This is a genomic window from Bacteroidales bacterium, from assembly GCA_031276035.1.
Lineage (GTDB): Bacteria > Bacteroidota > Bacteroidia > Bacteroidales > BM520 > RGIG7150.
Genome location: JAISNV010000011.1, coordinates 1 through 57,671, shown reverse-complemented (window position 1 = coordinate 57,671; position 57,671 = coordinate 1). Strand labels below are relative to the sequence as shown.

Genomic DNA, 57,671 nt, shown 5'->3' with positions numbered 1-57,671 from the left:
GCGTACACGAGAAGGAATAGCACTCTTTAAAAGAGTTTATTCATATTTATCGTCTATTCATAATGATAACAGAGATACTTCTGAAAATAATAAATTTATTGAATATGAAACAACACAATAAAAAACATGAAACCAATTAATTAAGAAATGAGGGATGTATTATATATCTGATTTATTGTAATGTGTCGCGCCATTATTTAATATTTTCGCATCCCTCAGATTTCTTAATTTCAAATTTAAAAATCATAATAATAAAATTGAGTAATATAAAACAATGTTAATAGTAGTAAAAATCTTATGGTAAATATATGATTTAGGTAATAATTACCTAAGAAATGAGGGATGCATCCATCCACTTGTATCTGATTTATTTTACGTTCGCACTATCGTTTAATTTTTTAAAAGCATCCCTCAAATTTCTTAAATCATACTATTTAATCAATCATCAAAATATTATTATTTTATCATTCTGAAATAAAGTTATATACAAAATACCATTTACAAAAAAATCTAGCAGTGATTAATCAGGAATTAAGTATAATAAAGCTTAACAAAACCTAAAATTTTTCCATTATCAAATAAAAAACATAATTTTGCAGCTGAAATAAATAATGATGATAAATATTTCGTTTCAAACATTCGGTTGTAAATTAAACTTTTCGGAGACCACTAGTATCATGGAAAGTTTCAACGCCTCAGAATATCAAGTTGTAAAAGATATTCAAGAATCTGATTTTCATATTATCCATAGTTGTACGGTTACGGAACAAGCTGAAAAGAAGTGCCGCCAAACAATTCGCCATATTTCCAAAATTAATCCGAAAATAAAAATAATTGTCCTCGGATGTTATTCACAACTACATCCTGAGGAATTAAGACAATTGCCTAATGTTATTTTAGTGTGCGGAAACGAATCAAAATTTAAAATAAAAGAATTAATAGAAGATTTCATATCAGATAATGGAAAGATCTCAGAAGAGAAGATTAATGATGATGTTAAAGATTTCCAGTATCATACATCTATATCTAACTATACGCGCACTAGAACATTTTTAAAAATACAAGACGGATGCAATTATTTTTGTACTTACTGTGCAGTACCTTACGCACGAGGAAGAAGCAGGAGCGATTCGGTTGATAATGTAGTAAAAATTGCAAGAAATGCCGTGTTAAATTCTTCAAAGGAAATAGTTTTAAGCGGAGTAAATTTAGGGGATTTCGGAGGTAATAATGAAAATTTATATAATCTATTAAATGAATTGAATAATATTGACGGTTTGGAAAGAATTCGAATTTCATCCATTGAACCTAATCTACTCGAAAGCAAGATAATAAACCTTAGCGCTCAAGAAAATAATATTATGCCGCATTTTCATATTCCGTTGCAAGCAGGTAGTGATAGAATTCTTTCTATGATGAAAAGACGCTATGATACAAGTTTCTTTAAAGATAAAATATCCGAAATAAAAGAATCTATTCCGGATGCATGTATCGCTATTGATTTAATTACAGGATTTCCGGGGGAAAATAACAAAGACTTTGAAGATACATGTAAATTTATTCAAGAAATAGATATTTCATATCTTCATGTTTTTTCTTATTCCGATAGACCAGAAGCTTTGGCATCAAAGTTTAATGATAAAGTGCCTAATGAGACAATAATTCAACGAAGTAAGATATTACATGAGATATCTGCAGAGATGCATTCGAAATTTATCAATAAATACTCCGGCACTGAAAGAAAAATACTTTTTGAAATGAAAAATAGAGAAGGTAATTGGATCGGATGGACAGATAATTATATCAGAAGTGAATATAAATCGGAAGAGAATTTAAAAAATGAGATTAAAAAAACGATGATAATTCCATATTATTCAAGAAATTAAATCTTCTATATTAATTCTAAAATAATTTTTTACAGAATTCATCACTTTAATTCAAAAAAAGTTCGTACATTTGCAAACTTTTTTTAACGTATAAAGAAAAATAAAATATCATGGGCAAGCACGAATTATTACAGTATGTTGACGGTTTAACACAAATTAAAGATTATCCGTCATTTCAAGCGGGCGATACTATTACCGTAACATATAAAATTATTGAAGGTAATAAAGAAAGAACCCAAAAGTATCAAGGTGTTGTTTTGCAACGTAGAGGTTCTGGTCCAACCGAAACATTTACAGTTCGTAAGATTTCAAGCAACATCGGTGTTGAAAGAATTTTCCCTATTGCATCTCCATTCATTGAAAGTATTGAGATAAACAAACGAGGAAAAGTTAGAAGAGCAAGAATCTTCTATTTAAGAGCTTTAAAGGGTAAAAAGGCAAGGATTAAAGAAAGAAGATATTAATATTATCAAAAAAGCTGCTTAATGCAGCTTTTTTTTATTTCAAATCTTGTAAGGAAAAATTTCAGAATCCTAATAAATTTACTGCATTTTCTATTGCTGCAGCAGTAACATTACTTCCACTCAACATTGAAGCTATCGCATTTATGCGTTCTTTATTATTTAACAACTTAACGCGGGTAAACGTTCTATTTTCTAATTCTTCTTTATAAACCAAAAACTGTGCATCTGCTTTCGCCGCAATTTGCGGAAGATGGCTTATTGAAATAACTTGTATATTTTTAGAAATTTCCCTAAGTTTTGCAGCTACCGCATCGGCGGTAATACCTGAAACGCCGCTATCAATCTCATCAAAGATAACTGTTGGAATATCATTTTTAATTGCTATTATTGATTTTAATGCAAGCATCACACGCGATAGTTCGCCGCCGGAAGCAACCGAAGAAAGCGGAGCTAAAGGCGAACCGATATTTGCAGAAAATAAAAATTCCACAAAATTATTTCCTGTTATTGTATAATTATCCGTTTTGGAAACTGTTATTTCGAAATTATTTTTTGTGATACCTAAATCTTTCAGAATGTTTGAGATTTGTAGTGACATGATTTCAGCACAAGATTTTCTTGACTTAGAAAGTATTTCCGCTTTGTGTTTTAAATCATTATATAAAAACTCAATTTCTTTAGTTATTTTTTCAATTTCGATATATAACTCATTCGTATTACTCAATTTTAAAGATAGATCATTACGAATCTCAATTAATTCATTTACATTATTGACTTTATGTTTGTAAAGTAATTTGTTGATAAAATCCAATCTGTTACGAAGTTCTTCAGACTTTTCCAAATCGACAAAAACAGAATTATTCAATCGAATCAAATCATCCGAAATATCCTTAGTTTCAATTTTTATATCTTCAAGACGTTCCAATAATTTCACACCGTTATTAACAAAAGAAGAAATCGAAGAAAAGTTGTTAATTATTGTTTTCGTAATATCAACAACGTTACTGTCATCATTATAAAGAAGATTAATTGCAATATTCAATTTTTCTTTAATCAATTCCGCATTATCTAAAACCGACAACTCTTTTTCGGTCAATATATCTTCATCATTACTAAGATTTGCTTCATATAATTCATTATAAAGAAAAGAGTAATAATCTTGTTCCATATTTATTTTTTCATACTCTGATTGCAAATATGCTTTTTTACGGCATAGTTCCGAATATGAATTGAATATCCTGTAATAATTATCAAATATTGATTTATCGGTAATAAAATTATCAAGGAAATGCAATTGTTGTGAATTATCACTCAAAGAAAACTTTTGATCTTGCGAATGAAGGTCAATTAAGGAAAGTCCGATTGACTTAAGCACATTCAAAGAGACAGGAGAATCATTTATGAATATTCTCGATTTCCCCTGAGAACTTATTTCCCGTCTGATAATACAATCTGAATTAAAGTCTATATCATTTTCTTCAAATATAATTTTAGAGAAATTATGCGGCAGGCAAAATACAGCTTCAATTACACATTTTTTATCCTTGTCATATAGAACTTTTGTATCTGCCCTTTCTCCAAGTACAAGTGATATTGCTCCTAAAATGATTGATTTTCCCGCTCCGGTTTCACCGGTCAAACAGGTAAACCCTTTTTCAAAACCTATTGTAATATTATCTATAAGGGCATAATTCGATATAGATAAAGACTTTATCAATTAGTATTTTTAATTTGATTGTAACGCGACATGTTGGTTGGATCTATCTCTTGCATTACTTGTAAGAATTTATTCTTTTCAACGTCGTTTGCACCCGAAAAAAGATTAATAAATTCATCACGCTTAGCTTCTAACATAAGATAAATAATAAAGAGATTAGGTTTTTGACGATTAACATTTCTTAGTTTCTCGATAGCTTGAACAGCTGCAGAAGTTCCCATTGCTATATTATCTGCCATAACATCCAATCCATTACGATGATAAATATATAAAAACTCTCTAACACCATAATAAGATGAATTAAGCAGATTCTCAATTATCCAATATCTATTTCTAGTATTCTGGTAAGACCTCCAACCTTTTTCGTTAGCCGATTGTGCCGCATTAACAATTGCCTGAGCTTTTTCATAATATTGTGTGCCGGCACCAGGACTAAATGAATCGAAATCTATTCCCAGAAAAAGATACATGTAGAAAGCAATTATGCTTGTAAGATTATCATCAAAACTATTCTCGTTAAAAATCAAAGGATTACTTTCCACAAATGTAAACTCAATATCTTTATCAATATGATTAAGAAGAGTTGTATTATACGTAGAATTGTAAACAGGTCTTCTCAATCCAATATTAATCTGTCCTTCAAATTGTTCTGCAGAAACAATTTTAGTTATCATAAGCTGCATGGTGCATTCAATACGTTCTTCTTGACTAATATTATAGTTACACCATTTATAACCATTGATAAATTCTTGTATTTGTCTTTGCATTTCCTGAAAACGCGTTCTGTCAGAACTTCCGTCAGAAGTATTGGAAGTAACACTAAAAGTGCATTTAAAATCTTGTGTATAAGCAAAAACATTTGCCACACATAAGAATACAGTTATCAAAAACAAACGTTTCATATTAATATTATTATTTGTTTTCAGTTTCAATTTCGTTGTCTTCCTTTTGAATGAGGTGTTCAACTGTTTCTACCTCTTGCGGATAAGAAGATGATAATTTATCGTTAAGAAATTCATATATTGCCATGAGAGTCGGTTTCGGAAGTTGTTCATAGAACTTAGCAAGTTCAATTTGCTCTCTGTTCTCGAAAATTTCTTCCAAGCTATCACTTGGTGTTTGAAATTCTTCAATTTTGCTTAACAATTCTTCTTTTAATTCCAAACTGATTTGATTAGCCCTTTTAGAAAGTATTACTAAAGATTCATAGATATTACTTGTTTCTTGGTCAAAATCATTTAAGTTTCTTGTAACAGCATCTGTGCTTGTTCTTATCTTTTTATAATCCATATTAAGAATATTATTAATATATATTTTATTTATATTGTTTAGCAGCTTTATTATATTGTTCTATTTCAGCAATATATCTAGAATCAGGGAAATTAGAGATAAATTTTGTATATGCGTTATAAACATCATCAAATCTTTCCGTTTTCTTACTTTCAACGCTATTTTTTGCAAATTCGTATTTAGCTTTTACAAGATAATAATAAATATCTTCACGATGTTTTGTGTCAGGAAAATCTTTCAAGATATTTTCAAAACACACTACAGCGGCCTTATATTCATCCATCCTTAAATACATGAGTGCAATTTGATAATCCTTCTCTTCAAGTTTTGCCCTTAATTCATCGATGTAACTGTTACATAGCTCAATCCTATCACTATTAGGATAAGCATTAATATATGCTTGAAGTTCACTAATTGCATCAGTTGTAGGACTTGGATCCAAAGAGTATGTTGATGATTGATAATATTTACACATGGCGGCTAAGAAAGCACTTTCTTCAGCGCGCGGACTATGAATATATTGTCTTGCATATTTACGAAAATAATAGTTCGCCAGGATGTAATCACCTTGTTCATAATAACATTGAGCATAATAATAACTAACCGGTTCTTCTTTATCGGTTCCTTTTACTAACATCAGAATTTTATCAAACAATTGTAAAGCGTTAATATAGTTGCCTTTTTCATATTGCACCATAGCTTCATTGTAAATGAGATCCTTATCGTCCGATTTTAAAATTTTAGAGTAATTGGAACAAGAAGATACTAAAAGTAAAAAGCTTGTTAATGATATTATTATTAAGTATTTAGATAATTTCATATATTATGATAATAATTTGCAAAGATAATGATTTTTTGCTAAATAAATTCTTATTATGATTTTTTAAAATTTATATGACATAAAACAAATATCGTAACTATCATTTCATTATATTAATTTATTGATTATGACAGACTCCTATCAATAAATTTTAGTTATATATATATCGTAAACTAGTGTGTTTCTCATAGCAATTTTATTAAAATCGCCGGTAATGCCGTAAGCTCGAAAAGAAGGAACAATAACCTTTGCCTTATCGCCTTGATGCATTACCAATAAGGCCTCTTCTAAACCGGATACTTCGTTTGATTTTCCCAATTGAAATTCTTTATTTCCATCGATATTTGAGGTATAAACAGTATCGCCATTTAAAAAGGTGATTGTATAATCTAAAACAACGATATTACCCTTCTCGGTTTTCGCTCCATTGCCTTTTTCATAAATCCAATAACTTACACCTGTTTCGGTTGTTATCATTTTCCATTCGTATCTTCTTATAAAATCATCAATTTGAATACGTTCCTTTCTTACAGCCTCTTTATTAACATAATTAATTTCATCATCAGTAATTACTACAGGAGAGTTATTAAAAGATGTATTTTTATTCTGCTTACATGAAAAAACAGATAAAGCTATAAAAATAATTGTTAATTTAATCAATTTATTCACACGTATATACATTTGCTAATTCAATAAAAAGTTTAATTGCATTTTCAATACTTTCATAATAATTTGCACCAGCAGCATTTTTATGTCCTCCGCCATTAAAATATTTAACAGCAAGATCATTTACGTCAACATTGCCTTTAGATCGAAACGAAATTTTTGTAAGATTATTACGTTCAACGAAAGAAGCAGCAAGTTTGATTCCTCTGATATTTAAAGCATAATTCACAACACCTTCTAAATACCCCTCTTGATAATTATATTCTTCGAGTTCTTTTTTTGTCAGAGAAAAATAGGCAAACACATGTTTTTCATTTATTACCAGTTTATTATAAAGAATATATGCCAGCAATTTTATTCTTCCGGATGGAAAATTATTATAAATCAAGTCATGAACTTCTCTCGCATCGATATTAAATTTCATTATATCTGCTAAAATTGAATATACGCGATTAGAATTACAGTTATAACTTAATGAACCCGTATCAGTAATTATTCCAGTATATATAGATATGGCCGTATCAAAATTAAACTCTGCAATATTAAGTTCTTGTAAAACAAGATAAACTAATTCAGCAGCAGCTGAAGCATTTTCATCTACAAAAACTAAATTATAATATATAGCGCTGGTAAATGGATGATGGTCAATAGCAATTTTTGTTGCATTAGATGTACAAAATAAATTCCCCATTTCACCCAATCTGTTCGGTTCATTAAAATCAACGGCAAAAATTAATTGAGCAGAATTAAATTTATCACGAATAATATCTTTATTATCTTGATAATTAAGAATTAAGCTAATATTTGGTAAAAAAGATAAATACTCCGGACAACTATCCGGTAATACTAAAGTAATATCTTTATTAATAAGAGATGAATTAATTAGATAATTATGAACGGCGAGCATTGAGCCAACAGCGTCGCCATCAGGTGAACTATGTGAACATATAAGAATTCTCTGAGAGGATTCTATGAAACCTTTAAGTTTTTCAATATCCGCTTGATACATATATAATGTTTGATATTTCTGATTGATTGCAAATATAGGAAATTTTGACAATTAATAATTGATATTTTTCATTAAGTTTTATTCCAACCGACTTGTTACAATTGTGAAATGCAATTATTCACAATTGTAATTAATTCAAATTATTATCGTTTTACTTTTGTAAATAATTTTGTTTATCTTTGTAAAAAATAAAACTATGGTAAAACGAATAATAAAAATAATGGAAGATAAAAATCTTTCTTCGGCACATTTTGCAGATGCAATAGGCGTACAGCGTTCTACTTTATCTCACATATTATCAGAAAGAAATAAACCAAGCTTGGATATTATTATTAAGATATTAAATACATATCCAGAAATTAACGCCGATTGGTTAATTAAAGGTTCAGGTAAACAATATTCAAATGGTGAAAATCATGTGATTAGTAATATAGATTTACCAAAAGATGATACTTCTGAAGATTACAATTTGTTTACAATTAAAAATAATATGGAAAAAGGTAATATTGAAGAAAAAGTGGCTCCCGAGAATAAAAAAACATCAATTAAAAAAGAAATTTCACGTATTATTATTCTATTTTCAGATGGAACATATGATACATTTGTGAAATGATTTTTATTCTTTCATAATTTTTTGATAGTAAACATTATCAAAAAGGGTTATTTTTACTATTAAGATTTTATCTTTTATTTCATTGAGCCGTATTGTAATATTATTTACTGTACTATTTTCTAATGAAAGTAATTGACTTCCGTTAATACTTAATATTTCTATTCTTTTTATCTCATCAATACTTGAAATAATAATATAGTCGGAACAAGGATTCGGATAAATATTAACATCTGGCTTTTTATAGATTTCTACTCCGGCATAACGCAATGTTTTTTGAAAATCCGGTATTCCCCTACCTGTTTGATTATTTGGAGAATCTTTTTGATGACAAGAAGAGTAAAGTGATGATTTAATTTTTGTTGAGCTTATATTTGGGTTTGCTTCCATAACACAAGCAGTAAATCCGGCAATTACAGGAGCGGCAAATGAGGTTCCAGACATCTCAAAGATACCGGTTCCGGAAAGAGGATATAAAACTGTGACTTGAGAACCTAAAGCACAAAGATCAGGCTTAAACCTATTGTCGGCAGTTGGTCCTATTGAACTCACGTGATAATATGAACTATCGGCAGATACGCCACCTACTGCAATAACATTGGCTCCATCGGCAGGAGCACCGATATATTTCCATGGTGAATTACCATAATTTCCGGCGCTGTTAACAACAATAATTCCTCTAGATGCTGCAATTTCAGCACCAATTGTAATCGGACAGGATTTTCCATCTAATTTATCATAAGTATGCGATGTTGACGGATCGTCAAATTCCGTATAATTTAATGAGCTTGAAATTATATCGACTCCACAACTATCTGCATATTCGGCCGCCGCAACCCAAGCATATTCTTCTAAAATACTTTCAAAAGACGTATCCTCAGATTTTAACAGCAAATAATTAGCATTAGGAGCTGTACCAATAATCAAACCGGGTAAATTTGCGGCTAACAAAGATAAGCACATTGTACCGTGGTAACCGGCATTGGCACTATAAACATTAGTATTTGTAATGAAATTCTTTGTACCGATAATATTTGTATTTTTGAAAGGATAACTTGCATTATTTACACCGTAAAATCCATCATCAATTACAGCAATTGTAACATTTTTTCCTGTATAACCTTCATTATGCAAATAAATACCATTCACTAATCTATATTGAGCTTCACATGCTCCGTAATTAAAACTTATTAGATCTAATTCTTCATATTCAGGGATATTTTCCTCATCAGTCTTATTATCACTCAATTTTGAATCTAAATCAATAATAAAAATTTGAGAGATAAAGTCATAATTAAAAGAGGTTTCCGAACCGCATTTTATAACAGCACAATTCAACCATCTTGAAGTTAAAATAATTTCAGAATCCTTACTAACGCTACAAATTTCAGCAATATATTCTTTATTAACCGGCAAATCAATTTGATCAAATTCAATATTATCTCTCAAACGCCTATCTATTGCTTTTTCAGATAGACACTCTGAAATATCAATTCCTTTTTGATTTTTATCTTTGAAATAAATAATGTAGTATTTGTCTTGACAAACAATAATAAGAGGAAAAAAGAATAGAAAAATAATAAAGTATAATTTAAATTTCATTTTTATGGACTAATTTTTCTTAATGAGCGGACTATTCTGCTCCCTATTCATAATTTTATAAGATTCCCTATCTGTAAATTTAGGCCATAAATTTCTAACAAAAACAGTAACAAAACCTAAAGTTGTCATAATAATACTTCTTCTTTTGTGCTTTACAGCATTGTAAATTCTTTTTGCGACCCATTGTGTTGATTGCATCTTTTTTTCATCGCGCGGACTATATCCTTGTTGGCTGCCATCGGCAAGAAGTGCTCTAAAACGAATATCAGTTGCAACATAGCCGGGTGCAACAACAAGTACATTAACATCATTATTCTTATTTTCAATTCGAATTGTATCTAAGAAGCCCCGCACAGCAAATTTTGATGCGGAATATCCTGTTCTTCCGGGTAGCGGTTGATACCCGGCAATTGAAATAATTCCGACTATCGCACCTTTGGTTTCAATAATATACGGTAAGGCAAATTTTGTACAGTTTACTGTTCCCCAAAAATTAACATCCATTAATTCATGTAAAACTTTAAGTTCACATTCATTAAAAACAGCTCTCATGGAAATACCGGCATTATTGATTAAAACATCAATTTTTCCATACTTTTCAATAGTTTTATCAATAAGATTTTTACAAGAATCCTCTATCGTAACATTGGTTTTTACAGGAAAAGTATCACAACCTTGTAAATTTAAATTTTCGGTAATTTCTTGTAATTTATCAAAACTTCTCGCTGCGAAAACTACTTTACAACCCTTTTTTGCAAAATGTTCGGCTATAGCCAATCCTATACCCGATGAAGCTCCTGTAACTATTACAACTTTGTCTTTCATAATTATTTAAATTAGTGGTGTGCAAGTGATATTATTTTTTGATATTTGTATTACCTTTTAATTCAAAAGGCAAATTAATATTTTTTAATAGTTGATTATCAGTTTGTAAATTTAAATTACCGCTCCATGAATAATTCACTGATTTATTTCCACTAATAATTTCCGTAATTTCCTTTATCATACTTAATGAATTTACAGAAATATTTAAAGGAACTGTAGTTTTGGTGTTTGCTGAAATAGTCTTATTACTTTTAGCATTCCCTTTGGCCCACTCTACATTATTAATTGCAAGGTCATAATTAAAATTATCTATCAAAACAGAAAAATTATTTTTATTTTCCAATTCGCAAACAATATTTAAGTCAATTTTATTAAGATTCATCGAATTAACTTTAATTTCTTTAAAAGAAATCGAAGGTTCTTTAAGCATTGGTACAGTGCCTGCAAAATCTACTTCATATCTTTTATTCTCAAGTACCGGTAAAGGAATCGATAATCCAACATTCATTTTGTATGTAGCATCAGAAGTAGTATTTGCAAGCGACTTAATTACACTATACAGGTTTTTATAATTAATTGTCACTGGAATATCAACAATAGTATAACTATTTGCAGCTATTGTAGTATTCTTCGTAAGCGTATTTTTTAGAAATTGATTGTTATTTATTGATAAATTCCAATCAATATTGGGAAAAGGTATTGTAAAACTGTTCGGATTATCTACTCTGACTTTAAAAAGCAAATCCATATTTTCAAAATTAATTTTAGAAATTTGAAAAGACTGTGCTTTGAAAGTTGGTTCCGAAACAATATTTTTAAGTTGATTGCAACTTAAAACACAAAAAAATGATACAATAATAATGAGGGTATACGTTTTCTTCATTCAAATATTTTTTAGATTAGCAAAGATAAGGATAATTTTTAAAATTTTAAACAGAATATTTCGTATCATCAACTTTCGAAAAAATATCTCCGAATAAATTTTGCTAATTAACAAAATCTTTATATCTTTGCAGCCGCAAATATGGTGGATGTAGCTCAGTTGGTTAGAGTGCCGGATTGTGGTTCCGAAGGTCGCGGGTTCGAATCCCGTCTTCCACCCAAAAACTACTGTAAAACAAAAAAGTCTAAACGTGAATGCGTTTAGACTTTTTTGTTTTACAAATGTACCGCGTCTTTATTTCATTTTTTGTAGCCTTTAGCTATTCTGGTGAAAAATTCAAAATCTCCAAAATTCAGAAAACCTTATATTACATCATCATTTACGTAATATTGATTTTTATTTAGTTTACTATTTAGTGACTTTCCACAGCATACTGATAAAAAAATATATTAATTCTAATTTGTATGCTATTTTATAAATAATATTTGCTAAAAACTATGAATGAAATTCTTTCACTGAAAAATAAACTCCTAAATCCGATTAACAACTTTTTGATGTATTAAATCAAATATTAAAAAAATATTTTATTTCGTTCCAGTCTGATTATTCTTACTATCGTGAATTATTATTCCGTCTCTTTTTACGAAATTAATTAGGAAGAGCATACAAAAGAAGATTATCGCCGTAGTGATAATGGTTCTTACGCTAATTTTATTTGTGTTTACCACATCTGAAAATTTTTACTTTTTTAATGTGTATAGATTAATTTGGTCACAAAAATATTATGGTAAAAATTGGAGGTGCTAAAAGTTTTCAAAAGTTTGCAATATTTTTTAAAAGTTCAAAGTAGATGCTTGTTTATTAATTTCTTTATTTTTATATTTGCAGACTATTAACCAATTAATTTTATTTAAAATGAAAAGAATCAAATTTTTAGGCGCATTAATTGTAATGCTATTTATTTCAACTAACGTCTTCTCGCAAACTATTCCGGCCTATACCTATGTTCAAACCGCACCCTCAGCAGAAACGATAAATGATGAGACTACAATACATATAGAATGGGTTGGAACGGATGGACATAAAGTTATATCCCCAACTCTTATTACAACCATAACTGATTTATCAGGTGGAGTTTATGTTCCTTCTTGGTTATTTGCTATATCTATTAATTTTTATCCGGTAGTAGAAACAAGAGTAATCGTTAAGTATGTTAACGAAAAACATATAGGCGTTTATCCCGGACTAGCAACCTCACTAATAAGGGCATTGCACCCAAGTTATTGGACTATTTATTACTAAAGACTAAAGTTCTAATTTTTTAGTTTATAGATAAATTTTTATATTTGTAAAATTATTAACATTCAAATTTAAACACCATGAAAAAGATCAAATTTTTAGGCGCATTAATTGTAATGCTATTTATTTCAACAAGTGTCTTCGGACAAGCGATACCGGCTTATACATACGTAGAAGATACGCCGGTTAATCTGGCGGGAGCTAATAAAGGTGCTTCAGTTACTGTAGAATGGGTCGGTTCAAATGGACATATCATACAATCTCCTAAACTCAGCACCACCGTTACAGCAATAGCAAATGGAGTTTTTGTTCCCTCCGGAACCTTTTTTATTTCTGCTAATTTTTATCCGATAGTTGAAACAAGAGTAGCCGTTATATACAGTCATGAAAAACATGCCGGAATTTATCCGGGCTTGGCAACCTTAATGAGCAGGACATTGCATCCAACTTATTGGATTGTACCTTAATATTTAATCGTAATGTAATAAAAAAGCCGACGATTATTGAAGTGCCCCCCAAAAGTTAAACAAAACTTTTAGGGGGTGTTTTTATGAAGTACAGTCATGAAGTTAAATTAAAAGCAGTTTTATCCGTCATCAGCGACCATCGCTCAACCGGTGCGGTAATTCTTTCTCTTCTTTTTATATTAATAGTCTATTATAGTTCCACGGAAAAAGACTCCTTGTTTTTTATTTGTCCATAAATTTTGTTTTTACAGTAAAAATTAAAAAACTTGACAATTTTTTATGAATAAGTCTAAATCAATGAATTGCAAACAAAAATTATTATTCTTATCAAAAAACCTCTCAACACTCAACATTCAACTCTTAACTATTCCTATCTTTGCAAAATTTTTTTTAATGATCTATCCCGATTCTTTCCAAAATAAAATTGGTTTTGATGTTATCAAACAGAAAATTACCGCATTATGTTTAACAAAATTCGGAAAATACTATGCCGAAAACATAAGTTTCTCTTCCGATTTTAATGATATAACTAATCAACTTAGTGAAACAGATGAAACAAGAAAAGCCATTTTATTCCATTCACCTTTTCCGCTTAATGAATTTTCTGAATGTTTGGATGAAATTATCCGGTTAAAAACCAAAGGCACTGTAGCAGAGCGTGATAGATTACAAGATATTTTTTCTACAATTAAAATGTATTCCGATTGTTATAAGTATTTCAATACGAATAAAGAGGATTTACCTTTGCTACATGAGATTTTTAATGATAATTTTAATTCTAATGAACTAATTAAATTAATTAATGTTATTGTAGATGAAAAGGGTGAGATTAAAGATAACGCTTCGAGTGAGCTTTATTCGATAAGAAAAAAACTTCAGAAAGAACAGCTTCGTATTGATAAGGAATTGGCAAATATTTTAAAAAATATGCGTATTGAAGGAGTAGTCAAGGATGATTGTGAAGCTACCATACGCAACGGTCGACTTGTAATTCCTGTTCCTGCGGGCAATAAAAAACAATTGAAGGGATTTATTCATGATACATCGGCAACAGGACAAACAGTTTATATTGAACCGAGCGAGGTGTTTAATATAAATAACAGTATCCGCGAGTTGATGATTGACGAAAAACAAGAAATATTTAAAATCTTACGTGAGTTTACTGAAAAACTTCGTCCGCAATTAGAAAATATCGAAGAGATGTGTGGAATTCTTGCATATATTGATTTTCTAAAAGCAAAAGCAAAATTCGCTATCGAAATAAATGCAATAAAACCGATTCTTATTGATCTACCTAAACTTGAATGGAGAAATGCTATTCATCCTCTACTCTATTTATCTCTGAAAAATCAAAAGAGAAAAGTTGTTCCATTGAATATAATCATTAATGAGGAAAACAGAATAATAGTTATCTCCGGTCCGAATGCCGGCGGAAAATCTATTGCCTTAAAAACTGTTGCGTTGTTGCAATATATGTTACAATGCGGAATATTAATCCCACTAGGAGAAAATTCGGAAACAGGAATATTTGAAAATATTTTTATTGATATTGGCGATGAGCAATCTATTGAAAATGATTTGAGTACTTATACTTCACATCTGAAAAATATTAAATTTTTTATTGAAAATGCTGATGAAAATACACTAATATTGATCGATGAATTCGGTACTGGCACTGAGCCGCAATTAGGAAGTATAATTGCAGAAGAAAGTTTAAAGGTTTTGCGTGATTTGCATGCTAAAGGAATTATTACTACGCATTATGCTAATATTAAAAAACTTGCACAGGAACTACCTGGTTTACAAAATGCTGCAATGCTTTTCGATACGGAAAACATAAAACCTTTATTTGAAATTTCTATTGGAAATCCGGGAAGTTCTTATACTTTTGAGATTGCTCGAAGAGTCGGATTTCCTGAAAATATTCTTGATAATGCCGTGAAAAAATCGCCCTCTTCTCAATTGGATTTCGAAAGACAATTGCAGGAATTAATAATCGAAAGAAAAAATCTCGAAAAGGAAAGAAACGAATTAAAAACTGCAGATCAAATGCTTAGCGAGGTTGTGAACAAATATACCAACTTACTGAATGAGCTTGAAACTAATAAAAAAGAAATTATCAAACAAGCAAAATCGGAAGCTCAGGAAATTATAAAAGGTGCAAATAAGAAAATTGAAAATGCTATCCAAGAGATTCGTGCTCATCAAGCTGAGAAAGAAAAGACAAAGAAAATTCGAGAAAATCTGAATCAAGTTACTTCAGAAACAGTTGAAAAAAATAACCGGCACGAAACATCTCTTATTTTGGAAGAACATAAACAACAATTTCCACTTAAATTAAAAAAGGATAAAAACCAAAATACTAATCCTGTTTTATTGAAAGTTGGAAATCTTGTTAAATCAACTGAATATCAAGAAGTAGGCGAAATAACCGATATAAAAGGAAAAAAAGCAAAAGTCAACTTCAGCGGAAATATTAATATTTGGATGGATATTGAAAAACTGAAAGTTTTTGACGGTGAAAAATCTGAACGAATAAGAATGACAAAAAATAATGTAGGAACCATCATTCACGATATAAACCAGCGCGCTTACAATTTTTCGTTAAGTATTGATGTCAGAGGCAAACGTACTGATGAGGCTCTTGAAATTATTAAAAAATACGTTGACGATGCAATAATGCTGCACATAACTAATTTTAAAATATTGCACGGCAAAGGAAATGGAATCCTACGAACTAATATCAGGGATTATTTGCGAACTATTGATGAAGTTGTTTCTATAAATGATGAAGATGTTGAACATGGAGGCGACGGAATAACTATTGTTGAAATTAAATAAATCTTAACAGAAAGGTATAAATTCGTATTCTTTCTGTTGACATTGAAATGTATAAGCTAAAAAATTAAGTAAAATCTGGAATGATTATCAATAATAAAGAATTACAACTTGCTGATGATTTGTTGCAGTTTACAGGCACATCGATTTTCCTTACCGGTAAAGCAGGTACAGGCAAAACTACCTTTTTGCATAATCTCAAGATTAAATCGCCAAAAAGAATGATTGTTCTCGCTCCAACAGGCGTCGCGGCTATCAATGCCGGTGGCGTCACAATTCATTCTTTCTTCCAACTCCCCTTTTGTCCGCATATCCCCACCCTTATATATCAGGATGAAAAAGGCGCTTTTCAAAATACTGATGAAATGGGAAACCATATTCAACGTTCAAAAGCACACAAATTCAATAAAGATAAAATTAAGATTCTAAAAAGTGTCGATCTAATTATTATTGATGAAATAAGCATGGTTAGGGCGGATATTTTAGATGCAGTTGATGAAATATTAAGGAGATACAGGCAAAGCAATAAACCTTTCGGCGGCGTTCAAATGCTTTTTATTGGCGATGTAAAGCAATTAGCCCCGGTAGCCAAGGAAGAAGAATGGAATTTAATAAAAGAATATTATAACAGTCCTTATTTTTTCAGTAGTCATGCGTTCCGGAGATCACATTTTCTGACAATTGAATTAGTTGAAATTTTTAGACAAAATGATAAGAAGTTCATTGATTTGCTAAATAATATCCGAAATAATATTCTTGATGATGAAAGCATCAGTATTCTTAACGAGAAATATGACCCGACATTCTCTAATGATAAAAATAAAGGATATATTACACTTACATCCCATAACTTTCAAGCAAAACAGATTAATAGTCAGCAATTATCAAAAATAAACTATCCGAAAGAAACCTTTTATGCAGAAATTGATGGCGATTTTCCGGAATACTCATACCCTACAGACGAAGAGCTAATAATAAAAATCGGGGCTCAGGTTATGTTTGTAAAAAACGACCCTTCTCCGGATAAAAAGTATTTTAACGGTAAAATCGGAATTGTTGAAGATATCTACAAAAACAAGATATATGTAAAGTGTGGCGATTCTGATGAAAATATTCAGGTTCAGCCGCTTGAATGGACTAACGTGAGATACGCGATCAACTCATCAACTAACGAAATTTATGAAGATATTCAAGGAACTTTCAAACAATATCCGTTGAAATTAGCTTGGGCAATAACTATTCATAAAAGTCAGGGCTTAACTTTCGACAAACTCGCTATTGATGCTCAAATGTCATTTGCACATGGTCAAGTTTACGTAGCACTGAGCAGATGCAAAACTTTAGACGGGTTAGTTTTAATTTCAAAAATTGATAAGTATGCTTTGAAAAACGATTATTCAGTAGCTGTTTTTGAAAATGAAATAGAACAGAGACATGCAAATGAAGAAAAGTTTTTAATTCTAAAAAGAGAGTATTTCTTCGATTTGCTATCGGAGTTATTTTGTTTTAACCACTTATTTTCATCATTAAAAAAACTCCAGAAATTATATAACCTGCATTTAAAAAATATCTTTCCATCACATATTGAAAAACTTAATTTAGCTATAATTCAATTTCAGAATGAGATAATTATTGTTACGGAAAAATTCAATATTCAGTTAAAAACAATTATATATCAACATAATGATTATGAGGATAATCCATTCGTCACAGACAGATATATAAAAGCTTCGGAATATTTTAATAAAACTTTGGAAAAGATAATGAATTTTATCTTTAATTCTGATATTGAAGTTGATAATAAAGAAATTTCGAAAATAATCAATAAAGCTTTTGATGAATTAAGCGCAGAATATAATTCAAAAAAATATTTGTTGGAATATATCTTAAAACACAAATTTGACATTCAATCGTTTCTAAAAATCAAAGCAGAAGTTGAGTTAAAAACTAAAGAAACTAAAAAGAGAAAGAAAAACAACAGCAAAGAAGTCGAATATTCAGACATTAAATACCCTAAGTTATATACGTTGATAAGATTATGGCGTGAAGCCGAGGCAGCCGTAAATAATTTAGAACCGTATAATGTATTAATACAAAGATCATTAATTGAAATTTGTTATTATTTGCCGGAAACTAAAGAAGATCTTCTTAAAATTCACGGAATCGGTAAGGTTACTTTGAATAAATATGGTGATGAAATTTTGGAAATAATTAAAGAGTATATAGATGAATACGGAAGATAAAACTTGGCTAAACAGAACTAAATTATTACTTAAAGAAACAGGATTAAATAAATTAGTTAACAGCAATATATTAATTGTTGGACTTGGCGGAGTCGGAGCTTATGCCGCAGAAAATATTTGTAGAGCCGGAGTCGGAAAAATGACAATAATCGATGGCGATACAATTAATGAAACTAACATCAACAGGCAACTTCCAGCATTGAATTCTAACATCGGAGAATACAAAGCAGATATTTTAGAAAAACGTTTTCTTGATATTAATCCTGAGTTAAAATTAAAATGTATAAATCAATTTATAACAGCAGATAATATTCAAGAAATACTTGATAGTGAAAAATACACATATATCATTGATGCAATAGACAGTCTTAGTCCGAAGGTTACTTTATGTCTGGAGGCAAGGAAGCGCAATATCCCAATTATTTGTTCTATGGGTGCAGGCGGCAGAATCGATCCTTCCAAAATTGAAATTACCGATATATCAAAAACATATAACGACGGGCTGGCGGCGGCATTCAGGCAAAAATTACGTAAAGAAGGTGTAAAATCGGGAGTAAAAGTTGTTTTCTCTTCTGAAACAGCCAAAAAGGATGCAATATCAACAACCGAAACCGATCAACATGCTATTCGATCCGTAAGAGGTACAATTTCATATTTACCCGCAATCTTCGGCTGCATGCTCGCCGGATATGTTATTCAACAAATAGTTGTCAATAACTCATAAAAACCTAAAATAGGTTAATATTAAAATATTATTATATTTGCAACCTAATTTAAATCATAAAAAATGATTAATTCAGTTACGCTTTACACCTTATTCAAGAATTTAGAACAACTTGATTCGGTAAGATTAAATTTTAGTCAACAAGGCATTACATTAATGAATATTATTATTGCATTCGTGATGTTCGGTGTTGCTTTAGGAATAAAACCATCACATTTTAAAGATGTATTTTTAAATCCGAAGGCGGTAATAGTAGGGTTAATTTCTCAATACGTTTTGCTTCCGGCATTAACATTCGGATTGGTATGGATATAAAACCCACTCCTACCGTTGCATTGGGAATGATATTAGTTGCTGCTTGTCCGGGCGGAAATATTTCAAACTTCATTTCATCATTGGCAAAAGCAAATGTTGCATTATCGGTAAGTTTAACTGCTATATCAACGGTTGTATGTCTATTTATGACGCCATTAAATTTTGCTATTTGGGGCGGATTGTATGCCAAGCATTCGCCTTTGTTGGTTCCATTAGAGATAGATCCTATGCAAATGTTTTATACCGTTGTAATCCTTCTTGGTATTCCTGTTGCTTTAGGGATGTTTTTCTCTTCAAAATTTCCTAATTTCACTCAAAAAATAATAAAGTATGTAAAATACGCCTCAATATTTGCTTTTATCGGTTTCATTATCGGTTCATTTGCAGCTAATTTTACACATTTCATTAACTATATCAATTTAATATTTTTATTAGTATTAATACACAATGGTTGCGCCCTATTTTTCGGATACATGTTCCCATGGGCATTAAGATTAAAACAAAACGATTGCAGAACCATCTCAATTGAAACCGGAATACAAAATTCAGGTTTAGGTCTGGCTTTAATATTTAATCCGAAGATTTTTCCACCCGAATTAGAATTGGGCGGAATGGCATTTATAGCCGCATGGTGGGGTATCTGGCATGTTATATCAGGATTTATTATTGCAACAATCTGGAGTAAAAGAAAATTAAGAGATATAAAAATTAAATAATGATTTTTAAATACGATTATAGATATACTGTATTGAAACATCTGGTAAATTTAGGTTTCAGATGTAATTTTAGAAAAGTTGTTTATGTTAACACGGAAAACATTCCTAATGATGTTCCATTAATCTATGCTCCTACTCATAGCAATGCTATAATCGACGGGCTGACATTGGTTAATATGAGCAAAAAACAAATTGTTTTTCTCGGACGTGCAGATATATTTAAAGGCAAATTTTTAAAATGGTTCTTAAGCGGTGTTAAGGTAATGCCTATATACAGATTGCGTGATGGTGCCGAAAATTTGGAAAAAAATATTGCCGTTTTTAATGATTGTAAAAGAGTTTTAGATAATGATAAAAGTGCGCTCTGTCTTTTTCCGGAAGCAAAACATAATCCGAAACAATCTCTTCTGCCTTTACAAAAAGGTATATCAAGGATTGCATTACCCACTGAAGCTCTTGCTGATTTTAAATTAAATATTCATATAATTCCTGTCAGCATTTTTTATACAGACAGGCAAGGATATTTGTCTGATGTTTACATTACCTTCGGTAAACCAATTAAGGTTAATGAATATAAAGAAATGTTTCAGAAGAATAATAATCTTGCAATCAATCAATTGCGTTATGATCTTGACGATAACTTGAGATCTATTACTGTTGATATTTCTAACGATGCGTATTACAACTTTTACACTTACTGCCTTGATATTTCCGGAGAAGAAGTCGCAAAAAAACATTTTTCAAAAGAAAAAGACGGCATTGTAAAAGCTTATCGTACCATTGTTAACAAATTAAATCATCTTTACGAGAATAATCATCCGCGTTTCCTCGAAATTACCGACGATTTCGGTCGTGCCTACTCTATTCTCAGATTTAACAAATTAAATACCAGAGACAAAATTCACAATCCAAAATCATTAGCAGAAATACTTCTTAGAATTATTTCATTACTGATAACATTACCGGTTGCTGCTTATGGATTCATAAATACATTAATTCCGATTATTATTTATCTTGTACTTAGAAATAAAGTAAAAGACAAACAGTTTATTGCATCAACTAGAACATTGGTCGCAATTGTTATTATGCCGATTTTTTACACATTACAACCTGTAATTTTAGGTTGTGTTACTCATAACTGGTGGCTCGCTTTGGCTTATTTTATTTCTTTACCATTAACATTTTACTTTGCAAGTTACTGGCGGAAATGGTTTAAACAAATTCCAAGAATGATAAAAGTGCGTAAATTTGCAAAAAAACACAAAGAAGATTGGGAATACGTGCTTGAAGTAACAAAATTTGAAATATAATGCCGGAAATCAAAAAAGAAATTCGCAATTATATTGATGAAAAAATAATTCCACTCTACAAAACATTTGACTCAGCCCATAATACAGACCATGTAAAAACCGTAATTGATGAGAGTATCAATTTAGCTAGGAATTATGATGTTGATATAAATATGGTTTATATTATTGCTGCTTTTCACGATCTGGGATTAATAAACGGAAGAGAAAATCATCACATCGATTCGGGAAAAATATTAGAGAAAGATGAAATGGTTTTGAAATATTTTACTTCCGAGGAAATTGGAATAATGAAAGAAGCCGTTGAAGATCACAGAGCATCAAATAAACACGAACCGAGAAATATTTACGGCAGAATCGTTGCAGAAGCCGATAGAATCATTGATCCGTATATTACTTTGCTCAGAACCGTTCAATACGGCAAAGACAACTATCGGGAATTAGATTTGGAAAATCAATATCAAAGATTTTATTCTCACTTAAAAAATAAATACGGAGAAAACGGTTATTTAAAATTATGGATCCCCTACTCTTCTAATGCCACAAAATTAGGGGAATTAAGAAAAATGATAAATAATGAGAAATTGTTGAAAGAAAAATTTTTGGAATTGTATAATAGTTTGTAATTTAATATTATAAAAAATATATTAATTAATTCTCTGAATTTACAAACAATTAATTTCATTTATCTAATAGATTACAAATATTGAGTTTACATAATTTTGTCACTCTCTACATATTCTAATAGCAATTTTCCTTCTGATGGATATAGATTACAGCGCTAAATGTTCTTTTAACAGCTTATAACCGGAAATACTAACTCTCAAGCTTATACCGTTTCTTAACCTTATATTATAATTCTCTTTGCCGTATTGTTCCAACCTAATAATATGATCTGTGTTTATAATATAAGAACGATGAATTCTAATAAATTGTGAAGGCAAATTCGTTTCAAAATACTTCATAGTTTGTTCCTTAATATATTTATTCTTTTCAGTGAATATTAAAACATAATCACCGTAGGCTTCCAAATGAAATATTTCTTCAATTTTTAAAATAGCAACTTCCGAAGCTTGCTTTATGGAAATACGTTCCAACGGCTTTATTTCTCTTTCAATAATTTCAGATTGCGAAGATAGATCAACCATATCAATGTCATTTTGTTTATATTTATTTTTTTGAATTGAAACAACTCTGTCATTTCCCCAGACATTTAAATTCCAGAACATTATTCCGAAAATAAATAATAATGGTATTATTTCTAAAAACTGTTTAAAAGAAATAATTTCGAATATGCTCAGTATCAAAAAAACAACAGATAAAACAATAATATGAGCTGTTAAATGTAGGATAATTCCGATTAAACTATTCTTTACAAATGGTTTAATAAAATAATATACAAATATCATAACGCCAAGAAAAACAAAATAAAGTAATGCGGTAAATAGCGCATTACCAATTGATAAATTAGAATACAAAGCCAGCAATAACCATAAAGACCCGAATCCTAAAAGAATTGAAATTAAGGTTATTGTCGGCTTTTTTAAAAATTGTTGAAAGTAACTTTTCATCATTAACTTTTGATTACAACGCCACTCGCCGACAATCTGCCCCTAATAATCAGTTTACAATCTTCATTAACATTAATTATAGGATTAAGGCGTTCGTCGCTAACCCCACCAATCGATGTGCTTATTTCAGTTAAAATCAAACAGTCATTTGGCACATATATTTCAATACCGCCGAAACTACTATTAATATCAATATAAGTATTTCCAGGCAAAAACGAAGTTCTTCTCAAATCAAGGACTGTGGCACCGAATTTATTATTTATCTCGGCGCCTTTAAATATTTCATCCATAACAATATGTTGTGTACTGCCAAATTGATTATTTGAAAGCACAAAACCATCTTCTGTTTTATAATCAGTTTTCATATTATGTTGACTATATGGTATAGTGCGTTTTGGAAAAATAATTCTAAATATTATTATTATGCCAATAATCATTAACAATATCGGCCACATGCTAGCCCAATCATCTTGAGATCCGGTAATTAGTGGCAACATAAAATATGCGCCACAGCTAACAACAAGAATTCCTGAAAAATAATGCTTATAAGAAAGGAAGAAAATCCCTACAATTACAATCAGCATTTGCCAAGAAATTAATATAGTAAAAAGGTACGGACTGATAAATCCGACATTTCTACCTAAAAATATAACTCCTATTGCAATACATAATAATGCAAACATAATTCCGTCTATTCTATGACGCCTTTTTATTCTTTTGTTTAATTCTTCTGTTTTAATTGGTTCACTCTGTTTTTTCATTTTATTTTCTTTTTGATTAATTTAATTTTCTGCAAAAGTAAATCATTCGAATATACGGCACAATCGAAATTCGTTTGAATAAGTATATTAATCGGTGAATTATGGAAAATTCCCGATAAAAACCTACAAAAGATATAAAGATTTTTCATTTAAGGACAAGTAAAATTATTCATCATTACTTTATATCGTAATTAAAAAACGAAGATAAATATCAACTGCAATCTTTACATATTTTTTTATACTTTTGTTTTATCAAATAAAATAATACCGTGAATATAGTTATCGTATCATTAATTTCGTTTATATCAAATATTATCCTAGGCAGATATCGTACAAAATTCAGGAAAATGTCACTTATGTGGTGGATAATGATTCATGCTTCCATACCTTTTATTATTCCTTTAAGAATTTGGCTCGGGACACCGAATATAGCCATTCCTCTATTCATCGGATTAGCAATAGCCGGACAATTTATCGGAAGCAGATTTTTCGGGTTCAAAACTAAAGAAAACTGTGAAAAAAATTAACCAATATCAAATCTTAAATATTTTAAATTATTATGGCAGAAATTAAAACAAAACCTACTTCGGAAAATGTAAATGATTTTTTGAATAAGATTGAAAATGAGCAAAAACGTAAAGATAGTTTTGAAATCCTCGAAATTATGAAAAATGCGAGCGGTAAAGAACCACAAATCTGGGGCACTTCCATTATCGGATTCGACAACATAAAATTTAGAAGTCCCAACACAGGCAGAGAAGTAGATTGGTTTATAATTGGTTTTGCTCCACGAAAAGCAAATATTTCATTATATCTTGGTATGGATGTTCAAAAATACGCCGAATATCTTAAAAAATTAGGCAAGCATAAAACAGGTGTCGGATGCCTATACATCAACAAACTTTCGGATGTTGATATTACTGTTTTAAGTGAAATGATTAATGAAGCGGTAAAAAAATAATACACGGATTCGTATAAATGAATAATCGAAAATATGTAAAGCGTCCGATAGATAATTCATATCATTTGTGTATAAAATATTAATATTGAAAATATATGAAAATCATAACACATTGTATAAACGACAAAAAATCGCTGAAGTGGTTTCAGAAGATAGGATTATAAATAATGTTGAAGACGGACTAAGCCTGTTAGGAAATCTGTATTATCAGGGATTTGATAAAATTATCATATATGAAAGAAATATTACTCCTGACTTTTTTGATCTAAAAAACGGAATTGCAGGTGAAATACTTCAAAAATTTTCTAACTATCGCATCCGCTTAGCCATAATTGGCGATTTTTCTAAATATACAGGTAAAAGTGTTACCGCTTTTATAAATGAAAGCAATAAAAATAAGCATATTGTCTTTGTAAATTCCATCGCTGAAGGATTAAATATGTTAACCTGAATCAAATACCATTACTCTTTGAAATTTTTTGCCTTTTGAATATTTAAATAAAAAAATTATATTATGCGAAATGATTTAATTGTATCGAAATCAATAATTATCAATACAACTCCCGATAAAATTTGGAATGTATTGACTAATCCCGAACGAATTAAAGAATATTTGTACGGAACGGAAACTTTAACCACTTGGGAACCCGGAAAAAAAGTCACCTTCAGTGGAAACTACAACGGACATAAGTATCAAGATCATGGAACTGTTCTTGAAAATATCAAAAATAAAAAGTTGAGTTATAGTTATTGGAGCATTTTTTCCGGTTTGGAAGATAAACCCGAAAATTATTCTATTGTAACTTATGAACTGAAAGAAGTTGCTGATAATCAAACTGAGTTTACTTGGACTCAAAAAGGATATTCTACGGAAGAAAATTACAAACATTCGCTTGACGGAATGGATGATTTCTTAATGCTAATAAAAAAAATTGCCGAATGAGAAATAACGAAAATAATATACAAATAAAATATTTTGTGGTTTTATTTTTATTTACCTTGATAACTCTAAATGTTTACTCACAAAAAAAATTACCTGATTTTTCAAATTGTGAAAAGATTTCCGAACATATTGTTGAAGATACTGATTTTACATTAGTTATGGTTGCCGGAGCAGGATGCGGATATAGCTATTATGGTTTAGAACAATTATTACAACTTGATGAGAAATTAAATATCATTGTTGTAAATCACGGCACAAAAGAACAATATGAAGAATTTCATTCTAAATATGCAGATTATTTTACTTTTATAGATGGAAATGATTGTAAATATTTTAAATCTAAAATTTTTCCTAAATACTATTTATATCAAAATGATAAATTAATTTGGAAACAAAAAAAATATAAAAAAAACACTCCGGAAATCATTAAACAACAATTGAAAAGACACAATATTTAAAACATACTGTTGTAAATTCTTTAACAATAATGCATATTAACTTAAAATGAAAACACATACTACAAATTACAAAAACACTTTCATTGAAGTTGCCGAAGACTGTCCTGTTACTAAAGGAGAAATTCCTCCAGTGAAAGACAATAAAAAGTCATCGGCAAATATACAGTTTGAGCTGATTAGTGAAAACCCCTACATATTTACTTCCGATGATATTATTTTTCACGTATTTGCAAACAAAAATAAAATTTCAGAAGAAGAAATCAAAGAAGCGCGCGAGTATTTTTTCTCTAAAGGACAGGCTTGTTTCCGTGCTTCGCCATTAACTAAAAGATACGGCTGGGGCATTCACCACAACGAAGAAGGAAAAATAGCTCTGTTTGGCTGTGAAACAAATGAGTACAGAAAGTTCTCAAACGATAAGAATATAAAATCAGTCAAAGCTATGCGATCAAGCAAAAAATAAAAATTGCAACATAATGAATTATGGAAAGCCGTACGAAGTAATTTTGGAAATTAAGTTTTAGTGAACAATTGAAAATGTGAAGATTAGAACCTTGAATTCTATTTAATAGAAATAAGATTTAACAAAATTATTTTCATTTCGAAAGTAACATTGGATAAATCTGTAGAATTATTATATCAATCTTTTGTTTATTATTAATTTTATTCAGACTTTTTTCAGGATTAAATAATATTTTTGTCAACTTATTAAATTGATTTTAATCTCAAAAAAGATTTATAAAACTATTATGATGATTTCAAAATCAATGATCTTTACAAACATACTTCTGTTGGAATATCAATAGAAATCAAACCTTTAAACCGCAATATAAAAAATGTAGATTTGCTTTACACTCAAATAATAAAATGAAAATATTAGTAATAGAAGACGAGCCGTCGTTACAAGAACTTATCAAACAATCTTTGGAAAAAGAACGCTATATAATTGAATGTGCTTCAGATTATAATATGGCAATGGATAAGATTGAAATGTATAATTACGATTGCATTTTGCTTGATATTATGCTTCCGGGCGGTAACGGATTGTCGTTACTCGAAGAATTAAAAAGAAAGCACAAAAGAGATAGCGTAATAATTATTTCAGCTAAAGATTCTTTGGAGGATAAAATTCACGGACTTGAACTCGGTGCAGACGATTATCTTGCGAAACCATTTCATTTAGCCGAACTTATCGCCAGAATAAAAAGCGTTATACGCAGAAAACAAAACAACGGTGAAAACTCTATTGAACTCGGAAACATGAAAATATTTCCGGAAGAATTTAAAGTTCTCGTTAATAATAAAGAGCTGGATTTGAATAGAAAGGAGTATGATATTCTTCTTTATTTTGCTAATAGATGCAACCGGCTTATCAACAAGAACATTATGGCAGAATCTGTTTGGGGCGACCATATCGACCAGGTTGATAATTTCGATTTTATTTATGCACAAATTAAGAATTTAAGAAAAAAGTTGAAAGAAGCCGGCGCAAATATAGAAATCAAAGCGGTTTACGGCATCGGATATAAATTAATAGTCGAATAATTCAATATGAAATTAATATATCACATAATTATTAGAATTTCCATTGTTCTCAGTATTGTACTGACTTTTTGGGCTGCTTTTTTTTATTTTGCAATGATTGATGAGGTTAATGACGAAACCGACGATTATCTGGAGGATTACTCCGAACAAATTATGATGCAATTTCTCGCTGGAGAAGAAGTTTCCTCAAAAAGTAATAATACCAATAATCAATATTATTTATCTGAAGTTACAACCGAGTATGCACTTGGTAAGCCCCATATCAGTTATATAGATTCAATGGTTTATATTCCTTTGAAGCAAGAAACAGAGCCGGCAAGAATCCTTACTACAATATATAAAGACGGGAACGGAAAGTATTATGAATTAGTTGTTTTAACCCCAACAATTGAAAAGAAAGATTTAAAAGAAGCAATACTTTTCTGGATTGTTTTCTTATATTTCGGACTTCTTCTTATAATTATTACCGTTAATTTCTGGGTGTATAAACAGAGTACGCGTCCGTTACATAAACTTCTTTCCTGGTTAGACGAATATAATATAGGCATGAAGAATATCGATTTACAAAACAAAACCGATATAATCGAATTTAAAAAACTTAATGAAGCGGCTATTCGCAATATGAAACGTGCAGAAGAAGTTTTTGAGGAGCAAAAACAATTTATAGGAAATGCTTCGCATGAGATTCAAACTCCTCTGGCCGTTTGCCGTAATCGTTTGGAAATTTTAATGGAAGACGAAACCTTGTCAGAAAATCAATTGAACGAATTGGTAAAAACTTATCAGACTTTAGAATACATCACAAAACTTAATAAAACACTACTCCTGCTTTCTAAAATTGATAACCGGCAATTCATTGAGAAAACAGTTATTGAATTAAATAATATCATCAAAAAATTTATTCAAGATTATAAAGAAGCATATTCTCATTTAAATATCAGCGCCGAAATAAAAGAAACCGGAATATTCAAAATTAAAATAAATGAAACCTTAGCTTCTATTCTTATTAATAACCTTATCAAGAATGCTTACATACATAATATTGAAAATGGAAAGATATTTATTGAAATTACTTCTTCAAAACTGATTTTCAAAAATACCGGACAAGATTTTGCACTTAACCCTAAACTTATTTTCGAAAGATTTTATCAGGAAGAGAAAAAAGAAAACTCGGCAGGTTTAGGACTTTCATTAGTTAAATCTATTTGTGATATCGAAAATCTAAATATCAATTATTATTTCAATGACAATTTACATTGCTTTGAGATTGTTCTTCAATAAAATCTTATTGAAAAATAAAAATTAATCGGAATTTACACATTATTTCAAAAATTTTTCAGTTTTGCCCCTAATCTTTGCATTGTATTTTAAATATAATGTTTTGAAAAAGATTTTAATCATAATGTGCTGCCTTCTGACGGTACAAATCACGGCAAAAGCATCAGATGACAAAGCGATATCGTTCGAAGAATTGCCAGCTCAATCGCAACAGTTTGTTAACGCGTATTTCTCCGGGCAAACAATTGCACTGGTAAAAATGGATTGTGATATTCTTGATAAATCATATGAAGTAATATTCACCAACGGAAATAAGATTGAATTTAACCGAAGAGGCGAATGGAAAGAAATTGATTGTAAGCATACTCAATTACCGGAACAACTTATCCCTATTGAAATTAAGAATTTCATACTTAATAATTATCCCAACAATAATATTTTCAAGATTGAAAAAGATAGCCGTGGTCGCAGTGAAATTGATCTTCAAAACGGATTAAGTCTGAAATTCGACTCTAAGTATAAATTAATTGATATTGATAACTAAAAAATAATTACAATGAAACAGAAAATTTTAATCGTATTAATGACATTAATTCCAATGTCGTTTTTAGCATGTGATCCCGAAAACAACACGTTTTTTCCGGTTGATGATGGTAATCTAATAACACCAGACTCCCCAATCTACAATGAAACAGTTACTAAAAACATTGAAGATTTTGTTCAAACGCATTTTCCTGCATACACAATTGTTTTTGTAAAGAATGATTATGATGACGGACAATTGCAGAAGGAAATTTACTTAAAAAACGGTAACAGGAAAAATTACAAAATCGTATTCGACAGTAATGACAACTGGATTGAAGTTGATGGCGATGATGATAACAATCTGGCTATACCGGAATCCGTAATGCAGTTACTACCTCAAGGTATATCTACCTATATTAATACTAATTATAAAAATGCATCAATTTACGAAATTGAGAAAAAGTATAATTATTACAAAATTGATATAGAAAAAAACTGGCGAGATTTTGAATTATATTTCGATCTTAACGGGAATTTCATGTATTTAGACAATTAAAAACTTAAATTGTTATAGTTCAGAGATTAATTTAAGTACGCTATAGACATAATTATTGTTTATGTTTTTGCGTACTTAAATTAATTATTTGAATCTTAGTATGTCTCAAAACTAAAAATTAACTTCTCACCTTCAAAGCAATTTCTCCTATTTTTTTCAGTTGTTCTTGAACTGTAAAAAACACTCGCCCATTCTTAGACAAAACTTCCCATGCAATAGTACCGATAATATCGTCAATTATGCCCGGAGTATTTTTATCTGTAACAACATCAAAAGTTTTTTCGCCTGTCATTACAACCGGTTGTACAAAATCATTGCTAATTATCAGCAGATCGCCTTTTCCGGCTATCGCCGCCTGATAAATTTCTTGTAAATCGGTTAGAACATTTCCGTGAGATATAGCATCTTCCATTTCCTCAATTGCTTTTGTTCTAATATTATATTGATAATCATTTATAGCTTTATAACCTTGTTTTGCTAAAGTACTAACAGAAGTATCATTATAATTTACAGGAGCATAACCAAGATATTTCTTCTTTTTATCCGCTACTTGCATTAATCTACTAAAATTATCTTCAGTACAAATAACAAGACATAAAAGATCCGTTTCATTACAAATTTTAACTAAAGCCTTATCAACCTTATTAAAATATTCCTTTACCATATTATCCATCAAAGCGGCATCACTTCGTTTTTCCGTATCGGTAACGATATGAGGATTAGCAGCAAAAGGAAAACCTTCGCTATTGATTTCATCTACAATTTTATCATTGATTGCACGATATAAAAATGTTCCCCCTTGTGATAGAAGTAAAATCAAATATTCCTCAGTTCTGTTGTAAGCTCTGATCAATGGTCTAATATTAAAGCTATCTCTTATCTCTACAGTATTTCCCATAGTTGAATATGGTAACCGTATAACTTCTTCAACATCATTTGAAAGAAATATATGCATACTATCAAGATTATAATTACGATTAATTTTACCGGCTAAAGCGTTAACTTTTTGCAGCAATGGAGCAATTTCCCTCTTATCATATTCACTAATAAGATATTTCTCGGCTTGTTTTAAAAGTTTTTTAAGTAAGATCTCATCTTGTAAATTATCGGGATGTGTTCTATGAGTATTCAATGTAATTGTAACCGAAGGATTATTTCGGCTATAAGCGAGTTTAATTAATTTATCTGCTTTCATGTTCAAAAATTTTTAGATTTATATAATAAAAAAATTACAATTCCAAAACAATAATCAAAAAAAATAAGTTAAAGTTATGGTTTATTATCCATATATTAAAATACTTATTTATACGTATTTACAAAATAAATACCGAATCAATTAATTCGATATTTTAAATTAAATTATAGTGTTATTATTTATATTTCGCGGCCCATTCTAAAATAGTCTGACTTTCAATATCCACACCAAACTCTTTTGCTTTTAGTAATATTCTATGTGCCAATAACGCTTTTTTATCTTCTGGGGCATATCGAAAATATGCTTCGGCAGCATGTACATGTACACCATCAGGCATTGGAAATTCTCTTGTTTCCGGTATGCCGAAATCAGAATCCTTTAATTCATTTCTTTCAACTGTACTAAGTTTATGCGGGTGTTCTGTTTCGTTTTTTGTCTTCATAATGTAGTTGTATTAATTGTTAAGTAATTATTTAAAATTTATTCATTCTTTCAATTTTGATTTTACGGCAAAATTAGTTGAATTTTTAGAATTTATCCTGTTGGAAAGTATAATTTTTCTTAATTAATATTATAGTAAATAATTTCTATTTTAAACATAGTTAAAAAATTACAAATATCAATTCTTCTTTTTATGAACAGCAATAATCAATCCTTTTAGATTTTTCTTTTAATTTATATTGAAATAAAAAAGCTATTTAGAAGATTTAGTGCAACAAAGGACATTTCATATATTTTGATAGAATATACTTCAAAACAAAATTTTCATTTCAATAGCATGGTTTTAATGAGATAATATTTATCTTTGCACCTAAATTTGTAACTTTCGATTACTTTATCGAAACGAAATCATTAAACTTTCTTGATAATTAATTAAATAAATATTATAATATGGATTTTTCTTTAACTAAAGAACAAACTTTGTTTTTGCAAATGATAAGAGAATTTGCAGAAAAAGAAGTAAAACCTTTGGCAGCAGAAGTTGATGAGGAAGAACGTTTTCCTGAAGAAACTGTCAAAAAAATGGCTAAATTAGGTATTATGGGAATACCTTTCCCTATAGAATATGGCGGCGCAGGTGGAGATAATATTTTGTATTCCATGGCTGTGGAAGAATTATCTAAAGTTTGCGCAACTACCGGTGTAATTGTTTCCGCTCATACATCACTCTGTGTTGCTCCGATATACGAACACGGCACAGAAGAACAAAAACGTAAATATTTACCCAAACTTTGTTCCGGAGAATGGCTCGGAGCTTTCGGATTAACAGAACCGAATGCCGGTACGGATTCTTCGGCTCAACAAACTACTGCTGTTTTAGATGGTGATGAATACATTCTTAATGGAAGTAAGATATTTATTACTAATGCTTTCTATTCTCATGTGTATGTTGTAATGGCTATGACTGATAAATCTATGGGAACAAGAGGTATATCGGCATTTATAGTTGAACGCGACACACCGGGTTTCTCTTTTGGAAAAAAAGAAAAGAAAATGGGAATTAGAGGTTCGGCAACATGCGAATTGATTTTTGAAAATTGCAGAATACCAAAAGAAAATCTATTAGGTAAATTAGGCGGCGGATTCGGTATTGCTATGAAAACTCTCGACGGTGGTCGTATCGGCATTGCAGCTCAAGCTTTGGGCATTGCACAAGGAGCCATTGACGAAACTGTAAAATACGTAAAAGAACGTAAACAATTCGGCAGAACTATAAGTCAATTTCAGAATACACAATTTCAGTTGGCAGATTTAGATACAAAAATTGAAGCTGCGCGTCTTTTAATTCGAGTGGCAGCTTTCAGAAAAGATTTAGGCGTGCCATATTCCGTAGATGCTGCAAGAGCAAAATTATTTGCTTCGGAAACAGCTATGGAAGTTACAACAAAAGCTGTTCAATTTCATGGAGGTTACGGATACACGCGCGAATATCCGGTTGAGCGTATGATGCGCGATGCTAAAATCACAGAGATTTACGAAGGAACTTCCGAAGTTCAACGTATGGTAATTTCAGCAAATTTACTTAAATAATTTATTAACAAAGAAATAAATAATATAATGAATATAATTGTTTGTATTAAACAAGTACCGGATACAACGGAAATAAAATTAAATCCGGAAACCGGCACCATGATTCGTGAAGGTGTGCCGAGCATAATGAATCCGGATGACAAAAGCGGTTTGGAAATGGCTTTAGGGTTAAAAGACAAATACGGAGCTAATATTACTGTAATAACAATGGGACCCGCTCAAGCTGATGTAATGCTGAGAGAAGCTTTCGCAATGGGTGCCGATCGCGCAATTCTTTTGACCGATCGTAAATTCGCTGGTGCCGATACTCTTGCTACTTCTAATGCTATTGCCGGTGCTCTGAAAATGTTGGAATACGATCTTATAATAACAGGTCGCCAAGCAATCGACGGCGATACTGCTCAAGTAGGACCACAAATTGCGGAACATCTCGATTTGGCTCAAGTTACTTACGCAGAAAATTTAGAATATAAAGAACCCGGAACATTCACAATTAAGAAAGCTACCGAAGATGGATATCAAATGATGGAAGTTGATTCTCCCTTTGTTATTACTGTCCTATCTTCGGCAAACAAACCGCGCTATATGTCAGTTAGCGGAATCGTTAATGCATATAAAAAAGAAGTTGAAATATGGGGTTTCGATAATATAAATGTTGACGAGAAAAAACTCGGATTAAAGGGCTCTCCTACTCGCGTTGTTAAATCCTTTAGTAAAGGTGCGAAATCGGCAGGACAAGTTTATGAAGTTGATGCTAAAGAAGCTGTAGATATTATTGTCGATAAGCTAAAAGAAAAATTTATTATTTAATTTTATAAAACCGGAAAAAATGGATAAATCTCAATATAAAGATATTTACGTTTTCGTGGAACAACGCGAAGGTGTTATTCAAAATGTAGCTTTGGAGTTATTGCATAAAGCGCATGAGCTTGCAGAAAAACTAAATGAAAAAGTGTATGCAATGTTTCTGGGGCATCAGATAAAAGATAAAGCACAAGAATTAATCTCTTACGGCGCCGATACAGTTATTTGTATTGATGCGCCTGAGTTAGCTCAATATAATACAGAACCTTATACGCAGGCAATAGTTAAAATTATAAATGAAAAGAATCCATCTATTCTACTGATCGGAGCAACAACTATCGGCCGTGATTTGGGACCAAGAATTTCTGCTCGAGTAGAAACCGGATTAACAGCGGATTGTACCGGTTTGGAAATTTCCGAAGAAGGTGATTTATTGATGACCCGCCCTGCTTTCGGAGGAAATTTAATGGCAACCATTGTTTGTAAAGAACATCGTCCGCAAATGTCCACAGTTCGTCCTGGTGTTATGTTGAAAGGTCATAAAGACGATTCGCGCAAAGGAAATATTGAAGATCTAAAAGTTAATTTCGATTCTTCAAAATTTAAAGTAAAAATTCTTAAAACCGTTAAAGAGCAAAAAAATCTTGTTGATATTACAGAAGCCAGAATATTAGTTTCCGGCGGTCGTGGCGTTGGTAATACAGAAGGTTTTAAAAAGCTATATGATTTAGCCGATACTATTAATGCTGAAGTTTCTTCATCACGTGCGATGGTTGATGCGGGACATATTTCCCATGACCGTCAAGTAGGACAAACAGGAAAAACAGTTCGCCCGGATGTTTATTTCGCTTTTGGAATCTCAGGAGCAATTCAGCATTTAGCCGGAATGGAAGAATCGGATTATATCATTGCCGTCAATAAAGATAAATTTGCACCAATTTTTCAGAGTGCCGATTTAGGAATTGTAGGTGATGTAAATCAAATCATCCCTTTACTTACCGAAAGATTAAAAAAAGAAAAGTCAAAATAGAATTTACATTCATCAAGTATAAATATTATTTCCGGTCATATTAAAAATAAACTTTTATTGTTTTTTTAATTTACACAACAAGCTGTAAATCCGACAGATAACAACATTTTTTTTTTGCAGCGAGACGAATAATTTACGTTTTACCACTAACATCGATAATCTTAAATATATCCCTTCGGTTTGAAGCGGATTTATTTTTCGTTGGATAGCGTTCAAATACATTTTATATTAATAAGCCTAATTATTCTACTGATTTAATTTATATTTCACTTTCTAAGTTGAAATGAAAATTACTTTTAATCGGTTTTATGCCGATGGTATTCTTCGGACATTTCAAATGTTTTACGAACACAAAAAGATGATTCTTTATAATCTCTTCCTACTTAATTTTTTACGGTTAATTTCATTCTAAAAGTTTCAGAATTTTGATATAATATTGTCGGATTTTAACCGCCATGAAAATACCAATTACATTTTACATTTCAAATCTATTTTTTAACAAATTCATTTTCAAGTTTAATAATTATAAATATTTCAGAGACATAAAGAAACTCTTCCGACTTTAGCTCCATAATACTTTCAACCTTATAAATAAAAAAATAGAGTAAATTTGTAACCGACATTAATATTATGCGTCATAAATACGTTAAATTAATAAAAAACCAATATGATAAAACTCCATGGTATACACAAAACCTATTTCGGTGCCTCTCCGTTGCATGTTTTAAAAGGTATTAATCTGGAAATTGAGACCGGTGAAATGGTTGCAATCATGGGTTCTTCCGGTTCAGGAAAATCAACTTTGTTGAATATAATAGGTATTCTTGATAATTACGACGAAGGTTCTTATCATTTAAACGGAGTTTTAATTAAAGATTTAAGCGAAACTAAATCTGCGGAATACCGCAATAAAATGATTGGTTTCATTTTTCAATCGTTTAATCTCATCCCTTTTAAAACTGCCCTTGAAAATGTTGCTCTCCCTTTATATTACCAAAATATTTCAAGAAGAAAACGTAATAAAATTGCTATGGAATATCTGGATAGAATGGGTTTGAAAGAATGGGCTGATCACTTTCCAAATCAAATGAGCGGCGGACAAAAACAGCGTGTTGCAACAGCCAGGGCATTAATTACAAAACCTAAAATTATTCTTGCCGATGAACCGACAGGCGCGCTCGACAGTCAAACTTCCATAGAAATGATAGAATTATTCAAAGATGTTAATCGAGAAGGAATGACTTTGGTAATTGTTACACACGAGCAGATGGTTGCGGAAGCAACACAACGGATTATCCGAATAAAAGACGGGATTATTGAGTAATTTAGAAATGAAAGATAAGATGAAAGAAAAAAACATAGAAGTACTAAGTCTCAAAATGCAATCCAAGATTCGAAGCATTGAAACGGAATCATACAATCAACAATAAAATAATTAAAAACTAAATATTAAAATGAATTTCGGAATTTTCGGTGAGATAGGCAATTCGTTGAAGCAGAATAAGCTTCGTACTGCATTGACGGGTTTCTCTATTTCGTGGGGAATCTTCATGCTCATAGTATTACTATCTGCCGGAAACGGATTAAAAAACGGCGTAACCTCGAATTTTGCCAACCAGGACGTTAACAAAATAAATGTTTGGGCATGGCGAACTACCATACCTTATAAAGGTTATGCCGAAAACAGAAGAATAATCCTCGACAATACGGATTCTTTACTTTTAGCTAATAGTTTTCCCGAGATTGACAAAGTAATTCCATCTTATGATGTCGGTTATAAAACATACAGCAACGGCAAGAAAAATCGTAAAGCAAGTATAATGGCTGTTACAACGGATTATCTGAAAATTGAGAATCTAAATTTGCGTACGGGAAGATACTTCAATCCGTTAGACATAAAAGAAAATAGAAAAGTTGCTATAATATCGGAAAAGGAAGCACGATTTCTTTTTCCCGATGACATGTCTTCAGTCGGAAAATATATTACTATTGAAGAAATTAATTATTTGGTAATAGGTGAATATGCAAATAATAGAAATAGTTGGCGAAATTCTGTTTTTATCCCCTTTTCAACGGCGAAAGCTATTTACTCAAATACAAATGAGATAGAAGAGTTTTATTGTACTGTAAACGGATTGAATACGCAAGAAGCGAACGATGATTTTACCAAAAAATTACGTCAACGGTTAAATGTAAAGAAAACTATACATCCTGACGACAGAAGGGCTATAGGAATTTGGAACCAATTACAAGATTATTTACAAACTCAAGGTATGTTCAGTGCTATTTCTACTTTCATTTGGATAATCGGTATCGGTACGTTGATTGCCGGTATCGTTGGAGTTAGTAATATAATGCTGATTACTGTCCGCGAACGTACGAAGGAATTTGGCATACGAAAAGCCATCGGAGCAAAACCACGCTCTATTACAAGATTAATTGTTATTGAATCACTAATTGTTACCGGAATGTTCGGATATATCGGAATGTTCTTCGGAATATTAATTTCGGAAATAGCAAATAAGTTATTGAATTCGGGAGGCGGAGATATGGTAGTTTTTAAAGATGCAACCGTTGATTTGAATATTATTATTGCTGCTACGATTGTATTAATAATTGCCGGCGTTCTTGCCGGATACTTTCCAGCAAGAAAAGCAGCTAAAATTAAACCCATAGAAGCATTAAGATACGAATAAATGTTTGATTTAGACAAATATAAAGAAATCTGGCAATCAATTAGCCGCAATAAAGTTAGAAGTATTCTTACCGGCTTCGGTGTAGGTTGGGGATTGTTTATGTTTATTGTAATGTCGGGAATAGGTTCGGGATTTAAAAACGGCATAATGGATAGCCTTGATAATGTTCCGCATAATTCGATTTTTATGTATCCCAATTTAACAACTGTTGAATACAAAGGTTTCAACGAAGGAAGGTATTGGGAAATGCAGCCGAGCGATATAGAAATGATAAAAGATAATGTTCCTGAAGTTAAATATATTTCCGGATTGGTGTTCGGTAGAAATGCCACTTTTACAAGAAAAGAAAACAGTACGGCCTTCGCAATAAGAGGTGTTGACGATACTTATATAAAAATAGAATCATATACATTGTTACAAGGTAGAAATATTAATCCGATTGATATTAAAGAGAAGAGAAAGGTATGTATTATCGGCAAAAATATTTATGAACAATTTTTTGATGAAGGTGAAAATGCTGTTGGGGAATTAGTATCGATAGATGGCACTTATTTTCAAGTTATTGGGGTTATGCTTGGTTCCGATTACATAAATATTAATGGAAACCTTAACAGAACCATTATGTTACCATATACTACCGTACAACAAATATATAATTACGGGCAAGGTATAGACATGATTGCTTTATCTGCATATGATGATGTGGATGCAGAGATTGTAAATAAAAAAATATCAACATTATTAAAAGTAAAACATAATATTGCACCGAATGATGACGAAGCTATTTTTGCTTTTAATATTGCCGAAGTATTTAATTCATTTAAATCCTTATTCTTAGGTATTGATATTTTGATTTGGATTGTAGGAATGGGTACACTTTTAGCCGGAGTGATCGGAATTAGTAATATAATGTTAGTTTCGGTTAAAGAGAGGACAAGTGAAATTGGAATCAGGCGGGCAATCGGAGCGAAACCAAAATCAATAATGAATCAAATTATAGGAGAAAGTATTGTACTTACATTTATTTCGGGATTTGTAGGATTGTTTATTGCCGTATTAACTCTGGCGGGAGTAAATGCGATAGTTTCAGCCAACGCTTCGCCGGATAATATGTTTGGTAATCCGCAGATATCATTTAACCTTGCAATAATTTCTTTTGTAATATTATTAATATCAGGACTTTTTGCCGGATTTCTGCCTGCAAAAAATGCAATGCAAATCAAAGCTATTGATGCTCTGAGAGATGAATAAATCGAATAAAAATTTAAAACAAAAAATAAATATTAAATAACAATAAAAGTGTTTCTGATGCGGAATTTTCAAATATGTAAATCATGCAACTCTGTAATTTTAGAAATTTGATTCAAAACTCAGAACCTTAAACTAAATCTTATATAATGAAAAAGTTTTTTAAAATCTTGCTGTTTGTTTTGCTGGGAGCTGCTGTTATAGGCACGCTGGTTTATCTTTGGAATAAATCTAAAAGCAAACCCGTCAATTATGAGGTTGTTGTACCTGAAAGACGTGATATTTCAAAAAAGATAATAATTAACGGTACTATTGAGCCGAGGAATGAGATTCTTATTAAACCGCAAATTTCCGGCATTATTACTGATCTTTACAAAGAGCCCGGACAAATGATAAAAGAAGGTGAAGTAATTGCAAAAGTGAAAGTTGTACCTGATATTTCTCAACTCAGCAGCGCCGAATCAAGGTTAAAAGTTGCAAATATTAGTCTTGATAAGACAACGCAAGAATACGAAAGAACAAAACAGTTGCATGAAAGCGGCGTTATGTCCAAAGAGTTATTTGAAACAGCTTATGCAGCATATTTGCAAGCTTTAGAAGAAGTCAGTATTGCCGAAGAAAATATTGATATTATTAAAGAAGGTATGTCTAAAAGCACAAAAGAATACAGCAATACTTTAATAAAATCTACAATTTCCGGAATGATATTGGATGTTCCTGTAAAAGTAGGAAATTCCGTTATTCAAACAAATAATTTCAATGAAGGAACAACTATTGCAACTATCGCCGATATGTCTGATCTTATTTTCATCGGAAAGATTGACGAAACCGATGTCGGTAAAGTAAAAGAAGGTTTTCCGCTTAATTTGATAATCGGTGCAATGCAAGATGAGAGATGTTCGGCAATATTAGAATATATTTCGCCTAAAGGCGTATTAACTAACGGAGCTACAACATTTGAAATAAAAGCCGCTGTAAATAATATTGAAAATCTTTTTATTCGCTCGGGATATAGTGCCAATGGTGAAATTATTACGGCAAATAAAGAAAATGTTTTCTCATTGCCCGAAAGTACAATTGAGTTCTTAAACGATAGTACTTTTGTTTATGTCTTGGATACAATTAAGGAGAGTGAGCAAAATTATACTAAAACTGCTGTTACAACAGGCATCTCCGACGGAATATTCATTGAAATAATTGATGGAATTGATTCAACTTACAAAGTTAGAGGCAAAATAATTTCAGGTAAATAAACTTTATTAACCGTGTAATATCTTTTTGATTATAATAGAGTTTTTTAAAGCTTGGAATTAAATTTGGAGACAGAATAAATTAATAAAAAAATTACAGATGAAAAAGTTAGCTTTAGTGATATTATCAAGTATAATCGGCATTGTTTGTTATGCTCAAACGCAGTGGACATTGGAAGATTGTATTAATTACGGATTAGAAAACAGTTACAAAATAAAAGAGAGTATTCTCGAATTAGAAGCAAGAAAAGTTAATTTAAATACAACTTCAAAAAGTATATTACCAAGTATAAGTGCCCAAGTCGGTCAAAACTTTGATTTCGGCAGAGCAACACTTTCCGATAATACAATAGGCGATCAATCGCAGTCTTCGACTTCACTCGGAATCGGTTTACAAATGCCCTTATTCGAAGGATTAAGAGTATATCATCAAAAAGCATCGGATAAACTTAATGTACAGGCAGCTCTACATGATTTAGAGCAGGCAAAAGAAAACATCTCATTAAATATTACTGCTTATTATCTTCAAGTAATTTTATCTAACGAAATTCTCAAATTAGCTGAAGAACAGAAAACTATTTCAGAGGATCAAGTTAATAGAGTACAAATACTTGTTGAAGGCGGAAAAACATCCGATTCTGATCTTTATGATGCAAAAGCTACTTTAGCCACTGATGTTGTAAACATTACAAAGGCTAATAACAATTTCAATCTTGCAAAGTTAGATTTAGCCCAGCTAATGAACTTCACTGATGTAAATTCGTTCAAAGTAGCATTGCCCGCAGAAGACAATATAGACTATCTTATTGAAGTTCAGCTGGATTTACAGGATATTCTAAATAAAGCGCTACAAATTCGTCCCGGTATTAAAGCTGCTGCAACCAGAATTGAAAAAAGTAAAAGGGATATTAAGGTTAGTAAATCGGCATACTACCCATCCTTATCTTTATCAGCAAGTTATGGAACAGGATATTATTATATTTTTTCAGAAAATGATATTATCAATTCACCATTCGGAAGACAATTAGATGCAAATTCCAGAGGTATGGTAAGTTTATCATTAAATATCCCTATCTTCAATAAGATGAGAACATCCGGTAATGTTCAACTATCAAGAATACAATTAGCTCAGTACGAACAATCCCTTGAAGAAATAAAACATAATTACATCAAAGAAATTCAACAGGCATATTATAATGCAATTGCATCAAGAGACAATTATTTTGCGTCACAACAGGCTGTTACGGCAACAAACATATCATATCAATATGAAGAAATAAAGTATTTTAACGGAGCATCCAATCGTTATGAATTCAATGAGGCTCGATTAAGATATCAAACCGCACTCTCCGAAGAAGTTCAAGCAAAATACGATTTTATCTTTAGGTTAAAAATATTGGAATATTATTCAATGGAAGGCGATAATATCAACTTGTAAATTTAATATTAACTATAAAATTATCAGACTATTTAGAAAGATATTTTTTTACCTCTTAATTCTTTACGAATTTCCCTATAAACTTATTAGAAATATTAATTAAATATAAACCTTTTGGTAGGTCAGAAATATTAATTTCAGTAATATTAGAATTGATTCTTATGCTATTCATCAATTTACCATTTATATCATAAATATCAACTTGCTGATTTAGATAATCTCCATTAATATATATTTTGTCATTCGCCGGATTAGGATATATTACTGGCTTAACATTCATATCATCAATTCCTGTCGGAACAAAGGCGCAAGAAATATTACTAAACTCACTTTCATTATTATTATGATAGATTGCCTTTACCTGGTAACAATACTCTTCGTTATCGGTAACAGCTTCAAAATACAATAAACCGGAAATTATTTGTTGATTTATCTTAACTCCCTCTCTATAAACATTATATCCTAACGGAGTATTTTCTTGAGGTGCATCCCAAGAAATAATAATATAATAATCTTCACCGCTAAATTCGGCTAAACAATTTACAGGCGCAGCAAATGGTAAAGATGGTATTTCACTATTATATGCAGCTAAAGTTGCAACACTGGCGATATTTGCCTGAGTAAATATCTTCATTTGTTCGGTATTATTGACACTTAATCCTATAGTATCAGCAATTGAATGAATATAAGGACTATACGCGTTTGCATCTTCAAAAGGGAAGATACCTAAATATCCATTATTATTAAATGAAGTATGATCGCTATTGCCGTTTAGCAGCGTTCCCTTTTTTACAGGCACATCAGGAAGATAAACATCACAAATATTTGTATAATAATCGGCTAATATTTGTGCGGAATTAGGATAGATAAGATCTATGTGTATATCCGAACCGTTAGTTAAATAACCCGTCATATCCAAATTAAAATAACCGACAATATTCATATCTTCATCCGCACATTTTTCAGCATAATAACTGCTTCCGACTAATCCGACTTCCTCTGCAGAAAATGAACAATAAATAATTGAACGTCTAAAGTCATATTGATTTAATATTCTTGCTGTTTCCAAAATTCCCGCAACACCGGTAGCATTATCATCCGCACCGGGAGCTATATTATGACTATATGTATAACAATATGAATCATAATGACAGCCGCATACAACATACTCGTCGGGAAATTCCGTACCTCTCTGAATTGCGATAACATTATCCGAACTGCCGTTCAATGGAAAATCGTGTAAGAAAACCTCCAAATCTAATTCTTCATATTGCGCCATAATCCAATCCTGGGCAGCAAAAGAACTATCTTTACGATAATAGCGGGTTTGAAAATCTTGTAATCTTTGTACTATCGTCATCATCCTTTCAATTGATACTTCATTAATATAATTAAGTATATCATCATCTTGCTCCGTTATTGTAGGAAAATCGAAAAGAGATTTCGGCAAACTTGCTTTCATTTTAGAAGAAATCATAACCATTCCGTCATTTTTTGCAGGCATAAAATCTTCAGATAAAAGTTTCATTATTAAAAATTCTTCTCCGGAAAACAAAACCCGAGCGTTTTCGGCAGATTCAACAATATAATCATCTTTCATATCATTATTACAATAAACAATCGCATATAACCCCAAATCTTTAAATGCATTTTGATCAAGAACAATCATTTCATGCGAATTATAATTTTCCGTAGAAGCAAGCACGAAATCATCACAATAATAATGAATACATATATCTTTATTATCAAACAATGAGTTTAAACTATTAGTTTCATCTACCGGAATCATAATAAATTTACCTGCAATGGAAACCAAAGAAATAAATAAAAAGCAAAATATTAATACAAGATTTTTTTTCATATTGATATAAATTTTGTTGATATTAAATCATTTTTTATGCAAAGATAATTTAATAAATGAGAATAGAAAATTACATGAAAAGATTCTATTATATATAGATTCAATACATTTATAAAACGATTCATCTATTTTATAAATGTTTACTGCATTATTATATCATATATAAAACCAGTATTTATTTCGAAATGCTGTATGAAATTTCGTATTTCCATAGACTATTAATCATGATAAAATAATTTTGTTTCAAATAAATAACATTTTTTAATTCTTGATTCATTATTTTTAATTTCAATTGTTAGTACTTTTGCAAATTAACTTTATTTCGATTTTAACTATGGAAAAGTATAATAAACCCGACTTTCTGTTTGAGATTAGTTGGGAAATATGTAATAAAATCGGAGGAATCTATACAGTTCTCTCAACTAAATCCAGTTTACTGAATTCCGAATTCGGCGATAACCAGATTTATATTGGTCCGGATGTATGGATGGAAACTTCTCAAACTCCTGATTTTGAAATTGATGAAAGCCTTTTTAAATCATGGACTTCCGTTGCTCATGACGAAGGTTTACTTTTCAGAATCGGAAGATGGAAAGTTCCGGGTAATCCGATTGTTATCCTTATTGATTTCAAGCAATACTTTCAAGAAAAAAATGAAATATTTGCTAAATTCTGGGAACTGTATAAATTAGATTCGATTTCCGGTCAGTGGGATTATATAGAACCTGCAATGTTCGGTTATGCTGCGGCAAAAATTATAGAAAGTTTTTACAAATTCAACATCTCCGCTTCAGATACAATTGTCGCTCAATTCCACGAGTGGATGTCAGGAATGGGAATTTTATATCTAAAAAATAAATTACCGCAAATAGGAACTATTTTCACAACTCACGCAACAATAATAGGCAGAAGCATTGCGGGTAACGAAATGGCTTTGTATAAGGAACTGGATCATATCAACGCTAATGAAATTGCTCATAAATTCAATTTAAATTCGAAATATTCTTTGGAGAAATTATCCATTGAACTTTGTGATATTCTTACGACAGTCAGCGAAATTACTTCCAGAGAATGTAAAGCAATATATGGGCGTGAAGCCGATATTATTACTCCAAACGGAATTGATAGAGCCATGGCGCCGAACATGGATTTTTGTAATGAAAAACGAATTCCGGCAAGAATGTGTATGCTAAATGTGGCAAAAGCTATGTTCAATAAAGAATTTCCGGAAGATACACCCATTATAATAACGTCGGGAAGATATGAATTCAGAAACAAGGGCATTGATATGTTTCTGGAAACACTTGCAAGAATGAATAATCCGGAGATTAATAAGGAAACTTTAGCTTTTATCACAGTTCCGGCAAATAGCATTTCACCCGTCAGTGAATTGCACGATAAACTTTTTAATAACAGTCTGAATGAGGTCACAGAAAAACATTTAACTCATTATATTCATAATCCGGAAAACGATCCTATATTGAATGCATGTTCAAGATTTAATTTGAATAACGACATAAACAGTAATGTTAAAGTAATTTTTGTTCCTGTATATCTGAACGGTAATGACGGAATTTTTAATTTGAAATATTATGATCTGCTTGCCGGTGCCGATTTAACCGTTTTTGCTTCGTACTACGAACCGTGGGGATATACTCCTCTTGAAAGTTTGGTTTTCGGTGTACCTACAATTACAACGGATTTGGCTGGTTTCGGCTTGTGGATTAACGAGCATTTCGGAATGAGTGAAGTTGCTACTGTTCTTCATCGTGATGATAACAATTACAAAGATGCCGAAGATAACCTTTTAATTAATATCAAATCTTTTATCAATAAAGATATATCTGTTCGCGAGGAGCTAAGAAAAGAAGCTTTTAGCCTTTCAAATAATTTTTTATGGGACAAACTGATTGATTATTATCATAAAGCTTATGAAAGTTCGTTGATTTTAAGTTTGTCTCGGAAAGATCTTTACCGGGATAAATTACAAGATCACGAGCAAAATGTTTTATCCGATGAAAAATCAGCTCCGATTTGGCGCAAAGTTTTTGTAAAACAAGATATGCCGGAATCTTTGAAAAATTTAAAGAAATTGAGCATGAATCTTTGGTGGTGCTGGAACCCCGAAGCCGAAGAGCTTTTCAGAAGTATTAATCCCGAACGTTGGGAAGAGTTACATCATAATCCTATCGCTTTATTCGAATCTCTTTCGGTTCAAGAAATTTCTAAACTTGAGTCGGATTCGGAATTTACAAACACTTTAGCAAAGGTTTATAAGAATTTTGAAGATTACATCAATGTGCCTATGGATGAGAAAAAGACGAGTATTGCTTATTTCAGTATGGAATTCGGACTACATAATACTCTGAAAATATATTCCGGCGGACTCGGTATTCTTGCAGGAGATTATCTCAAAGAAATGAGTGACCGTAATGAAAATATTACAGGAATAGGGTTACTTTACAGATACGGATATTTCAATCAGTCATTAAGTCATAACGGCGAACAAATTGGAATTGTAACGCCACAAAGATTTACTCATCTTCCGATTAAACCGCTATACGATGAAAACGGGGAGTTAATTAAAATAAATATAGCTTTACCGGCACGAAATTTAACTGCTAAAATCTGGCGAACCGATGTCGGGAGAGTTTCTTTATACCTTCTGGATACTGACATTCCCGATAATTGGGACAGCGACAGAGCTGTCACTCATCAACTTTACGGCGGAGATAATGAAAACAGATTTAAGCAGGAATTACTTCTGGGAATCGGCGGAATCAGGTTATTGCGCCGTTTGAATATCAATCCGAAATTATATCATTTAAATGAAGGTCACGCCGCCTTTGCAGGTTTAGAGAGATTAAGGGAATTTATTAAGGATAAAAACTTTAAATTCAACGAAGCGATGGAGATTGTGCGCTCCTCTACCCTTTTTACCACCCACACTCCCGTTCCAGCCGGTCACGATTCGTTCAGCGAAGATATCCTGAGAACTTATATTCCTCACTATTCCGAAAGATTAAATATAAGTTGGAATGAACTTATTAACATGGGAAAAATTCATCCGAACAGTAATGAAAAGTTTTCTATGAGTGTTTTGGCTATCAATACGGCTCAGGAAGTAAATGGTGTCAGTAAAATCCACGGAAGAGTTTCACGAGAAATGTTTCTTGATTTGTATCCTGGATATTACAGCAATGAATTGTTTATAGGATATGTCACTAATGGCGTGCATTATCCGACTTGGGTTGCCGAAAAATGGCGTAATCTGCATGTTGAAGCTTTCGGCAATGGATTTTTATCCGATCAATCGAATCCGGATTATTGGAAAAAGATTTACGATGTTGACGATTCAAAGATTTGGGATATAAGTAATGTTTTGAGAAATGATTTAATCGAATCATTAAGGAAACGAATTGCAAATGAAATGACAAGCAGACAAGAAAGTCCGGCTATGATTTTGCAGACAATAAACGAATTAAGTCCACACAAATTAACTATCGGATTTGCCCGCAGATTTGCAACTTACAAACGGGCTCACCTTCTCTTTCAAAATTTGGAAAGATTAAATTCAATTATAAATTCGGAAAAACATCCGGTTCAATTTATCTTTTCAGGTAAAGCTCATCCGGCGGATAAAGCCGGCCAAGATCTTATAAAACAAATCATTGAAGTTTCACGTAAACCTGAATTTATAGGCAAAATTGTTTTCGTTGAAAATTATGATATGGAAACTGCAAAGCTTATTATTCAAGGAGTCGATATTTGGCTGAACACTCCCACCCGTCCGCTCGAAGCTTCCGGTACCAGTGGCGAGAAAGCCATAATGAACGGCGTTCTTAACTTATCAGTTTTAGACGGTTGGTGGGCTGAAGGATACAGAGAAAATGCCGGTTGGGCTTTAAAAGAAGAACGTACTTATGAAAATCAACATTATCAGGATATTTTAGATTCTGAAACTCTTTATCTTATCATTGAAAATAAGATAGCACGGTTGTTTTACGATCGTGACGAAAATAATATTCCTCATAATTGGGTTCAATATGTTAAAAATAATTTTGCCGAAATATCACCGCATTACACAATGAAACGTATGACTGATGATTATTTCAATAATTTTTACTCGAAACTCGAAAAACGTACGGATAATTATATAAACAGTAACTATCAAGATGCTTTCGATTATGCTGCTTGGAAGAAAAATATGATTCGAAATTGGGATCAGATCCAAGTGAAATCGGTTAATTTCCCTGAACCTGACACTATAAAATATAAAATTGGTGAGGAATTTGAAGCAAGTGTTGTTTTGAAATTAAATGGAATTTCTGCTGAAGATATTGCCGTTGAAATAATTGTCGGACAAAAAGATACAGACAGAAGTAAGCCATATTCCAAATTAATGCGAATGAAAGTTGGTAAAAAAATCGGCAGTAGTGTTGAGTTTTATATCAAAGAACAAATTCTTATTCCCGGTATTTTAGATATATCAATAAGAGTTCGTCCCGACAATAAGATGATGCCATATCCGCAAGATTTGAAACTTGTAAAGTGGATTTAATCTGATTGACAATTACTTGAAGTAGAAAAATGAAAAATTATTTGAGTAAAAGAGAAGCAATTTCGAATCTTTAAATTTTAAAATCTATAAATCATTTTTAAGATAATTCCGCAGACATAGAAATTACTAAATTATAGAAGTCAAAATCCGTCAATAATGAAAACCAAACCGGAAATATTGGAGCGCATTGCTCTCGGCGAAAATCAAAAACAGGATTTCAAGTTTGAGATTTCCGATGCCAAGAAGATTGCACGTTCTTTTTCTGCCTTCGCCAATACTTCCGGTGGAAGCCTTTTGCTCGGAGTTAAGGATAATGGTTCTATAAAGGGAGTCCAAACCGGAGAGGAAATTTATATGGCGGAAGCTGCTGCCAAAATGTATTGTAAGCCGGAAGTCAACTTTTCTTTAAAGGAATGGAAAGTCGAAGGAAAAATAATTATAGAAGTTTTCATACCTGAAGTTGAAAACAAACCTGTCAAAGCATTGAGTTCCGACGGGAAATGGTTGGCATACGTAAGAGTTAAGGATCAAAATATTCTGGCCAACAAAGTTATGGTTGATGTTTGGAATGCTCAAACAAGAAGTGTTGAGACTAAAATAAGTTATGGAAAAAACGAAGCCGAATTACTAAAATATTTGGATCAAAACGAAAGCATCACATTAAACACACTTTGTAAATTATGTAATATATCAAGATATAAAGCACAGAAGTTATTAACTGATTTCGTTTTATTAAAATTGATTAATATTGTTTTTACAAAAGATGAATATTATTATGTGGGAAATTTGGAAGCAAAGTAGTTATTATCAAACGCTTAATTCATATTGAAATAATTTCCAAGTTTTTTACTCATAAAATATAAATATGAAAATAACGATCGATAAGAATGCCGGCTTTTGTTCCGGTGTAACCAATGCCATCAAAATTGCAAAAATGCATTTAGACGATAAAGGTGAATTGTTTTGCCTCGGTGAGCTTGTACATAATGACGAGGAAATGCGTTCTCTTAAAGATAAAGGAATGAAAATAATTCATCACGGCGAATTTCCTGAAATAAAGAATAATACGATATTATTCAGAGCACACGGCGAACCTGAAGAATCATATCTAATTGCAAAATCCAATAACAATGAAATCCTCGATGCTACTTGTCCGATTGTTAAGCAACTTCAGAAAAAAGTAATACAATCCTATCAAAACGGTGAAAAAATTTACATTTACGGAAAAAGAACTCATCCTGAAATTATAGGAATAATCGGAAACATTAATAATGATGCTGTTGTTTTCGATAAAATCGAACAAATTGAAAATATTGACACATTAAAAGAAATAACATTATACAGCCAAACCACTATGATTCCGGATGCTTTTGATAATATTATCAAGCAGATAAAGGCTAAAGGAATAAAAGTAAATGCAATTGACAGCATCTGCACTTCGGTTCATAAAAGAATTGACGCCCTGAAAGATTTCTGTAAACAACATGATGTTATAATTTTCGTTTCAGGCGAAAATTCCTCGAACGGAAAATCCTTATTTTCAATATGTAAGTCCATAAATCCTAAATCATATTTGATTACATCGGAAAGGGATATTGACAAAAATTGGTTTAAAGACGTCGAATCAATCGGTATTTCCGGTGCAACATCAACCCCGATTGAACAGCTTGAAAGAGTAGTTGAGAAGTTGAAATTTTAGAATTAATAGTTATGTGTCTGTTATTAGCTATTATTTAGTATCTTTGCAACGTCAAAAAACAACAATCTCATGCTTGAAATTTTCAATAAAATAGATTTTTTGCAAATATTAAGTGCCTTTATGGTTCTGTTTGCAATTATTGACATTACCGGTTCTATTCCGATTATTATAAACATGAAAAACAAGGGAAAAGAAATTCATCCGTGGAGGGTTTCTATTATTTCTTTTTTTGTTTTGATTATTTTTTTAATAGCCGGAGAAGGATTATTGAAACTGTTTCACGTAGATATTTCATCTTTTGCTATAGCTGGGGCATTAATTATTTTTGTTTTAGCTGCCGAAATGATTTTTGATGTGGAGATTTTCAAAACCCAAGGACCAACGGAATCCGCAACGATTGTCCCGCTCGTATTTCCTCTTATAGCCGGCACCGGAACTATTACTACTCTCCTATCGCTTCGTGCCGAATACCATATGATTAATATTATAATTGCATTAGGACTAAATATGGTTTATGTTTGGATTGTTTTAAGATACGTTTCTGTTGTTGAAAGAGTTCTCGGCAAATCGGGAATTTACATACTCAGAAAGTTCTTCGGAATTATCTTGCTTGCAATTGCCGTAAAACTTTTCTCAAACAATCTGAATATATTGATTCAATCAATGAGATAATAATGTTGGGAATGTAATTCTAATTTATAATCCTCAAGGTTAGAATTATAGCAAAACCGATAATTTTGAATGTATTTTTTTCAATGAATTAAAAGTTCAATACAAATCTTTTAATTTCTTTTAGGTTTTAATAATCTAACAAGCAATGCAATAATTGTAAGTACGAAAATTATTGACGCGCCGGAAGGAATATTCAGCCACCAAGAAATTAATATCCCCATTATACATGCAAAAAGATTAAAGATAAATGAGTAAATAATTATCTTCTTGAAATTGTGTGTTAAAAGATTGGCTGCCGATTGTCCGACGCAAAGCATGGAAATAACCAAAACAATTCCTGAAATCTTAATGTTAACCACAATTGTTAAAGCTGTAAATAACATTAAAATCATACTGATTAACTTTACATTAACATGTCGCGCCGCTGCAAATTCATCATCATATGAAACAAATAAAATTTTATTGTAATTCAATGAAAACCATAATACTAATAAAACACAAAGTATTGCTGAAATTATTATATCGAAATTACTCACCGTCAGAATATTTCCGAAAAGATAACCATTTAAATCCGGAGCATAACCCGGAGTTAGAAAAATAAAAATAATTCCGAGAGCCATTCCCAACGACCAAAAAAGTCCTATTGCGGAATCTTCTCTAAGAAGTTTCTTTTGTGATGATAACTCAATTCCCACAGCTGCAGCAATAGCAAATACGGCACTACCGATCACCGGATTTAATCCGAGAAAATATGCCAAACCAATTCCGCCAAATGAAGCATGAGTAATACCGCCGCTAATCAGAACTTTACGTTTAACAACTATCCATGAGCCTATTATCGCACTTGACACACTACAAAAAATACTGATAATAAGCGCATTGATAATAAATTTGTATGATAAAATTTCAAGCATATTAATGTTCTTTTAAAACGGAATGAGGAACTTCGCCATGTGTAATTAACTGAATCGGACAATTGTATGAATTAAGGACATCTTCGGTAATCAAATTCGAATCGTGATAAAATAAAGTTCTATTCACGCAAGCTATTGATTTAATATAAGATGAGATTGTTCCTAAATCATGTGAAACCAAAAGCAAAGCCTTAATCCCTGATTCATTCTTTAAGTAATTATATAATTCAAATTCACTTTCTTTATCAATATATGTATTGGGTTCATCCAAAAGCAATAAATCCGGATTTGAAATTAAGGCACGACAAAGCAAAGTCTTCTGAATTTGTCCGCCCGACAAAGTACCCAATGACTTTTTACGAATATCGTACAAATTCATTTTAACAAGCAGGTCGTCAAATTTTGGTTTTGCCTGCTTTTTCAAAGCATTAAAACTCATTTTTGAACCTGAATTATCTCCGCTGATTAGTCCCGAATAAACAACATCTTCAATGTTTACCGGAAACATTTTATCAATATTATTTTGCTGAGGAAGATATCCTATATTAATGTTTCCGGTATATTCAATATTTCCTTTATAAGCTTTTTTTACTCCGAGAATAATTTTTATTAAAGTAGTTTTCCCACCTCCGTTCGGACCAATAACACCAATAAAATCACCATTGTTTATGGTAAGATTTACATCTTCCAAAACGATTTCTTTATCGTATTTCGCCCAAATATTATTTAATTTAACTAACATTTATTATTTATTAGATATTAAACTATTGGCAATTGAAAGCATATTTTCCGGCCAATTATACGCCATAGGATCAAAACAAATTGTTTTTGCACCTATTTCATTAGCAATAGTATGCACACTTTGCCCGGTATATTGCGTTTGGTAAAAAATTGTTTTTATATCATTTTCCTTAGCAATATCAATAATTTTCGCCATATAAGAAGCCGAAGGCTCTTTACCGTGGTCTTCAATTGCAATTTGCACTAAATCGTAATCTTTAGCAAAATAAGTTAATGCCGGATGATAAATCAAAAACATACTACCTTTTAATGGTTCCAATAAAGCTTTTAACTGAATATCTGTTTCCATAATTTCAACTTTAAGTTTGTTAAGATTTTCAATATAAATTTCTTTATTTTTCGGATCCGATTTGATAAAAGCATTAGTGATATTTTCGGCAATAATCGCCGCATCTTTCGGAGAAAGCCAATAATGCGGATCCGCACCATGATATTCGTCACCGTGATAATGTCCACCGGTAAGTTCAATATTTTCCGAAACATTATAGAAAGTACATTCCGGCGCAATACTTTTAAATCGCCGTGTCCATGCATCTTCAAAACCTATATTAGCGGTTTCAAAATAAATATCGGCATTTGCAATTTGCTTCAACTCCTTAGCAGTAGGTTCATAGCTTGTATGGTTGGCACCCGAAGGTATAATTGAAATAATATTCCATAATTCACCGGCAATTTTATCTGCAAAATATTTAAACGGAATAATACTTACTGCTGCAATCGGTTTACTTTCAGCATTTTTATTATTCTTATTATTACATCCGCAAAATAAAACCGAACAGATTAAAATTAATAATATTGTTCTTTTCATCTGATTATCTTTTATATGTTGTTAATAAACATTAATTTTATTAATATATTATTTTGGTATTTTTATCCGCACTAAGTAATGACCCAAAATAATCATGTCGTTTGGTACTAATTTATTCTTATGATTTTTTAAAAATTTAGATTCTTAATAAATTGATTTGCAAAATTTATTTTAGTGTTTTATTCTGATTGCAAAAATAAATAATTTCTTTTTCACAACCTCGTTTTGAATCTACAATATATTTTGCCTGCTGATAAAATCTTTCTCTTTCTACAAGTTCTTTATTTATTTTTTCAAACAGATTTTCATCATTTGCATGATTTGGTCGTATTGTTTTTGAGTTTTTAATTCGATTATAAAGAACCTCCGGCGAAGCTTTAACATAAACAACAATGCCATTATCAAGCATGGTTTTAATATTATTTTCATTACAGGCCAATCCCCCACCGGTTGCCATTACAAAACCTTCAAATTCATCAATACTATATTTCAATACTTCCGATTCGCATTTTCGAAAATATTCTTCACCATAAATATTGAATATTTCAGATATTGACAGATTAAGTTTTTGAGCAATAATTTTATCAGTATCTAAACATGGTAAATTAAAATAATTAGCTATTTTTTTTGCGTAAGTCGATTTGCCGCTGCCCGGATATCCGATTAGAAATATTTTGCGATTACTATTCATTGCAAATAATATGATAAATATTTTAAGACGATATTATAAAATCCGAGTAAATATTGACAAGTTTACAAATATATAAATAATCTTGTAATACTAAATTATTTATCCTTTGAGTTGAAATCATTACTTATAAATTTCATTAAAAGCTAAAGGCAAATTATCAATAATATCACTTGCAATTAAACTTTCCTGATGAATTTTACATGTTGCAATATCACCGGCAAGTCCGTGAAGATAAACACCCAAAACGCAAGCATTTATAGCACTGTAACCTCTTGCACACAAACCTGTAATGATTCCGGTAAGTATATCTCCGCTGCCGCCGGTTGCCATTCCGGGATTGCCGGTATTGTTGAAATAGGCAGTACCTTCCGCATCGGTAATTATTGTATGAGCTTGTTTATATACAATATAAATTGATTTCTCTTTAGAAATTTCTTTTTGCATTTCCAGACGTGTGAAATCATCGGAGAATTTACCGAAAAGTCTTTGAAATTCTTTAGGATGAGGAGTTATTATACTGCTTTTAGGCAATTTATCAAACAATAACTTATCTTGGGCCAGAATGTTTAATCCATCAGCATCTATAACTAATTGCGGCGCATTTTGATTATTATTACAATAATCAAAAACGATGGATAGTTTCTCTTTTGAATAATTATCAGTACCTATTCCGGGACCAATTCCGATAACATCAAATATATCTAAAATAGTATCATTCAAATGCTCTGTTTTTACCATTGCTTCCGGCAAAGACGTTTGCATAATATTATATCCAACTTCAGGAACAATACTTGTGAGTAACCCGGCCCCTGCTCTCAAACATGCTTTAGATGCCATCACGGCTGCACCCATCGTTCCATAATCTCCTGCAATAATTGCCGCATGTCCGAAAACTCCTTTATGATCAAACTTTTTACGAAATTTCAATAACGGTTTAATCAGATCTATATCAATCATATAGTTATCTGTATGTAAACTTTCTATATATTTTTTATCAAGTTCGATATCAATAATTTTGAATTTATTTACATAATCATAATTTTCAGGTAAAAACAAAGCGAGTTTCGGCGTTTGAAAAGTTATAACTTCATTCGCTTTTACGATCAATTCATTACTTTTTGAAGATTTATCACCGAAAAGTCCTGAGGGAATATCAATAGAAATTTTTATAAAATCATTATTATTAATCCAATTAATAATTTTATCATACTCATTTCCTATAGACTTAGAAAGTCCTGATCCGAAAAGTGCATCAATAATAATAACATTGTTATCAGAATAATCAGCAGTCAATGAATTTAAATAGAAACCATCGAAATAATCATAAATAACTGTCGGATTCAATTTTCTCAATCTGTTCAAATTATATTCACAATCAGGAGATAATTTTTTTGAAAAATTTACCGAAACAACTTTTACGTTAGCATATAAATTGCTGAAATGTCTGGCAATTACATAACCATCGCCACCATTATTTCCAGTACCGCAAAAAATTATGAAAAGATTATGCGGATCATAATTTTTATAAATATAATTAAAAGCATATCTTGCCGCACGTTCCATAAGATTAATACTACTAACCGGTTCATTTTGGATAGTATATTCGTCAGCGGAACGAACTTGATCTATCGATAATATTTTCATAACCTTACATATTATATTCCGCAATCAACCTAATTCCATCTACTGTTAAGTATATATCGTAATTCAATTTCATTTTACAATACGGTAAAATTGCATTTCCGAGACCACCGGTAGAAAACAAGGGCAACTCTCTCTTAACTTCCGTAAAGATTTGCTCAATAATTCTATCTACAAGACCTGCATATCCGAAGACAATACCACCATTTATAGCATCAGCAGTGTTTTTCCCCATTACTGAAGCCGGCGGATTGAGGTGGATAAATGGTAATTGTGCGGTTTTATCGGCCAGAGAACGAAATGCGGTTTGGAGTCCGGGAACAAAACTTACACCTTGAATTTCATTATCGAAAACAGTAGTAAAAGTAAGAACAGTACCAAAATCAGCAATTATACAGCCTTCTGAACTTCGAGAATAGCCAGCCAAAGCATTTGCTACAATATCGGCACCGATTATTCTCGGTTGAATAACTTTAATCGGCAGATTACCATAAAGCTTATAGTCGATAAAAATAGGCCGTAAAGCAAAAACCTCTAAAGTAATTTTTTCAAAAATTTCATTTAATTTCGGAACAACAGAACTAATTAATACATGAGAAACCTTTTCAGGATAATCACTAAGGAAATAATTCACATCAAAAAACCAGTCAAAATACTGTTTCGAACAATCGGTTTTAACCCTCATTAATTCTTTCCAATGATAATTATTATCGGTATCTAAACAGTATGTACTAGCGACGACATTACTATTACCAATATCAAATACGAGTGTCATTATTTAGTAAATTTTGAGTACAAAGATAGATTATAATTAATAATTGACAATTGCAATGAAAATAATTTTCTTGTTATCTAAGAATTAGTAATTATAAATGAATTGAAATTTACTTATTTTTATAAAATCAAACAACATAATTTACTGTTATTATCCACATTTTCAATTCTCAAAATAAATTCTTAGTTCTTAATTCTTAATTCTCATTTTTTTTATATCTTTGCAGCCCAATCCCAAGTAAATGCCCAGGTGGTGAAATTGGTAGACACGCCACTTTGAGGGGGTGGTGCTCGTTGGAGCGTGCAAGTTCGACTCTTGTCCTGGGCACAATACTTTTCCGAATAAGCCGGAAAGCCCGGATGGCGGAATTGGTAGACGCGCTAGTTTCAGGGACTAGTTTTCGCAAGAAAGTGCAAGTTCGATCCTTGTTCCGGGTACATGATATATAAAAGTCTAATTAGAAATCAATCAGTTAGACTTTTTCTTTTAGAGATTTGTTCCCAGATTGTTCCCAAACAAGATTAGTTTCATAATAGCTATAAATCAAAAAATGCTATCCTTGTATTGCAGCCAAAACTCTCCAATCGTCTGCAGTTTTAGATCAACCTCAGTTAAAATAAAAAATCAGCATCAAAATAGCAACGCCCAAATGATGAATAAAGGAATCATCAAAATGTTGGTTTGTTCTTAATAACATCAATGTATTAATTTGTTGCTAAAAAATCCAAATAATCATATAATCGAATCAGGAGATTCCTATCGAATTCAAATTGAGTAGCAGTATAGGGCATATCCTCCTTATTTACATTTTTTGCATTTTTACCCCAAGGACATTCTTCTCTATTTAATTGTCTCGCAGTTTTGTCGTTATATTTGATCCATTCCCAGATTTTTCGTCCTAATTTGTCATTTGTAATTTCACAATTAGGATGCCATTTACGTATGTAAAGAATAAATTCTTCATTTCCCATTTTAATTGTATTCATATCTATTTTTTGTTATTTATTGTAAATTCATATATTCACTAATTTATCTATCTGACCTGTATAATAATATGGTAAATTATATAACTTGAACGTTTTTCCGGTTGGAGTTGTTACTTCATCAATAGAAAAAGGATTTGTCCAAGTCCGTATAGCAATATTATGGGAAGCTTTTTCCATAAATTGATGGAGAGAACGCAGTTTTGCATTGTTCCCAGATTTTACTTCTATGGGTATCACTTTATCTGCTATCTGTATTACGTAATCGACTTCTGCTGAAGAGCCTCTGGCATC

General features: G+C 31.2%; 55 protein-coding genes, 3 tRNA genes and 1 pseudogene (1 of these 59 running past the window's edge). 37 read left to right on the top strand and 22 right to left on the bottom strand.

The features are described 5' to 3' along the window. From LBP67_02950 to rplS, 3 genes are all read left to right on the top strand, one after another. Window positions 1-121 carry the final stretch of a hypothetical protein gene (locus tag LBP67_02950; GenBank protein ID MDR2083934.1) on the top strand. The gene continues 170 nt to the left of window position 1, outside the view, so 121 of the gene's 291 nt are visible here — the last part of the coding sequence; its start codon lies off the left edge, out of view; its stop codon occupies window positions 119-121. 490 nt (window positions 122-611) lie between these two features. Next, on the top strand, window positions 612-1,886 hold the full coding sequence (gene mtaB, locus LBP67_02945; protein MDR2083933.1) for a tRNA (N(6)-L-threonylcarbamoyladenosine(37)-C(2))-methylthiotransferase MtaB: 1,275 nt from the start codon (window positions 612-614) through the stop codon (window positions 1,884-1,886). Window positions 1,887-1,996: 110 nt separating this feature from the next. Then, window positions 1,997-2,350: a 50S ribosomal protein L19 gene (gene rplS, locus LBP67_02940; GenBank protein ID MDR2083932.1), complete on the top strand. Its 354-nt coding sequence runs from the start codon at window positions 1,997-1,999 to the stop codon at window positions 2,348-2,350. A 61-nt stretch (window positions 2,351-2,411) separates the two neighbouring features. On the opposite strand, the gene recN is transcribed toward rplS, so the two are convergent. The 6 genes from recN to LBP67_02910 form a co-directional block, all read right to left on the bottom strand. Continuing rightward, window positions 2,412-4,067, bottom strand: coding sequence for a DNA repair protein RecN (gene recN / locus LBP67_02935; GenBank protein ID MDR2083931.1), 1,656 nt, complete (start codon window positions 4,065-4,067; stop codon window positions 2,412-2,414). Then, entirely contained in the window at window positions 4,064-4,969 is a 906-nt protein-coding gene (locus LBP67_02930; protein MDR2083930.1) for a DUF4835 family protein, read from the bottom strand. Before LBP67_02930 ends, recN begins: the two co-directional genes overlap by 4 nt. Window positions 4,970-4,979: 10 nt before the next feature. Beyond that, window positions 4,980-5,357: a DNA-directed RNA polymerase subunit omega gene (locus LBP67_02925; GenBank protein ID MDR2083929.1), complete on the bottom strand. Its 378-nt coding sequence runs from the start codon at window positions 5,355-5,357 to the stop codon at window positions 4,980-4,982. A gap of 25 nt (window positions 5,358-5,382) precedes the next feature. Further along, window positions 5,383-6,177 carry an outer membrane protein assembly factor BamD gene (gene bamD / locus LBP67_02920; GenBank protein ID MDR2083928.1) on the bottom strand — a complete coding sequence of 265 codons (795 nt, stop codon included), beginning with the start codon at window positions 6,175-6,177 and terminating at the stop codon, window positions 5,383-5,385. Window positions 6,178-6,318: 141 nt separating this feature from the next. Continuing rightward, window positions 6,319-6,846 carry an FKBP-type peptidyl-prolyl cis-trans isomerase gene (locus tag LBP67_02915; GenBank protein ID MDR2083927.1) on the bottom strand — a complete coding sequence of 176 codons (528 nt, stop codon included), beginning with the start codon at window positions 6,844-6,846 and terminating at the stop codon, window positions 6,319-6,321. Continuing rightward, entirely contained in the window at window positions 6,839-7,852 is a 1,014-nt protein-coding gene (locus tag LBP67_02910) for a bifunctional oligoribonuclease/PAP phosphatase NrnA (protein ID MDR2083926.1), read from the bottom strand. Before LBP67_02910 ends, LBP67_02915 begins: the two co-directional genes overlap by 8 nt. 196 nt (window positions 7,853-8,048) lie before the next feature. Here LBP67_02910 and LBP67_02905 point away from each other — a divergent pair, with 196 nt between their 5' ends. Next, window positions 8,049-8,465, top strand: coding sequence for a helix-turn-helix domain-containing protein (locus tag LBP67_02905; protein ID MDR2083925.1), 417 nt, complete (start codon window positions 8,049-8,051; stop codon window positions 8,463-8,465). 3 nt (window positions 8,466-8,468) lie between these two features. Here LBP67_02905 and LBP67_02900 read toward each other — a convergent pair whose 3' ends face one another. Genes LBP67_02900 through LBP67_02890 form a run of 3 tightly spaced genes read right to left on the bottom strand, consistent with a single transcriptional unit; the run spans window position 8,469 to window position 11,772 of the window. Then, complete coding sequence (locus LBP67_02900) at window positions 8,469-10,064, bottom strand: S8 family peptidase (GenBank protein MDR2083924.1); 1,596 nt, start codon at window positions 10,062-10,064, stop codon at window positions 8,469-8,471. A gap of 9 nt (window positions 10,065-10,073) precedes the next feature. Further along, a complete protein-coding gene (locus tag LBP67_02895) occupies window positions 10,074-10,889 on the bottom strand; it encodes an SDR family oxidoreductase (protein MDR2083923.1) in 816 nt (271 codons plus the stop codon). A 31-nt stretch (window positions 10,890-10,920) separates the two neighbouring features. After that, window positions 10,921-11,772 (bottom strand): LEA type 2 family protein, encoded by an 852-nt coding sequence (locus LBP67_02890; GenBank protein ID MDR2083922.1) that lies wholly within the window; start codon window positions 11,770-11,772, stop codon window positions 10,921-10,923. 143 nt (window positions 11,773-11,915) lie between these two features. Here LBP67_02890 and LBP67_02885 point away from each other — a divergent pair. From LBP67_02885 to LBP67_02845, 9 genes and pseudogenes are all read left to right on the top strand, one after another. Beyond that, window positions 11,916-11,991: transfer RNA gene (locus tag LBP67_02885), tRNA-His, on the top strand. 696 nt (window positions 11,992-12,687) lie between these two features. Beyond that, window positions 12,688-13,074: a hypothetical protein gene (locus LBP67_02880; protein MDR2083921.1), complete on the top strand. Its 387-nt coding sequence runs from the start codon at window positions 12,688-12,690 to the stop codon at window positions 13,072-13,074. Window positions 13,075-13,151: 77 nt separating this feature from the next. Beyond that, window positions 13,152-13,538, top strand: coding sequence for a hypothetical protein (locus LBP67_02875; GenBank protein ID MDR2083920.1), 387 nt, complete (start codon window positions 13,152-13,154; stop codon window positions 13,536-13,538). 279 nt (window positions 13,539-13,817) lie between these two features. Continuing rightward, the gene (locus tag LBP67_02870) at window positions 13,818-16,379 is read left to right on the top strand and encodes a Smr/MutS family protein (GenBank protein ID MDR2083919.1); all 2,562 of its coding nucleotides are present in this window, start codon (window positions 13,818-13,820) and stop codon (window positions 16,377-16,379) included. 80 nt (window positions 16,380-16,459) lie between these two features. After that, a complete protein-coding gene (locus LBP67_02865; protein ID MDR2083918.1) occupies window positions 16,460-18,619 on the top strand; it encodes an AAA family ATPase in 2,160 nt (719 codons plus the stop codon). After that, on the top strand, window positions 18,603-19,343 hold the full coding sequence (locus tag LBP67_02860; protein MDR2083917.1) for a tRNA threonylcarbamoyladenosine dehydratase: 741 nt from the start codon (window positions 18,603-18,605) through the stop codon (window positions 19,341-19,343). The genes LBP67_02865 and LBP67_02860 overlap by 17 nt, the downstream gene beginning before the upstream one ends. A gap of 156 nt (window positions 19,344-19,499) precedes the next feature. Then, a pseudogene (locus LBP67_02855) lies at window positions 19,500-20,374 on the top strand (bile acid:sodium symporter family protein). After that, window positions 20,374-21,684, top strand: coding sequence for a 1-acyl-sn-glycerol-3-phosphate acyltransferase (locus LBP67_02850; GenBank protein MDR2083916.1), 1,311 nt, complete (start codon window positions 20,374-20,376; stop codon window positions 21,682-21,684). Before LBP67_02855 ends, LBP67_02850 begins: the two are co-directional and overlap by 1 nt. Continuing rightward, window positions 21,684-22,307 carry an HD domain-containing protein gene (locus LBP67_02845; GenBank protein MDR2083915.1) on the top strand — a complete coding sequence of 208 codons (624 nt, stop codon included), beginning with the start codon at window positions 21,684-21,686 and terminating at the stop codon, window positions 22,305-22,307. The genes LBP67_02850 and LBP67_02845 overlap by 1 nt, the downstream gene beginning before the upstream one ends. A 147-nt stretch (window positions 22,308-22,454) precedes the next feature. Here LBP67_02845 and LBP67_02840 read toward each other — a convergent pair whose 3' ends face one another. Together LBP67_02840 and LBP67_02835 are read right to left on the bottom strand one after the other, a co-directional pair. Further along, entirely contained in the window at window positions 22,455-23,255 is an 801-nt protein-coding gene (locus LBP67_02840; GenBank protein MDR2083914.1) for a LytTR family transcriptional regulator, read from the bottom strand. Beyond that, on the bottom strand, window positions 23,255-24,013 hold the full coding sequence (locus tag LBP67_02835) for a cell wall-active antibiotics response protein (GenBank protein MDR2083913.1): 759 nt from the start codon (window positions 24,011-24,013) through the stop codon (window positions 23,255-23,257). Before LBP67_02835 ends, LBP67_02840 begins: the two co-directional genes overlap by 1 nt. Window positions 24,014-24,282: 269 nt before the next feature. On the opposite strand from LBP67_02835, the gene LBP67_02830 reads away from it, so the two are divergent. The 10 genes from LBP67_02830 to LBP67_02785 all read left to right on the top strand — a co-directional run bounded on the left by LBP67_02830 (window position 24,283) and on the right by LBP67_02785 (window position 30,279). Further along, entirely contained in the window at window positions 24,283-24,540 is a 258-nt protein-coding gene (locus LBP67_02830; GenBank protein MDR2083912.1) for a hypothetical protein, read from the top strand. 32 nt (window positions 24,541-24,572) lie between these two features. Beyond that, complete coding sequence (locus tag LBP67_02825) at window positions 24,573-24,974, top strand: DUF1801 domain-containing protein (GenBank protein MDR2083911.1); 402 nt, start codon at window positions 24,573-24,575, stop codon at window positions 24,972-24,974. A 112-nt stretch (window positions 24,975-25,086) separates the two neighbouring features. Then, window positions 25,087-25,425 (top strand): DUF4180 domain-containing protein, encoded by a 339-nt coding sequence (locus LBP67_02820; GenBank protein MDR2083910.1) that lies wholly within the window; start codon window positions 25,087-25,089, stop codon window positions 25,423-25,425. Window positions 25,426-25,488: 63 nt separating this feature from the next. Then, complete coding sequence (locus LBP67_02815) at window positions 25,489-25,917, top strand: SRPBCC domain-containing protein (GenBank protein MDR2083909.1); 429 nt, start codon at window positions 25,489-25,491, stop codon at window positions 25,915-25,917. Further along, complete coding sequence (locus LBP67_02810) at window positions 25,914-26,375, top strand: hypothetical protein (GenBank protein MDR2083908.1); 462 nt, start codon at window positions 25,914-25,916, stop codon at window positions 26,373-26,375. Before LBP67_02815 ends, LBP67_02810 begins: the two co-directional genes overlap by 4 nt. A 46-nt stretch (window positions 26,376-26,421) precedes the next feature. Then, window positions 26,422-26,838: a DUF6157 family protein gene (locus LBP67_02805; protein MDR2083907.1), complete on the top strand. Its 417-nt coding sequence runs from the start codon at window positions 26,422-26,424 to the stop codon at window positions 26,836-26,838. Window positions 26,839-27,242: 404 nt separating this feature from the next. Continuing rightward, a complete protein-coding gene (locus LBP67_02800; GenBank protein MDR2083906.1) occupies window positions 27,243-27,920 on the top strand; it encodes a response regulator transcription factor in 678 nt (225 codons plus the stop codon). A 6-nt stretch (window positions 27,921-27,926) separates the two neighbouring features. Continuing rightward, the gene (locus LBP67_02795; GenBank protein ID MDR2083905.1) at window positions 27,927-29,201 is read left to right on the top strand and encodes a HAMP domain-containing histidine kinase; all 1,275 of its coding nucleotides are present in this window, start codon (window positions 27,927-27,929) and stop codon (window positions 29,199-29,201) included. Between the two features lie 100 nt (window positions 29,202-29,301). Continuing rightward, window positions 29,302-29,742, top strand: coding sequence for a PepSY-like domain-containing protein (locus tag LBP67_02790; protein ID MDR2083904.1), 441 nt, complete (start codon window positions 29,302-29,304; stop codon window positions 29,740-29,742). Window positions 29,743-29,754: 12 nt separating this feature from the next. Then, complete coding sequence (locus LBP67_02785) at window positions 29,755-30,279, top strand: PepSY-like domain-containing protein (protein ID MDR2083903.1); 525 nt, start codon at window positions 29,755-29,757, stop codon at window positions 30,277-30,279. A gap of 118 nt (window positions 30,280-30,397) precedes the next feature. On the opposite strand, the gene LBP67_02780 is transcribed toward LBP67_02785, so the two are convergent. Next, the gene (locus tag LBP67_02780) at window positions 30,398-31,474 is read right to left on the bottom strand and encodes a hypothetical protein (protein ID MDR2083902.1); all 1,077 of its coding nucleotides are present in this window, start codon (window positions 31,472-31,474) and stop codon (window positions 30,398-30,400) included. Between the two features lie 175 nt (window positions 31,475-31,649). Then, a complete protein-coding gene (locus LBP67_02775; protein ID MDR2083901.1) occupies window positions 31,650-31,916 on the bottom strand; it encodes a hypothetical protein in 267 nt (88 codons plus the stop codon). Window positions 31,917-32,365: 449 nt separating this feature from the next. Here LBP67_02775 and LBP67_02770 point away from each other — a divergent pair, with 449 nt between their 5' ends. The 8 genes from LBP67_02770 to LBP67_02735 all read left to right on the top strand — a co-directional run bounded on the left by LBP67_02770 (window position 32,366) and on the right by LBP67_02735 (window position 41,971). Next, window positions 32,366-33,505: an acyl-CoA dehydrogenase gene (locus tag LBP67_02770; GenBank protein MDR2083900.1), complete on the top strand. Its 1,140-nt coding sequence runs from the start codon at window positions 32,366-32,368 to the stop codon at window positions 33,503-33,505. Window positions 33,506-33,532: 27 nt separating this feature from the next. After that, a complete protein-coding gene (locus tag LBP67_02765; protein MDR2083899.1) occupies window positions 33,533-34,315 on the top strand; it encodes an electron transfer flavoprotein subunit beta/FixA family protein in 783 nt (260 codons plus the stop codon). 19 nt (window positions 34,316-34,334) lie between these two features. Then, entirely contained in the window at window positions 34,335-35,339 is a 1,005-nt protein-coding gene (locus LBP67_02760; GenBank protein ID MDR2083898.1) for an electron transfer flavoprotein subunit alpha/FixB family protein, read from the top strand. Window positions 35,340-36,006: 667 nt separating this feature from the next. Continuing rightward, a complete protein-coding gene (locus LBP67_02755; protein ID MDR2083897.1) occupies window positions 36,007-36,663 on the top strand; it encodes an ABC transporter ATP-binding protein in 657 nt (218 codons plus the stop codon). A 130-nt stretch (window positions 36,664-36,793) separates the two neighbouring features. Further along, window positions 36,794-38,035 carry an ABC transporter permease gene (locus tag LBP67_02750; GenBank protein ID MDR2083896.1) on the top strand — a complete coding sequence of 414 codons (1,242 nt, stop codon included), beginning with the start codon at window positions 36,794-36,796 and terminating at the stop codon, window positions 38,033-38,035. After that, window positions 38,036-39,286: an ABC transporter permease gene (locus tag LBP67_02745; protein MDR2083895.1), complete on the top strand. Its 1,251-nt coding sequence runs from the start codon at window positions 38,036-38,038 to the stop codon at window positions 39,284-39,286. A 146-nt stretch (window positions 39,287-39,432) separates the two neighbouring features. Further along, a complete protein-coding gene (locus tag LBP67_02740; GenBank protein ID MDR2083894.1) occupies window positions 39,433-40,536 on the top strand; it encodes an efflux RND transporter periplasmic adaptor subunit in 1,104 nt (367 codons plus the stop codon). 97 nt (window positions 40,537-40,633) lie between these two features. Then, entirely contained in the window at window positions 40,634-41,971 is a 1,338-nt protein-coding gene (locus LBP67_02735) for a TolC family protein (protein ID MDR2083893.1), read from the top strand. 55 nt (window positions 41,972-42,026) lie between these two features. On the opposite strand, the gene LBP67_02730 is transcribed toward LBP67_02735, so the two are convergent. Continuing rightward, on the bottom strand, window positions 42,027-43,832 hold the full coding sequence (locus LBP67_02730) for a M28 family peptidase (protein MDR2083892.1): 1,806 nt from the start codon (window positions 43,830-43,832) through the stop codon (window positions 42,027-42,029). A 334-nt stretch (window positions 43,833-44,166) separates the two neighbouring features. Here LBP67_02730 and glgP point away from each other — a divergent pair, with 334 nt between their 5' ends. The 4 genes from glgP to LBP67_02710 all read left to right on the top strand — a co-directional run bounded on the left by glgP (window position 44,167) and on the right by LBP67_02710 (window position 50,764). After that, a complete protein-coding gene (gene glgP, locus LBP67_02725) occupies window positions 44,167-48,393 on the top strand; it encodes an alpha-glucan family phosphorylase (protein ID MDR2083891.1) in 4,227 nt (1,408 codons plus the stop codon). Window positions 48,394-48,549: 156 nt separating this feature from the next. Then, window positions 48,550-49,194 (top strand): ATP-binding protein, encoded by a 645-nt coding sequence (locus tag LBP67_02720; GenBank protein MDR2083890.1) that lies wholly within the window; start codon window positions 48,550-48,552, stop codon window positions 49,192-49,194. Window positions 49,195-49,258: 64 nt separating this feature from the next. After that, window positions 49,259-50,092: a 4-hydroxy-3-methylbut-2-enyl diphosphate reductase gene (locus LBP67_02715; GenBank protein MDR2083889.1), complete on the top strand. Its 834-nt coding sequence runs from the start codon at window positions 49,259-49,261 to the stop codon at window positions 50,090-50,092. Between the two features lie 78 nt (window positions 50,093-50,170). Then, a complete protein-coding gene (locus LBP67_02710; GenBank protein MDR2083888.1) occupies window positions 50,171-50,764 on the top strand; it encodes a MarC family protein in 594 nt (197 codons plus the stop codon). A gap of 110 nt (window positions 50,765-50,874) precedes the next feature. Here the strand turns inward: LBP67_02710 and LBP67_02705 are convergent, their stop codons facing one another. The 6 genes from LBP67_02705 to LBP67_02680 all read right to left on the bottom strand — a co-directional run bounded on the left by LBP67_02705 (window position 50,875) and on the right by LBP67_02680 (window position 56,394). Continuing rightward, window positions 50,875-51,678 (bottom strand): metal ABC transporter permease, encoded by an 804-nt coding sequence (locus LBP67_02705; GenBank protein ID MDR2083887.1) that lies wholly within the window; start codon window positions 51,676-51,678, stop codon window positions 50,875-50,877. A gap of 1 nt (window position 51,679) precedes the next feature. Then, on the bottom strand, window positions 51,680-52,420 hold the full coding sequence (locus LBP67_02700) for a metal ABC transporter ATP-binding protein (GenBank protein MDR2083886.1): 741 nt from the start codon (window positions 52,418-52,420) through the stop codon (window positions 51,680-51,682). A gap of 3 nt (window positions 52,421-52,423) precedes the next feature. After that, on the bottom strand, window positions 52,424-53,287 hold the full coding sequence (locus tag LBP67_02695) for a zinc ABC transporter substrate-binding protein (GenBank protein MDR2083885.1): 864 nt from the start codon (window positions 53,285-53,287) through the stop codon (window positions 52,424-52,426). Between the two features lie 166 nt (window positions 53,288-53,453). After that, a complete protein-coding gene (locus LBP67_02690; GenBank protein MDR2083884.1) occupies window positions 53,454-53,978 on the bottom strand; it encodes a shikimate kinase in 525 nt (174 codons plus the stop codon). Between the two features lie 120 nt (window positions 53,979-54,098). Further along, window positions 54,099-55,622 (bottom strand): NAD(P)H-hydrate dehydratase, encoded by a 1,524-nt coding sequence (locus LBP67_02685; GenBank protein MDR2083883.1) that lies wholly within the window; start codon window positions 55,620-55,622, stop codon window positions 54,099-54,101. A gap of 4 nt (window positions 55,623-55,626) precedes the next feature. Further along, entirely contained in the window at window positions 55,627-56,394 is a 768-nt protein-coding gene (locus LBP67_02680) for a type III pantothenate kinase (GenBank protein ID MDR2083882.1), read from the bottom strand. A gap of 243 nt (window positions 56,395-56,637) precedes the next feature. On the opposite strand from LBP67_02680, the gene LBP67_02675 reads away from it, so the two are divergent. After that, a tRNA-Leu gene (locus LBP67_02675) sits at window positions 56,638-56,721 on the top strand. 26 nt (window positions 56,722-56,747) lie between these two features. Beyond that, window positions 56,748-56,831 (top strand) — tRNA-Leu (locus tag LBP67_02670). A 267-nt stretch (window positions 56,832-57,098) separates the two neighbouring features. Here the strand turns inward: LBP67_02670 and LBP67_02665 are convergent. Together LBP67_02665 and LBP67_02660 are read right to left on the bottom strand one after the other, a co-directional pair. After that, a complete protein-coding gene (locus tag LBP67_02665; GenBank protein ID MDR2083881.1) occupies window positions 57,099-57,380 on the bottom strand; it encodes a hypothetical protein in 282 nt (93 codons plus the stop codon). A gap of 27 nt (window positions 57,381-57,407) precedes the next feature. Beyond that, the coding region (locus LBP67_02660) for a DUF4143 domain-containing protein (protein MDR2083880.1) at window positions 57,408-57,671 on the bottom strand (264 nt) is incomplete at its 5' end.

What these genes read in the sequence shown, in the direction of transcription:
- LBP67_02685 (MDR2083883.1), bottom strand. Translation starts at nt 55,622, where the DNA reads ATGAAAATATTATCGATAGATCAAGTTCGTTCCGCTGACGAATATACT.
- LBP67_02755 (MDR2083897.1), top strand. Translation starts at nt 36,007, where the DNA reads ATGATAAAACTCCATGGTATACACAAAACCTATTTCGGTGCCTCTCCG.
- LBP67_02785 (MDR2083903.1), top strand. Translation starts at nt 29,755, where the DNA reads ATGAAACAGAAAATTTTAATCGTATTAATGACATTAATTCCAATGTCG.
- LBP67_02760 (MDR2083898.1), top strand. Translation starts at nt 34,335, where the DNA reads ATGGATAAATCTCAATATAAAGATATTTACGTTTTCGTGGAACAACGC.
- LBP67_02805 (MDR2083907.1), top strand. Translation starts at nt 26,422, where the DNA reads ATGAAAACACATACTACAAATTACAAAAACACTTTCATTGAAGTTGCC.
- LBP67_02900 (MDR2083924.1), bottom strand. Translation starts at nt 10,064, where the DNA reads ATGAAATTTAAATTATACTTTATTATTTTTCTATTCTTTTTTCCTCTT.
- LBP67_02875 (MDR2083920.1), top strand. Translation starts at nt 13,152, where the DNA reads ATGAAAAAGATCAAATTTTTAGGCGCATTAATTGTAATGCTATTTATT.
- mtaB (MDR2083933.1), top strand. Translation starts at nt 612, where the DNA reads ATGATGATAAATATTTCGTTTCAAACATTCGGTTGTAAATTAAACTTT.
- LBP67_02880 (MDR2083921.1), top strand. Translation starts at nt 12,688, where the DNA reads ATGAAAAGAATCAAATTTTTAGGCGCATTAATTGTAATGCTATTTATT.
- LBP67_02720 (MDR2083890.1), top strand. Translation starts at nt 48,550, where the DNA reads ATGAAAACCAAACCGGAAATATTGGAGCGCATTGCTCTCGGCGAAAAT.
- LBP67_02690 (MDR2083884.1), bottom strand. Translation starts at nt 53,978, where the DNA reads ATGAATAGTAATCGCAAAATATTTCTAATCGGATATCCGGGCAGCGGC.
- LBP67_02825 (MDR2083911.1), top strand. Translation starts at nt 24,573, where the DNA reads ATGGCAGAAATTAAAACAAAACCTACTTCGGAAAATGTAAATGATTTT.
- LBP67_02745 (MDR2083895.1), top strand. Translation starts at nt 38,036, where the DNA reads ATGTTTGATTTAGACAAATATAAAGAAATCTGGCAATCAATTAGCCGC.
- LBP67_02750 (MDR2083896.1), top strand. Translation starts at nt 36,794, where the DNA reads ATGAATTTCGGAATTTTCGGTGAGATAGGCAATTCGTTGAAGCAGAAT.
- LBP67_02770 (MDR2083900.1), top strand. Translation starts at nt 32,366, where the DNA reads ATGGATTTTTCTTTAACTAAAGAACAAACTTTGTTTTTGCAAATGATA.
- LBP67_02860 (MDR2083917.1), top strand. Translation starts at nt 18,603, where the DNA reads ATGAATACGGAAGATAAAACTTGGCTAAACAGAACTAAATTATTACTT.
- LBP67_02740 (MDR2083894.1), top strand. Translation starts at nt 39,433, where the DNA reads ATGAAAAAGTTTTTTAAAATCTTGCTGTTTGTTTTGCTGGGAGCTGCT.
- LBP67_02735 (MDR2083893.1), top strand. Translation starts at nt 40,634, where the DNA reads ATGAAAAAGTTAGCTTTAGTGATATTATCAAGTATAATCGGCATTGTT.
- LBP67_02665 (MDR2083881.1), bottom strand. Translation starts at nt 57,380, where the DNA reads ATGAATACAATTAAAATGGGAAATGAAGAATTTATTCTTTACATACGT.
- LBP67_02765 (MDR2083899.1), top strand. Translation starts at nt 33,533, where the DNA reads ATGAATATAATTGTTTGTATTAAACAAGTACCGGATACAACGGAAATA.
- LBP67_02930 (MDR2083930.1), bottom strand. Translation starts at nt 4,969, where the DNA reads ATGAAACGTTTGTTTTTGATAACTGTATTCTTATGTGTGGCAAATGTT.
- LBP67_02695 (MDR2083885.1), bottom strand. Translation starts at nt 53,287, where the DNA reads ATGAAAAGAACAATATTATTAATTTTAATCTGTTCGGTTTTATTTTGC.
- LBP67_02865 (MDR2083918.1), top strand. Translation starts at nt 16,460, where the DNA reads ATGATTATCAATAATAAAGAATTACAACTTGCTGATGATTTGTTGCAG.
- LBP67_02715 (MDR2083889.1), top strand. Translation starts at nt 49,259, where the DNA reads ATGAAAATAACGATCGATAAGAATGCCGGCTTTTGTTCCGGTGTAACC.
- rplS (MDR2083932.1), top strand. Translation starts at nt 1,997, where the DNA reads ATGGGCAAGCACGAATTATTACAGTATGTTGACGGTTTAACACAAATT.
- LBP67_02775 (MDR2083901.1), bottom strand. Translation starts at nt 31,916, where the DNA reads ATGAAGACAAAAAACGAAACAGAACACCCGCATAAACTTAGTACAGTT.
- LBP67_02910 (MDR2083926.1), bottom strand. Translation starts at nt 7,852, where the DNA reads ATGTATCAAGCGGATATTGAAAAACTTAAAGGTTTCATAGAATCCTCT.
- glgP (MDR2083891.1), top strand. Translation starts at nt 44,167, where the DNA reads ATGGAAAAGTATAATAAACCCGACTTTCTGTTTGAGATTAGTTGGGAA.
- LBP67_02795 (MDR2083905.1), top strand. Translation starts at nt 27,927, where the DNA reads ATGAAATTAATATATCACATAATTATTAGAATTTCCATTGTTCTCAGT.
- LBP67_02780 (MDR2083902.1), bottom strand. Translation starts at nt 31,474, where the DNA reads ATGAAAGCAGATAAATTAATTAAACTCGCTTATAGCCGAAATAATCCT.
- LBP67_02835 (MDR2083913.1), bottom strand. Translation starts at nt 24,013, where the DNA reads ATGAAAAAACAGAGTGAACCAATTAAAACAGAAGAATTAAACAAAAGA.
- LBP67_02905 (MDR2083925.1), top strand. Translation starts at nt 8,049, where the DNA reads ATGGTAAAACGAATAATAAAAATAATGGAAGATAAAAATCTTTCTTCG.
- LBP67_02845 (MDR2083915.1), top strand. Translation starts at nt 21,684, where the DNA reads ATGCCGGAAATCAAAAAAGAAATTCGCAATTATATTGATGAAAAAATA.
- LBP67_02870 (MDR2083919.1), top strand. Translation starts at nt 13,818, where the DNA reads ATGAATAAGTCTAAATCAATGAATTGCAAACAAAAATTATTATTCTTA.
- LBP67_02730 (MDR2083892.1), bottom strand. Translation starts at nt 43,832, where the DNA reads ATGAAAAAAAATCTTGTATTAATATTTTGCTTTTTATTTATTTCTTTG.
- LBP67_02700 (MDR2083886.1), bottom strand. Translation starts at nt 52,420, where the DNA reads ATGTTAGTTAAATTAAATAATATTTGGGCGAAATACGATAAAGAAATC.
- LBP67_02815 (MDR2083909.1), top strand. Translation starts at nt 25,489, where the DNA reads ATGCGAAATGATTTAATTGTATCGAAATCAATAATTATCAATACAACT.
- LBP67_02800 (MDR2083906.1), top strand. Translation starts at nt 27,243, where the DNA reads ATGAAAATATTAGTAATAGAAGACGAGCCGTCGTTACAAGAACTTATC.
- LBP67_02895 (MDR2083923.1), bottom strand. Translation starts at nt 10,889, where the DNA reads ATGAAAGACAAAGTTGTAATAGTTACAGGAGCTTCATCGGGTATAGGA.
- LBP67_02890 (MDR2083922.1), bottom strand. Translation starts at nt 11,772, where the DNA reads ATGAAGAAAACGTATACCCTCATTATTATTGTATCATTTTTTTGTGTT.
- LBP67_02680 (MDR2083882.1), bottom strand. Translation starts at nt 56,394, where the DNA reads ATGACACTCGTATTTGATATTGGTAATAGTAATGTCGTCGCTAGTACA.
- LBP67_02705 (MDR2083887.1), bottom strand. Translation starts at nt 51,678, where the DNA reads ATGCTTGAAATTTTATCATACAAATTTATTATCAATGCGCTTATTATC.
- LBP67_02810 (MDR2083908.1), top strand. Translation starts at nt 25,914, where the DNA reads ATGAGAAATAACGAAAATAATATACAAATAAAATATTTTGTGGTTTTA.
- bamD (MDR2083928.1), bottom strand. Translation starts at nt 6,177, where the DNA reads ATGAAATTATCTAAATACTTAATAATAATATCATTAACAAGCTTTTTA.
- LBP67_02925 (MDR2083929.1), bottom strand. Translation starts at nt 5,357, where the DNA reads ATGGATTATAAAAAGATAAGAACAAGCACAGATGCTGTTACAAGAAAC.
- LBP67_02850 (MDR2083916.1), top strand. Translation starts at nt 20,374, where the DNA reads ATGATTTTTAAATACGATTATAGATATACTGTATTGAAACATCTGGTA.
- LBP67_02840 (MDR2083914.1), bottom strand. Translation starts at nt 23,255, where the DNA reads ATGATGAAAAGTTACTTTCAACAATTTTTAAAAAAGCCGACAATAACC.